Consider the following 57,671-nt stretch of genomic DNA (forward strand, 5'->3'; position numbering starts at 1 on the left):
CGGGGATCATCGAGACGCTCGCAGCATCCGGCACGCCGATGTCGATCCTCACCAAGGGCACGCTGATCCGGCGCGACATCCCGCTGCTGGTGGAGGCGGCGAAGCGCGTGCCCGTCGACATCCAGATGTCGATCGCGATGTACGACGATGCGCTGCAGAAGGCGATCGAGCCCGGAGCTCCGACCACGCAGGCGCGGCTCGACACGGTCCGGGCGCTGACGGACGCGGGATTCCGCGTGACCGTCTTCCTGATGCCGATCCTGCCCCACATGACCGACTCCGTGGAGGCGATCGACACGGCCCTCGCCCGGATCGGGGAGGCCGGCGCCGTGCGGGTCATCTACGGCGCGCTGCACCTGCGGCCCGGCGTGAAGCCGTGGTTCATGCAGTGGCTCGGCGAGCACCGGCCCGACCTCGTCTCCTCGTACCGCGGTCTGTATCCGGGCATGTCGGCCGAGGCGCCCAAACCCTACCGGCAGTGGCTCGCCAAGCGCGCACGCCCTCTCATCCGGATGCACGGCCTCGACGGACGTCATGAAGACGACTACCCCGTTCGCGGCACTCGCCCGATGCCGGCCTTCGAGTCGACGGCATCCGCCCCGGCGCAGCCGATGCTGTTCTGACGGGCGCGGGCGCCGGCGTAGAAGCGCGTAGGCTCGGTCGAATGGCTATCGGCTCGACAATGCACACCTTCGACGTGCAGCTCGCGGACACGGATCGCGGCGTCTACGAGGATTTCTCGCTGCGCGCGGCGCGGCATCCGTCCGAGACGGACACCTACCTGCTCACCCGGGTGCTCGCGTACGGACTCGAGCACGCCGAGGGCATCGCCTTCGGCGGCACCGTGTCGTCCACCGAGGAGCCCGCGGTGCTGGTGCGCGATCTCACCGGCCGCATCACCGCCTGGATCGAGGTCGGCGCGCCGGATGCCGAGCGCCTGCACCACGCCACCCGGCTCGCCGAGCGCGTCGTCGTGTACACGCACCGCGATCCGGCGAAGGTGATGGCGCCGTGGGCGGACAAGCGCATCCACCGCGCCGAGGACATCCGCGTGTTCAGCTTCGATCCGGGGTTCATCGAGTCTGCCGTGCCGCTGCTCGAGCGCCGCAACACCATGACCATGACCATCACCGAGCAGGTGCTGTACCTCGACCTCAACGGGACCAGCCTGATGACGGGCGTGCACGAGCACACGCTCTCCTGAGGCCCGCGCCGCCGCCGCCGTCGAGTGCACGACATCTCGGCGAGTGCACGGCTCGTCGGCGCGAACTTCTCGTGCACTCGCCGAGTACACGAGAAGTCGACGAAGGCCCCGCCCCGGCGGATGCCGGAACGGGGCCTTCGAGAGCGGGGCTCAGGAGGTGAGGTCTGCCGCGGTCGGCACGCGGCCGGCGATCTCCTCGATGAGGTCGTCGTCCAGACGCGCGGCCTCGAACGGCGCGTCGATCTCGGCGCGGTCGAGCAGCTCCGTCATCCGGCGCTGACGCTGACGCGTGATCAGGGTGACGACCCGGCCGGAGCGGCCGGCGCGGCCGGTGCGGCCGGCACGGTGCAGGTACGTCTTGTACTCGTCCGGGGCATCCGCCTGGATCACCAGATCGATGTCGTCGACGTGGATGCCGCGGGCCGCGACGTCGGTGGCGACGAGCACGTTCACGCGACCCGAGGTGAGGCGCTCGAGATTGCGCGTGCGCTTGGCCTGGTTGAGGTCGCCGTGCAGGGAGACGGCCGGGATCCCGGCGTCGTCGAACTGCTCGGCGAGCATCTCGGCGTACGCGCGGGTGCGCGCGAAGACGAGCGTCTTGCCGTCGCGGTCGACGAGCGAGGTGAGGATGTCGGCCTTGTCGCGGTGCTCGATGACGAGCACGCGGTGCTCGATCGTGCTGGACTCCTGGTCCTCGCCGGCGACCTCGTACACGGCCGGATCCACGAGGAACTCGTCGACGAGCGCGGCGACCTCCCGGTCGAGCGTGGCCGAGAAGAGCAGCTTCTGGCTGCCGTCGGCGGTGTGGCGGAGGATGCGCTGCACGGGCTCGACGAAGCCGAGCTCGCACATGTGGTCGGCCTCGTCGAGCACCGCGATCCGGGTCTCGGAGAGGTCGAGCTTGCCCTGGTTGACGAGGTCCTCGACACGGCCCGGGGTGCCGATGACGATGTCGACGCCCTTCTTCAGCGCGCCGACCTGACGACCCTGCGGGACGCCGCCGTAGATCTGCGTGGTGAACAGGCCGACGCTGCGGGCGATCGGCTGGATCGTCTTGTCGATCTGCAGCGCGAGCTCGCGGGTCGGCGCGAGGATGATCGCGCGCGGGGCCCGGCCGAACTCGCGACGCTTGCCGGCCTGCGACTTCAGCACGCTCTCCACCAGCGGCGCGCCGAAGGCGATCGTCTTTCCGGATCCGGTGCGCCCGCGGGCGAGCACGTCGCGGCCCTCGAGCACGGCCGGGATGCTGGCCGCCTGGATCGGGAACGGGGTCTCGGCGCCCATGTTCGCCAGGGTCTCGGTGATGTTCGAGCCGAGGCCGAGGTCGGCGAAGGTCACTCCCTGCACCTCGACCGCCTGAACGGCCTGCGCCTCGAGGCGCTCGTGCACGACGTCGTCGGCCGGCTCGAAGGCCGCCTTCGGCTTCGCATTCCAGTCGTTGCGGCTCGGCCGCTCGTCGCGACGCGGACGCTCGTCCCGATGCGGACGCTCGGTGCGGTAGGCGCCGCCGGTCGAAGGGCGGGCGCGGTCGTCGCGACCGCCGTCGAAGGAGCGCTGCGCCCGATCGCGGTCGAAGGCACGGCGTGCCCGATCCGCGTCGTAGGAGCGAGCAGGACGCTCGGAGGAGCTGGCGTCGTTGAAACCGCGGCGGTCGGCGCCACGGTCGTCGCGGTCGAAGCGCGGACGCTCGGAAGCACGATCGAACCGCGGACGCTCGGTGCGGTCGCCACGGTTCGGGCGGTCTCCGAAGCCGCGGTCGTCGCGACGAGGACGGTCGTCGCGGTCGAAGCGCTGCCCGCCGCGGTCGTCACGGTAGGTTCCGGGGCCGGTGGGCCGCCGGTCGTCGCGCGCGAAACGCGGACGCTCCGTGCCGCGGTCGGCGAAGCGCGGACGCTCGGCGCCGCGGTCATCGCGACGAGGACGGTCATCGAAGCGGCGTCCGCCGGAACGGTCGTCGCGGTCGAAACGTGGACGCTCGGCGCCGCGGTCGAAACGCGGACGCTCGGCACGCTCGAAGCGCTGCCCGCCCCGCTCGTCACGGTGGTGCGGCGCCTCGCGGCGACCCGACTCGGCGCGGTTGCGGATGCTGCGCGCCTCATCGCGGCCGGCGCGCTCCTGCGCGCTCCAGCGCTGCTTGGGCGCACCGCTCTCGGCCTCGGCCGCGCGGTATCCGCGGTGACCGGGGCTGCGGCTGCCGGGGCGACGGTCGTAGCCGGCGGTCGCGGGGCGGCGCTCGCCGGCATCCGCTCGTCCGCCGCGCTCGTCGCGTGCGCCGTCGCGGGCGCCCGCGGGGCGGTGACGGTCGTGGAAGGAGGTCTTCTTGGCGCCGTAGCGCGGCTCGAAGTTGGCGGAGGGGCGCCCGCCGCGGGGCTTCTTGTTCTTGGGCATCGGTGTGTCCTTCTGAGTTCTCGCACGAGAACAGCGCTGCGCGCACGCGCGAGCACCCGGCGCCTGAGCGCGGGTCCGGACTGTCAGCGGCCGGGGCCATTCATGTGATGGTTGATTCGCGTCGATCGACGCTCACCATCGGCCCCTGGACTCACACTTCTCACACGAAAACGTCCGCGCCCTGCGCGGGTGTCCGAAGCCGACCGCACGAGTCTACCGGCCGAGACTGGGAAAGCGCCTCGGCCCCGTACGATTGCGGGGTGAACTCCGCATCCCCCACCGGCACCCAGGTTCAGCTCCGGCTCGGCGACGTCTCCGCCCAGATCGCACAGGTCGGCGCCTCGCTTCGCGCGCTCCGCATCGGCGACGTCGAACTGGTCTCCCCGTACCCGCTGGACATCCCGACCCCCTCCTGCTCCGGCGTCGTGCTGGCCCCGTGGCCGAACCGGGTGCGCGACGGGCTGTGGGACGACGACGGCACCGCACGCCAGCTCGCGATCACCGAGCCCAAGTTCGGCAACGCCAGCCACGGACTGCTGCGCTTCACCGCCTACGAGATCGAGCAGACGGATGCCGCCGCCACGCTGCGCGCGACGATCGTGCCGCAGACCGGATACCCGTACCTCGTCGACACGACCGTGACCTACGCGCTGTCCTCTGACGGCGTCGAGGTGACCCACACGCTGACCAACCGCTCGTCCGAGTCCGCGCCGGTCGCGCTCGGCACCCATCCGTTCGTCACGATCGGCGACGTCGACCCGCACGACCTCGTGCTGCGCATCCCAGCTCAGACCGCCTTCGAGACCGACGAGCGGATGCTGCCCACGGGCACCCGCTCCGCCGACGCGGCGCTGCGCGACGGAGTCCGTCTCGGCGACGTGTCCCTCGACACCGGCTTCACCGATCTCGCCCGCGACGAGGACGGGCGGGTGCGCACTTCGCTGACCGCACCGGACGGACGCCGTGTCACGCTGTGGCAGGGCGAGGGCTTCGACTTCCTGCAGGTGTTCACGTCGACGAACTATCCCGGGCAGGCCCTGGCGGTGGCGATCGAGCCGATGACGGCGCCCGCAGACGCGCTGAACAGCGGCCTCGGCATCCGTCGCCTGGCTCCCGGCGAGACCTGGACGCTCACCTGGGGCATCCAGCTCAGCTGAGGCGGGCCGGGTCCGGCTCCGCACCTCCGGAGAATCAGGTCGAACACGGCCGGGACGCGCGGTTCTCGGCGCGAACGGCCGAGGATCTCCGGAGTTCTGGCGCCGGCCGGCGTCCACAACTCCTCAGAATCGCGGCCCCCGCTGGCCCGAGACAGGGGTTCCCGGCGGAATCGGAGCGCTTCTGAGGAGTTGTGAACGGCTCAGTGCTGGTCCCGCAGCTGACGACGGGTGAGGCGCGGGGTCGGCGACGACGAGTCGGATGCCGTGGCGTCGAGGTCCGGCGCGACGGCTGTCGCCGCTCCCCCGGCATCCGCCCCTCCGGCATCCGCAGCTCCGTCGCGACGCGCCTGCCGCCGTTCCCTGGCACCCTCGACGAGGTTGTACAGGGTCGGCAGCACGATCAGCGTCAGCACGGTGGAGGACACGAGTCCGCCGATCACGACGATGGCGAGCGGCTGCGAGATGAAGCCGCCGTGCCCGGTGATTCCGAGCGCCATCGGCGTGAGCGCGAAGATCGTCGCGAGGGCCGTCATCAGGATCGGGCGCAGTCGCTTCTCGCCACCGGCCAGCACGGCATCCGCCGTCGGCAGCCCCTTCTCCCGGTACTGGTTCACGAGGTCGACGAGCACGATCGCGTTCGTCACCACGATGCCGATCAGCATCAGCACGCCGATCAGCGAGGCGACGCCGAGCGGCACCCCTGTGACGATCTGCAGCAGGATCGCACCGGTCGCCGCGAACGGCACCGAGACGAGCAGCAGCAGCGGCTGACGCAGCGACTTGAACGTCGCCACCATCACCACGTAGACGATCAGGATCGCCGCGAGCATCGCCAGGCCGAGCTGCGAGAACGAGTCCGCCTGCTGCGTCGCGACGCCGCCGACGGCCGCCGACGCGCCGTCGGGCAGGTCCACCGCGGCGAGCGCCTCGTTCACCGACTGGGTGGCGACGGCGAGGTTGTCGGATGCCGGCGGCACCGTGATCGTCGCGGTGCGGCGTCCCTGTTCGGTGGTGATCGAGGTGGGACTGTTGCGCTCCTCGACCGCGGCGATGTCCTGCAGCCGCACGACCCCGAGCGGCGTCGGGATCGTCAGCTCGCGCAGCGCCTGCGCGGTGGCGGGCGGCTCGGCCGTCGCGAGGTACACGGTGAGCGCGGTGTCGTCGATCTCGACGGAGCCGAGCTGCTGCGGGCGCATCGTGTTCGACACGATCGAGCCGACGGCGACTTCCGAGAGCCCGCGCGCGGCGGCCGCCTCGCGGTCGACGACCACGGCGAGGTAGGGCAGCGCGGCGGCGAGGTTGTCTGAGACCTGGCCGACGCCGTCGCGCCCTTCGAGCTCGGCGACCACGGCGGCTGTGGCCGTCTCGAGGTCCTTCGAGTTCGTCGCCGAGACGGTGATCTCGATGTCGCTGGAGCCGAGGCCGGTGGATGCCGCGACCGCGATCTCGCCTGCGCCGGAGAGGCCGTCGATCGCCTCCTGCACCTCGGCGCGGAGCTTCTCCTGGTCGGCATCCGCATCGGTGAGAACCGAGTAGGTGACGCCCGCGCTCCCGGAGAACGCGTCGCGGATCGCGGAGCCGCTGGAGCCGATCGAGGCCTGCACGTGGGTGATGCCCTCGATGCCGAGGAGGGCGTCCTCGACCGCGAGAGCCGCCTCCGACTTCGTCTCCAGGCTCGCGGTCGGGCCGAGGTCCTGGGTGACGCGCATCGTGTTCTGTCCCGAGTCGCTGAGGAAGTTGATCTTCATCAGCGGGGCGGCCGCGAGCGTCGCGCCCAGCACCACGACCGCGATGACCACGGTGATGCCGGAGTGCTTCAGCGTCCAGCCGAGGATCGGCCGGTAGGCGCGCTGCAGGGCCGTCGGAGGGGCGTCCGGATGCTCAGGGTCGATGGCGCGGCCCTCCGCGTCGAGCAGCGGCTTGCCAGGGCGGAGGAACCAGTACGCGAGCACCGGGACGATGGTGAGCGACACGAGCAGGGACGCGACCATGGCGATGGTCACGGTCATCGCGAACGGACGGAACAGCTCGCCGACCATGTCGCCGACGAAGACGATGGGCAGGAACACCGCGACCGTCGTGATCGTGGAGGCGGTGACCGCCATGGCGACCTCGCGCACGGCGAGCCGGATGGCGTCGCCCTTGTCGGCACCGGTCACGTAGTGCCGCTTGATGTTCTCGATGACGACGATGGAGTCGTCGACCACGCGGCCGATGGCGATCGTGAGCGCGCCGAGGGTGAGCACGTTCAGGGAATAGCCGAAGGCCTGCAGCCCGATGAACGTGATCAGCACGCTGGTCGGGATCGAGATCGCGGTGACCAGGGTCGAGCGGATCGAGAGCAGGAAGACGAGGATGACGATCACGGCGAACGCGAGCCCGAGCAGTCCCTCTGTGGCGAGCGTGTCGATCGACTGCACGATGAACGGCGCCTGATCGAAGATGATCGTGAACTCGGCGTCCGGGAACGCCTCGCCGATCTCGTCGAGCGCGGCGAGCACGCCCTTCGAGACCTCGACGGTGTTCGCCGCCGGAAGCTTCGTGATCGAGATCGAGATCGCGTCCTCCCCGTCGACCCGGGAGATCGACGAGACCGGGTCGGCCTCCTGCACGACCGTCGCGACTTCGCCGATCGTCAGGGGCGTGCCGACGAGCGGGAGCGCGGCGAGCTCCTCGACGCCGGTGATCTTCGCGCCGGTCTGCACGGTGAGCGTCTCGCCGTCCTCGGTGATGTCACCGCCGGGGAACAGAGTGCCGTTCTGCTGCAGCGCCGCGCTGATCGCCTGCGTGCTCTGTCCGGCGGCCGCGAGCTTCGCGGCGTCCGGGGTGATGGTGATCCGCTGCCCGACGCCGCCGACGATCTGCGCGGCGTTCACGCCGTCGACGTCCTCCAGGTCGGGGATCGCGACCCTCTCCAGCTCGGCCTGCGCGTTCTCGGCATCCTCGAAGCCGGTGACGGCCACCTGGATCACCGGGAAGTCGTCGATCGACACCGACAGCACCTGGGGACTCACGTCCTCGGGGAGCTGCTGCGAGATGCGGTTGAGCGCCTGCTGGATCTTCTGCTCCGCGGTGGCCAGGTTCGTGCCGTAGGTGAACATCGCCTGCACGATCGAGGCGTTCGTCGTGCTGGTCGCCGTCGTCGACTCGAGCCCCGGCACGCCCTGGATGGCGGACTCGATCGGGGTGGACACGTCGTTCTCGACGACCTCGGGCGACGCACCGGGGTAGGTCGTCATGACGACGAGCGCGGGCAGCTCCAGCGACGGGATGAGCTCCTGCTTGAGATTCGTCAGGGCGAGCCCGCCGAACACCGCGGCGACGATCGTGATGAGTGCGATCAGCGCGCGGTTCTTCAGGCTCAGGACGGCGAGTTTCGACAAGACGTTCTCTCTCAGTCGGTGCGGGCAGGGGCCGGAGCGGCGGATGCGGTGACGGAATCAGGCGTGAGGATGCCGGCGAGCGCGTCGCGGATGAGCGCCTCGTCGAGCGGCTCATCGTGGATCTGCGCGTGCCAGAGCACGCCGTCGATGAAGACGGCGGCGGCGCGGGCGCGGTCGGGACCGTGCACGGGGGCGATGAAGCCCACGACCTCGTCCGACCAGTGCCTGGCGAGCTCCCGCACGCGCGGATCGTGCACGGCGGCGGTGACCACGGCACGGTCGGCCTGGACCGTGCGGGCGTCTTCGAGGGCTCGGTGGATGAGGCGGGCGATGCCCGCGGGCGTCACCCCGTCGGCGATGACGGCCTGCCTGGTGATCTCGATGCGCTCGTCGACCTCGGCGGCGAGCGCGCGCAGGGCGGCGTCGCGGAGGTCGTCCAGCGTGGCGAAGTACTGGGTGGTCGCCCCGAGCGGCACTCCGGCGCGCGCTGCGACCTTGCGGTGGGTGAGCGCGTCGACCCCGATCTCCACGATCAGCTCGGAGGCCGCGGCCACGATCTCCCGGCGGCGCGCCTCGGGATCGCGTCGCCTGCGCGTGCCCTCGCTCATGCAACCCCCCGATAGTGCGTACATGTACGTTTGTACATTTTCGCGTTGTGAGGATGCTGGGAGTCACCGCCTGCGGAGCGCGGCGCTCGATAGAGTGGAGGGAAAGCGCTTACTAGATTGGTGGCCCCGATGACGACGTCCCCGTGGACCAGCCGGCAGCCGCTGGATTCCCGCCCGGTGGTGCCCGTGGAGTTCGGACCGCTCGTCGCCCGCCGCGATGACGAGCCGATGCGGCGGTTCCGGCGCTACGGGCTCGGCCAGTTCATCCACTTCGGCCTCTATTCGCTGCTCGGCGGCGAGTACGACGGCGTCCGCGCTCCCGGCGCCCCCGAATGGATCAGGGCGTGGCACGGCCCCACGGCCCCCGCGGACTGGACGACGATCTACGACGGGCTGAACGAGAGCTTCGATCCCGCCGGTCTCGATGCGCGAGTCTGGGCACGGCAGGCGAAGGCCATGGGAGCCCGCTACGTCATCTTCACGACCAAGCACCACGACGGGTTCGCCCTCTGGCCGTCCGCGCACTCCGCCTACAGCGTCGCGAACTCCCCGTTCGGGCGCGATCTCGTCGGCGAGGTCGTCGACGCGTACACCGCCGAGGGGATCGACGTCTTCCTGTACTTCTCGGTGCTCGACTGGAGTCATCCCGGGTACTCCGACGGGCCGCCCGAGACCGACCGCGCCCGCGCCGGCTGGCAGGAGTTCCTCGACTACACGCGGGCGCAGCTCCTGGAGCTGCTCGACCGCTACCCCGCCGCACGCGGCTTCTGGTTCGACGGCACGTGGGGCAGGGCGTGGGTCTCCTCGTACGAGTTCACGCACGCCCTCGAGCAGGAGCTGCGCGAACGGAGGCCGGGGCTGATCATCGGCTCCCGCTTCCGCAACGACGAGCACGGGGCACGCCATTTCGACACGAACGGCCGGCTGCTCGGCGACTACGAGCAGGGCTGGGAGCGCAAGCTTCCCGCCGACCGCGCGATGCTCGGCGGCAACGACTGGGACTGCGTGATGACGATCGGCCCGAACGCCTGGGGCTGGATGCGCAACACCGCCGGCGAGTACCAGAAGACGGCGGACGACCTGATCGAGCTCCTCATGCGCTGCCGATCGATGGGCGGCAACCTCGTGATCAACTTCGGCCCGGATGCCGACGGCCGGATGACCGCGTACGAGGACGCGGTCGCCGAGCAGCTGGGCGCATGGATCTCCGCGAACGCCGACGCGGTCTACGACGTCGGCCCCGCCGACCTCGACGCCTCGGGGATCGGCTGGCTGACGGCATCCGAGGACCGGCTGTTCCTCACGGTCGTGAACCGCCCGGTGAACGGCGTCGCGCGCCTGCGCCTTCCCGCCGACGCCGCACGCGTGCCGGTGTCGGCCCGGCTGCTCGCATCGGGACGCCCGCTCGAGCTCCGGCGCACGGACCTCGGTCTCGACCTGGATGACGCCGTTCACTACGACACTGTGCTCCCTGCCGACTTCGCGGCCGATCGCGCCTTCGTCATCGAGCTGACGCTGGGGGCTCCGGAAGGAGAGACGGTGAAGCGCGCCGAGGCATGGATGTGAGACGCCCCGGCGTTCCGTCCCTCAGACGCGTGCGCCGCCCGGCTTGCCGGGCTGTCCGTCCCACTCCACGACCGTCCGCAGGTCGACAGCGATGCGGATGCCGTCACCCGGCCACTCGACGGTGACGGTCGTGTCCGCGACGTGGACCCGCAGTCCCTCGAGAGCGGCCTCCGCGTCGCCGTCGGCGGGGAGGAGCTGGTGGACCGCGACATGCACGGTCTGCTCGGCGCTCCGCGCGGCGGTGAGGACCGGGATCGCCGAGTGCTCACCCAGGGCGTTGGTGCGGCGGTGTGCGACGACGTCCGCGGCATCCCACCCGTGCACCCCCGTCAGCACCGCACGGTGCCGCCCGTTCGCGACCTGCGCGCGCGGACCGGCCGCGATGTCCTGCCGGAGCGGCTCGGCACCGGCGAGGGCGAAGCCGCCCTCGCGCAGTCGGGCGTGACCGACCGGCGCCGTGACGAGATGCGCGCGCACCTCGACTCCGCGATGCACCACGGACGCCGTGACGATCCACGCGCCGGGGATGAGCCGCCCGTCGATCTGCGGGCAGTGCACCGAGGCGCTCATCGGGCCGTCGGCGGTGGTGCCCCGGAGCATGACCCGACGGCTCGGCCGCCCTTCCTCGTCGAACAGGGAGATGTGGCCGTCGGCCGCCTCGATCCAGCCTTCGCCCACCTCCGGCGCGGTGTGGGTCGAGTAGGCGAAGGCTGCGTAGTGCGGGTCGTCGGTGTCCGGGATGCCGTGACGCTGCACCGGCAGGTCGGTGTGATCCGTGCCGTGATTGACGAGGACGACGGGGTGGCCGGGGCCGGCCGAGCTCAAGGTGATCCCGGCCCGCTCGATGGCCAGCGTGAACGCGCCACGTGCTTCACGAGGCGCCGGCGCCGTCCACACCGGATGCTCTTCGGGGAGCGACAGGCCGAGGAAGCCGATGCCTGCCAGGTAGGGGGATCCGAAGCCGCTGTACTCCTGCATCGCCGGCAGGAACTCGTCGTACCAGCCGAGCCGCAGTTGACCGTCCGCTCCGACTCCGTGACGCACGAAGCCGTCGAGCACCGAGGTCGCCAGCGCGCGGGTGCGCGCCGGACCGAGGCGGTTCACGCCGGAGATCTCCGCGCACCAGAGCGGCGCGAGGACCGCGGTGCGGTAGGTGAGCGACCGGCCGAAATGGACGGGGGCCCCGTCATCGGCGACGAACGACGGGAACGTGTCGACGAAGGCGGCGAGACGCTCCAGGTGACGCTGCCCGTCGGCGGAGCGCGTGCGGTCCGTCATCCGGTACCACGCCCACAGATACGGGTGGATCGCCCACGCGTTGTAGTAGTCGACGGCGTGATCGGGCCCGTCTGTGTACCAGCCGTCGCCCAGATACCAGCCCTCGACGCGCGCGACGCGACGCTCGTTGCGGAGCCCCCTCGCGTCACCGCCTCGATGCCGGATGAACGCCTCGGCCATGGCGGGGAACAGCTGCCAGTTGTTGCCCCAGACGTCGAGCAGGGCATGGTGGCGCAGCCAGCCGAGTATCCGGTCGTGCTGAGCGGAGTCCAGCCTCGACCAGAAGCGGTCGCCGGCGGTGTAGAGACCGAACGAGAGGTTGGCGGCCTCGACGATCGAGTTGGTGATCCCGGTGAGCGGCGGCCGGCAGGTCACCCCGCGGGGCCAGCTCGAGGGATGCCGCGGGTCGGTCCCGTCGACGATCGCCTGGGCGTAGAACTCCACCAGCGCGTCCGCCTCGGCATCATCCGCCGCGGCCCCGGCGATGCGCGACGAGGCGAGCAGGAAGCTGCGGCCGATGGTCTCCATCGATTCGCGACGCTGACCGTCGCCCGTCACCCGTCCCGGGAGCACGACCCCTGCAGGGTCGTCCGCACCGTGCTCGCGCACCGCGCGCAGCCACAGCTGCGCGGTCGCGGTCCAGCGCCGCCGCGCGGTCGGACCGTCAGCGGGGTCGTGCTCCGCGCTCACGCGTCGAGTGCCTTCTCGAACTCCTTGCGAATCTTGTCGCCCCCGGCCGATCGCCAGGTCTTGATGGCGGCCTTCACATCGGCGAGGCTCTTTCGTCCGGCGATGAAGTCCTGCGTGGCGTCGCCGACGGCCTGGCGGATCGTGCTGCCCTTCTGCGCGTTCGTCGGGCTGAACAGGGTGGCCGTCGGATCCTCGACCCCGATCGGGATCAGCGCGGAGTACGCCTCGTGCGCACGCGTGACGATCCTGTCCTGCCCGGGGAGGTAGAGCACGGGCCCGGGGGCCGCGATGTACTTCCACGGCACGGTCGTGTCGGCCAGCGCGTTCGGCGTCGGCAGCGGGTTGCCGTCGCCGTCGAGGGTGTAGTCCGCCCCCTCCACGCCGTAGTTGATCAGCAGGTACTCCTCGCTGCCGAAAGGCGCGGCGAGGAGGTTCGCCACGCCGAGGAGCTTCTTGATCGACGCCGCATCGTTCTTCTTGAACATGGTGCGCGCGAAGAGGATGTTGTCGAGCCATGCGGTCGGCTTGCCTCCTCCGGCGGCGAAAGGGAGGAACGGCGCGGAGTCCGGCACGGTGGGCCCGTAGCCGTCCGACTTGAAGAAGGCGGGAAGGCCGTCGTAGATCTGTGCGACCTGACCGGTGGTGAAGGCGTTGACCATCTGCGACTTGGTCCAGGATTCGCTGCCCGGCAGGATGTACCCGGCCGATGCCGCCTTCTGCACGAACTGGATGGAGTCGAGGTACTCCTCCGTCTCGAACGAGTAGGTGAGCCTGCCCCCGTCCTCGCGCCACTGGTTCGGCACGCCGAACAGCTGGTGGAATGTGCTCAGGCCGAAGCTGCTCGCCCCGAAGGCCCAGCGGTTGGCCTTCGCGTCCGTGAGCTCCTTCATGACCGAGAGGTACTCGTCGGCGTCCTTGATCGCGCTGGTGTCGGTGATCCCGACGTCCTCGAACCGCTTCGCGTTGTAGAAGCCGAGGCCGGCCGAGCCGCCTCGAGGGATCGGGATCGTGTAGATCTTTCCGTTGCGCACGGTCTGCCGCCAATAGAGCTCGGGAATCGCCGCGAGGTTCGGGTACTCCTTGATCGCGTCTCCCGAGAGGAACTTCGTCAGGTCCTGGCACTTGGACTCGAGGAAGCCGATGGTGTCGGGGATGGATGCTCCGTCGTCCAGCATCAGGTCGGGGATGTCGTTGCCGGCGATGGTCGTGTTCATCTTCGTGGTGAAGTCGTCCGCCGAGACGGCTGTGATGTCGACCCTGCCGCCGAGCCGCTTCTCGATCTCCTGCCAGGCCGGGTTGCTGTCGCGCCCGTTCGGCGGCGGGCCGAAGATGTTCGTGATCGCGGTGAAGGTCTCGCCCTTCAGGGGCGGGGTGGTCACGGTGCGCACGGGATTCGCGGGGTACCTGAAGTACGCGGCAGGCACGCCGCCGGCCGTGCCGGCCAGGTCGGGCGCGAGACCGTCTGCAGGCACGAACGCCGGCAGCTTCACGGAACTCGCCCCGGACGCTACCAGCTCCGTGCGCGTGCCGCATCCGGCCAGGGAGCCGATGGATGCGACGCTCAGCAGCCCGATCCCGGCGACCTTGAGGAAGGTCCGCCGGTCTGCGGCGATCTCATTGATGGACATTTCCGATCCTCTCTGGGGGACAGCAGGCTTGCGCCTCGGTGTGGCTGCGTTCAGCCCTTGACGGCTCCGGTGAGCACGCCCTTTGTGAAGTACTTCTGCAGGAACGGGTAGACGCACAGGATGGGCACCAGGCTGATGACCACCACCGCCATCTGGATCGCCTGGCTGGGCGCCGCGATCTCCGCTCCTGCGCTGACGTCCATCGACGATCCGAGGAGCACGTACTGGCGCAGCACCATCGCCAGCGGCCATTTGTCGCTGTCGACGTAGAGCATCGCGTTGAAGAACGCGTTCCAGTAGCCGACCGCGTAGAAGAGCCCGACCACGGCGATGACCGCCTTGGAGAGCGGCAGCACGACGTGCCACAGGATGCGCAGGTCGCCGGCTCCGTCGAGGCGGGCCGCCTCGATGAGCTCGGCTGGGATGCCCATGATGAACGACCTCACGATCACCAGGTTGAACGCGGAGAGCGCGGTCGGCAGGATCAGCGCCGCGTAGGAGCCGAGCAGGCCCAGCTCCTTCACGACCAGGAACGTCGGGATGATGCCGGGCGTGAACAGCATCGTCAGCAGCGCGGTCATCAGGAAGAACGTGCCGCCCAGCAGTCCCCGCCTGGAAAGGCCGTACGCCATCGTCACCGTGAGCGCGATCGCCAGGGCGGTGCCCACCAGGGTGATGCCGATGCTCCGCAGGAGGGCGTCGGTGACGATGCCGCCGGAGAAGATCGTCGTGTAGGCGGCGAACGTGGGCTCGGAGGGGAATAGGACGAAGCCGTTGTTGGCGGCGATCTCCTGCTGCGTCGAAAGGCTCGTTCCGACTACCGCGAGGAACGGGTAGATCACCGCGACGCACACCACCAGCAGCACGAGACCCTTCAGCCCCTGCATGGGCAGGCTGGGCTTCTCCATCCACACGGGACGGCTGCTGGCCTTGTAGCGGGCGGCGCGCCTGGCGCCGAGCCGGACGACTGTCGTGGCGGATTCAGCGGTCACGGGAGTACACCCCATCCTGTCCGAACATGTGAGCGACCTTGTTGGCACCGAGCACGAGGAACAGGCCGACGACGCCCTTCACCAGCCCGACCGCGGCCGCGGTGCCCCACTGCCCGTCGACGATGCCGTGGTAGTAGACGTAGGTGTCGAGCACCTCGCCCGCCTCCGCGCCCACGTTGTTGCGCTGCAGCACGATCTGCTCGAAGCCGACCGACAGTGCCGTGCCGAGATTGAGGATCAGCAGCAGGATCACGATGGGCATGATGCCGGGAATGGTGATCGCCCAGGTGCGGCGCCACGGACCGGCGCCGTCCACCGCGGCCGCCTCGTACAGCTCGTCATCGATGCTGGCGAGTGCGGCGAGGAACATGATCGTCCCCCACCCCGCGTCCTTCCAGATGGTCTGCAGGGTGACGAGGAGCGGGAAGGTGTCCGGGTTGGTCATCGGGCTGATGCCGGGCAGGCCGACCGCCTCGAGCATGTTCGGGATCGCGCCGGTGGGTCCGAGCATCTGCGTGAAGATCGAGATGATGATGACCCAGCCGAGGAAGTGCGGCAGGTAGATCACGCTCTGCACGAAGCGCTTGAGTCCAGGGGACATGATGCTGTTCAGCAGCAGCGCGAGCATGATCGGCACCGGGAAGAACAGCACGAGCTGCATCAGCGTGATCACCAGGGTGTTGCGCAGCGCGTACCAGAAGGCGGGGTCGGCGAAGGCCTGCGCGAAATTGTCGAGGCCCACCCAGACGCTGTCGATGAAGCCGAGGTACGGCTGATAGTCCTCGAAGGCGATGATGTTGCCGGGGATCGGCAGCCAGTGGAAGACCACGAAGTAGAGGAAGCCGGGCAGCACCATCAGGAGCATCACCCGGTCACGGCGGAACCGCGCTGCGAACGACAGCGCCGTCCCGGCCCTGCGGCTCGTCCGCCGCGAGTCGGCGCCGCGCACGGCGACATCTCCGGTCTCGGCAGCAGCGGGTCTGCTCGTCACGGGTGCTGAGGTCACCGCAGTCCTCCGGGCGTCGTCGATGACATAGGGAAAATCACTAGTAAGCGATTGCTATGGCAACGTAACGCCACGCGTGGGCCTCTGTCAACAGAGTCGATCAAAAGTGCTGCACTTTCGCGATACTCTGCCCCCAACGGTTGGAATCTTGACCTTGTTCGTGATAGTAATCGTTTACTACCAAGGGGTCGGCCAGCGGGCCGGCCTCGCTCGAATCGACGGAGATCACCACCATGAGCCGGCTCCCCCGCGTGGCTTTCGCCATGGACCGTGAAGCGCACGCCGCCGCTTTCGCCCCCGCTCTGATGCGCCGACTGCGCGCCGTCGCGGAGGTCCTCTTCGATGAGCCGCTCGCGGATCTGCATTCCGACCAGGCGCGGAGCGTGCTCGGGACGACCGAGATCCTCCTCACCGGCTGGGGCGTGCCACCCATCGACAGCGCTCTCCTCGACAGCGCGCCGGACCTGCGCGCGATCGTGCACGCCGCGGGAACCGTGAGGACCTTCCTCGATCCGGAGGTCTTCGACCACGGCATCCGCGTCAGCAGCTGCGCGAGCGCCAACGCGACCCCCGTCGCGGAGTTCGCGCTCGCCTGCACGGTCTTCGGACTCAAACGCGCGGGACGCTTCGCCGCTCAGCTGCGCGAGAGCAAGGCCGTGCGCGACGTGCGCCGGATGCCGCCGATCGGGACCTACCGCGTCACCGTCGGCGTCGTCGGAGCCTCCCGCGTCGGACGGGAGATGCTCCGGCTGCTCCGGAGCCTGGACGCCGAGATCCTTCTCAGCGACCCTTTCATCTCGGACGCCGACGCGGCCGAGCTCGGAGCGACCCTGGTCTCGCTTCCCGATCTGTGCCGCCTCAGCGACGTCGTCTCGATCCACGCACCGCTCACCCCGCAGACCGCGGGCATGATCGGCGCCGCAGAACTCGCGCTGATGCGCGACGGCACCGTGCTCGTCAACACCGCCCGCGGCGCGCTCGTCGACACGGAGGCGCTCACCGCCGAGGTGGTGAGCGGACGCCTCGACGCCTACCTCGACGTCGTGCACCCCGAGCCCCTGCCCCCGGAATCGCCTCTCTACAGGCTCCCCAACGTGACGCTCACTCCGCACATCGCGGGAGCCCTCGGCAACGAGATCGCCCGCCTCGGCGAGCTGGCCGTGGCCGAGACGGCCCGCTTCGCCGCGAATGGTACATTCGAGCATGAAGTCCGTCCCGCGGATTTCGCGATCATCGCCTAGCAGGGCGACGGATGAGGGATCGTGACTCCGACAGCTGATCACGTGCACCGGTCGGCGCCGCGTCGCGCCGCGACCATCAGCGACGTGGCGGCGATGGCCGAAGTGTCCACCGCGACGGTCTCCCGCGTGCTGAACAGCAACTACCCGGTCGCGGCATCCACCCGCGAGCGCGTGCTCCGCGCAGTCACGAAGCTGGGCTACGCGGCCAACGCGAACGCCAGGGCGCTGGCGCAGTCCGACTCGAAGACCATCGGCATCATCGTGCCCGAGCTGGTCGATCCCTTCTTCGGATACATGGTGCGCGGACTCGAACAGGCGGCACAGGCCTCGGGGCGCCTGGCCATCATCGCCACCACCGGAACGCGGCGCGATCACGAGCTGACCCTGATCGACCGGATGCGCGAGCGCCGGGTGGATGCCGTGATCCTGGTCAGCGGAACCCGGACGGATATCGCGTACCAGCGTCAGCTCGTCCAACGCGCGGAGGCACTCGAGGCGATGGGGAGCAGGCTCGTGCTGTGCGCGCATCCGCCGCTGACGATCCCGTCGCCGGCACGATCCGTGGCCTACGACAACGAGGGAGGAGCCTTCGCCGTCACCGAGCATCTCATCTCGAACGGCCATCGCCGCATCGCGTTCGTCGGCGGCGAGGCGGAGCGTCCTACGATCGCGCTCCGCCGCGAGGGGTACCTGCGCGCGCTGCGCTCCCGGGGCATCGAGGTCGACGAGGCGCTCATCCGCTCGGAGGGCTTCGGGCGAGACCCTGGCTACACGACGACCAGGGCCCTGCTCGACGAAGACCTCGGCATCACGGCGATCTTCGCGGTGAACGACACGATCGCCGCCGGCGTCTACGACGCCCTCGGCGACGCCGGCGTGCGCATCCCCTCGGACATGTCGGTCGTCGCGTATGACGACACCCCGCTCGCGACGAGCCTCTCCCCCAAGCTCACGACCGTGCACGTGCCGCTCGAGCAGATGGGCAGGGAGGCGCTGAACGCAGCCGTCGCCGAGCACGACGCGTTCGCACGCACGCCTGAGGACGCACTCACGCTCGGCACCTATCTCGTGCATCGCGAATCCGTCGCGCCTCGGAAGCCCTGACGCAGCGCGCACCGAAGGCGTCCGACGCGGACAGGCGGGTGGCTACCCGACCTGTCCGCGCTCGAAATAGGCGACGAGCTCGGGGTCGAGCGCCGGAACCTCGATCGCCGAGCCGTCTCCGCGCAGGGACTGCGTCGCGAGGATGCCGGCCGCCACCGCCTCCCTGGCCGCGACCGGCGACGTCTCGGTGAGACCGCCGTCGCGCACGAAGCGGAGGAACTCGGCGACGAGCAGCGCGTCGGCGCCGTCGTGACCCGCATCCGGCACCTCGGGCACGATGAAGGTCTCGTCGGCCTCGGCCGCGCCGCGGTGGCGCCGGTTCCAGAGCCTGACCTCGCTGCCGGCGGTGTCGCCGAAGTTCTCGATGCGGCCCTCGGTGCCGATCACCGTGTAGTTGCGCCAGTAGTCGGGCGTGAAGTGGCACTGCTGGTACGACGCCATGATGCCCCCGGCGAGGCGCATGTTCACCATCGAGATGTCCTCGACGTCGATCACCGGGTGCAGGCCCGTCAGCGACGTCGGCGGCCAGTTGTCGACGCTGAACCAGTCCGGCATCCGCTCACCGGTGCGGTCGCGCCGATCGGAGATGTCCCCGTAGACGCTCAGCTCGCCCATGGCGGCGACCTTCTCGGAGTAGGCGCCGGCCAGCCAGTGGATGATGTCGATGTCGTGGGCGCCCTTCTGGAGCAGAAGTCCGGTGGTGCGGCGGCGGTCGGCGTGCCAGTCCTTGAAGTAGTAGTCGCCGCCGTGGCCGACGAAGTGGCGCACCCAGACGGCCTTGACGTCGCCGATCCGGCCGTCCTGGATCAGCTGCCGCATCAGCGTGATGACGGGCATGTGCCGCATGTTGTGGCCGATGTAGAGCCGGCTGCCGGTGCGGCGGGCGGTCTCGAGCATGGCGTCGGCGTCGGCGAGGTGGATCGCGAGCGGCTTCTCGCAGAACACCGCGACACCGGCCTCCAGGGCCCGGATGCTGAGCGCCGCGTGCGTGTCGTCGGGGGTGAGCACCATCACGGCGTCGACGCCTGAGGCGAGCAGCTCGTCGAGCGAGTCGGTGACGACGGCGTCGGGCACGAGCCGGCGCGCGTCCTTGCGGGCGCGCTCCGAGGGGTCGCAGATCGCGGTGATGCGCGAGCCCTGGCCGGGGCGCTGCACCTCCTCGCGGAGCGTGGCGCGCGCGCCGAAGCCGATGATGCCGATACGGAGATCCACGGTGGTCCTTCTGAATGTCGTCGAGGACGGCACAGCCGTCAGCGGGATGCCGGGACGTCGAGGTCGGTCGACGCGGCGGGGAAGAGCGACCACGCGAACTCGTGCAGGCGACCGGTGGAGTCGTCCGTCGAGAGCGCGCGCTCGATGATGATGCGGGCCTGCCGCTCATAGAAGTCGGTCGGACCGACGGTCGTCAGGCTCGGGGCGACGGTCTGCGCGTCCGGAGTGTTGCCGATGCCGATGACGGCCACGTCGTGCGGCACCCGGAGACCCAGCATGTGCGCCGCGTTGATCGCCGCGATGGCCGCGAAGTCGGTGGTCGCGTAGACGGCCGTCGGGCGGTTCTCCCCGGAGAGGAGCCGCACCGCCGCGGCGAAGGCGCTGGCCTGCGTGTCCTCGTACGTCTCCGTCCACGACGGGTCGACGTCGATGCCGGCTGCCGCCATCTTCTCGACGTACGGCGTGTACCGGGTGACCTGCGTCGAAGCGAGGCGCACGGCGCCCTCCGCGGCGAGGCAGCCGATGGCGGTGTGCTGCTCGAGCAGGTGGTCCATGGCGATCCGGCATCCAGGGATCGCGTCCGAGCGCACCACGTCGAAGCCCTCCGGCTCGAGGTGCTCCGAGAACACCACCAGGCGCTGACCGCGGCTCACGAGGTCGCGCAGCTTCTGCACCGCGTCCTCGTCGAGGCCCACGCCGTCGAGGTAGGCGACATCGCTCTCCACCCTGTCCAGGGCTGCGTGCCAGTCGCCGTCGGCGAGGATCAGGGTGGTCAGCCCGTGCCTGTTCGCCTCGACGTTCACGGCTTCCGCCACCGCCAGCGACCACGGGTCGCTGAGCATGTGCAGGGAGAGCTGCACCATGCCGCTGCGGCCGGTGCGGATCGCCCGGGCCGCACTGTTCGGCCGGTAGTTGAGCTCCTCGGCAGCGGCGAGCACCCGGGCGGCCGTGGCCTCGGCGACTCCGGCGCCCGCAGCACCGGCCCGCCCGGAGAACACGTACGACACGGTGGCTGTGGACACCCCGGCCCGCTCCGCCACCATCCGGAGGGTGGGGCGGCGGGCGTCGGTCTTCTTCCGCGGCGGCATCCGTCAGCCCTTCGATCCGCTGAACGCGATGCCCTGGATGAACTGCCGCTGCAGGATGATGAAGGTCACCAGCATCGGCAGGGTCGCCAGCAGCGCACCCGCCATGAGCACCGGGTAATCCGTGCCGTGGATGCCGACGAGCTGCGACAGGCCGACGGACAGCGGCATCTTCGCGGGATCCGTCGTCACGATCAGCGGCCAGAGCAGGTCGTTCCACGACCAGAGCACAGTGAACACCACGAGTGCGATGATGCCAGGCTTCGCGAGCGGGACCATGATCCGCCAGAACGTCTGCCACGGATTCGCACCGTCGATGCGCGCCGCCTCCTCGAGCTCGGCGGGCATCGACATGAAGAACTGGCGCATGAGGAAGGTGCCGAAGGCGCTGAAGATGCCGGGCACGATGAGGGCCTGCAGCGTGTTCAGCCAGCCGAGCGACTGGATGATCTCGTACTGCGGCAGCAGGTACAGCTGCGAGGGCACCATGAGCACCGAGAGGAACACGACGAACAGGGCGTTGCGACCGGGGAACGGGATGCGCGCGAACGCGTAACCCGCCATGGTGCAGAGCACCACCTGGCCGACGGTCCGGCCCACGGTGAGCAGCACGGAGTTCGCGAACATCTGCGCGAACGGCATCGACTCGAAAACCTCGGCGAAGTTCGTGAACACCCACTCGCGCGGCAGCAGGCTCGGCGGCACCTGCACCGAGTCGGACAGCGTCTTGAACGAGGTGAGCAGCTGCCAGAGGAACGGGAACACCATGATCACGGCGCCGAGGATCAGCACCACATGCACGATCCACAGGGCGCGGTTCTTCGGCGTGCCAGGTCGGGCGGTGCGGCCGGCGGATGCGCCGACCACGGTGCGCGTGTCGAGCGAGAGGTCACTCATAGTGCACCCACTTCTTCTGCAGGCGGAACTGGACGACCGTGAGCAGCAGGATGATCACGAGCAGGAGGAAGGCGACGGCGGCAGCGTAGCCGCGGTCGTTGTCGAGGAAGCCCGCTTCGTAGAACAGGTAGACGACGGTGCGGGTGTTCGGCATCGCGGGGTTGCTGCGGCCGAGCATCATGTAGATGAGGTCGAACACCTGCAGGGCGCCGATCACGCTGATCACGCTGACGAAGAAGATCGACGGCGACAGCAGCGGGATCGTGATGGAGAAGAACTTCCGCACGGGTCCCGCGCCGTCGAGGTCGGCGGCCTCCATGATCGTGTCGGGGATGCCCTGGAGACCGGCGAGGAAGATGACGATGTTGGTGCCGAGGCCTGCCCAGATGCCGACGACGGCGATCGCGACGAGCGCGGTGCCCGGGTCGGTGAGCCAGCTGCGGCCGTCGATGCCGACCGCACCGAGTGCTGCGTTGAGCACGCCGTAGTCGCCGTTGTAGATCATGCGCCACACCAGGGCGATCGCGGCCGGCATGGTGACGACGGGGATGAAGTAGAGGGTCCGGTACGCGCTGCGCCCCTTGAGCCCGGTGGTGTTCAGCAGGGCGGCGATTCCCACGGCGATCGGGATGCCGACGAGGGCGATGACCGTGTAGATCGCGGTGTTGCGCAGGGCCCCGATGAGCTCGGGGTCCTGGAACAGCCGGGCGTAGTTCTCGATGCCCACCCACTCGGAGCCTCCGAAGGGTCCCGACTTCGTGAACGAGATGATCAGGGTGCGCAGGGTCGGCCACAGGTAGAAGACCGCGATCCCCAGCGCGGTGGGCCCGATGAAGACGAGGGCCCACCACGGGGAGGCACCGGGGCTGCGCCGGCGGCGGCGGCGGATGCCGGGGGCCTGGGCCTCCGGCATCCGCTCTGCCGACGTGCCCGCGCGTGGCGCGACGACGCTCATGGTGATTACTCCTGCTCGGCGTCCAGGGCGGCCTGCATCTTCTCGGCGAGGTCCTCGAGACCGGCTTCGGGCGTGACGGCGCCCGACCAGACCTGGGAGAGGATCTCGCTCTCGATGCTCGTCCATGCCGAGGTGTTCTTCGACACCGGGTACGGCACGGCCGTCTCGAGCGCGTCGATGTAGACCTGCAGGTCGTACTGCGGCAGGGCGTCGACCCAGGCCTGCTGGGTGCCGTTGAACGCGGGGATCACGGTGCCGGTCTCGGCCTGGATCTTCGCGGCCTCCTCACCGGAGGCGAAGGCGGCGAACGCCTTGGCCTCGGCGAGGTGCGGGCTCTTCGCGTTGGCGACGTTGCCGACGCCGTGGATCACGCTCTGGTTGCCCTCGGCGCCCGCGGGGAGCGGGGCGACGTCTACCTTGCCGCCGATGTCGGCGTTGTCGGCGTAGGCGATGGCGGCCCAGGAGCCGTTCTGGAACATCGCGACCTTGCCGGAGAGGAAGAAGTCCTCGGGGTTGGTGTCGGTCATCTGCTGGGCGGTCGGCGAGGAGCCCGCCTCGATGAGGCCGGTCCACAGCTCGATGCCCTCGAGCGCCTCGGGCGAGCCGTAGCCGCTCTCGGTGCCGTCGGCGGAGATGACCTCGCCGCCGGCCTGCGCGATGGAGTTGTAGAAGTTCTCCTGGCCGTACTGGCTCGCGGCGATGCCGAACTGTCCCTTGGCGGGGTCCGTGAGCTTCGCCGCCGCGGCGGTGAAGTCGTCCCAGGTCCAGCCTGCGGCCGGGTACTCGACACCGGCGGCGTCGAAGAGCTCCTTGTTGTACCAGAGCGCGACGGTGTCGAAGTCCTTCGGGGCGCCGTAGAGCGTGCCGTCGTACGTGTAGAGGTCGACGAGCCCCTGGGGGTAGTCCGACGCGTCGATGCCGGCGTCGTCGAGAGGCGCGAGCTGACCGTTGGACGCGTACAGCTGGAAGTTCGGGCCGTTCATCCAGAACACGTCGGCGGCGGATCCGCCGCTCGCGGCCGTCTGGAGCTTCGTGAAGTACTCCTTGTACGGGGTGACCTGGATGTCGATCGTGACGTTCGGGTTCTCCTTGGTGAACGCCTCGGCGATCTGCTCCATGGCCGGCTTCTGGTTCTCGTCCCAGATCGCGTAGCTGAGGGTGACGTCTCCGCCGGACTCACCGGAGTCGCCTCCGGCCGAGGGCGAGCAGGCGCTGAGCGCGAGGACGGCGGCCGCGGAGGCGGCGAGGGCGCCGAGGGCGCGGCGGGCGGGTCGTGCCATGGGTGTCTCCTTTGACGTGCTTCGGGTGGGTGATCGCGCTTGTTAAACGATTAGCTTAAACGATTAGCAAGGAGAATAGCCGGAGACGCGGAGGAGCGCAAGCGTCTTCAGAGCAGGGCGCCGAGGGCGAGGCCCGCCCCGGCGGCGAGGAGCCCCAGCACCAGCATCCCGACGGCGTTGAAGACGGATGCCGGTCGCTCCCCGTCACGCCAGAGGGCGACGGTGTCGAGCATCGCGGTGCTGAACGTCGTGTAGCCGCCGAGGAGGCCGGCTCCGAGGAGGAGGGCCTGCTCGGGGAGGGCCGTCGTGACGATGCCGAGGGCGAACGAGCCGCTGAGGTTCACCAGCAGGATGCCCCACGGGTAGCGGCGCCCGGCCACCCTCCCGACGCCGAGGTCGGCGAGATAGCGGAGCGCCGCGCCGACCCCTCCGGCGAGCGCGGCCCCGAGGAACAGCAGCGGGCTCATGCGGCGCCCCCGGTGGGGTGAACCTCAGCATGCGGGCGCCCGATGCGCAGGCCGAGAGCCGCGGCGCCGAGGCCGAGCGCGAGGCTGCCGAGGGCGTAGCCGACCGCGAGGAGCGGAGCATCCGCCCAGAGCCCGACGGTGCCCGTCATGAATGCGCTGTACGTCGTGAACCCGCCGAGCAGGCCGGTGCCGAGCAGCAGTCGCAGCCCTGTCGCCTTCGGCAGGCGCGCGGTGAGGATGCCGATGAGCAGGGCCCCGAGGATGTTCGCGAGGAGCACGGGGAGCACACCGGCATCCGGGAGCAGAAGCCCGAGCCCGAGGCGGGCCGCCGTCCCCGCCGTGCCGCCCGCGGCGACGAGCAGGACGCGGGTGAGGTTCACCCTCGTCACTGTAGCCGCCGCCCCCGCCGCGTTTCGTCTCGGTCGCTGCGCTCCCTCGCTCAACGACCGGGAGCAGTCCCGGCCGTTGAGCGGGTCTTCGCGAGACGAAACGCCCCGGCCTACAGGTTCGCCTCCGCGTAGATGCGGAGCGCGTCGCGGACGAACTCCGCGCCCTGCGTGCCTCCGGCGGACGTCGCGTAGTTCGCGCCGAAGCGCGGGTCTGCGACGTACATCTCGCCGAGGCCGAGCACGTACGCCTTGACGTCGCCTCCCGGCACCGCCGCGGGCGTGCCCGGGATGCCGGTGAGCCACCCGACGTGACGGCGGGCGATGTCCTGCGCCTCGGCGGACGCCGGATCGATGCCGCTCTCGGCGGCGGCGATCCAGTCGCGTCCGAGGTCGGACACCGTCTGCTGCCAGTCGGCGCGCTCGGCATCCGTCATCCCCCGCCACCAGCGGTCGCTGTCGGCGTAGGCCTTCTTGCCCCAGCGCTGCTCGACCTCTTCCCGGTACCGGGTGTGGTCGAAGCCGTCGAACATGTTCTCTGCCATGAGTTCTTCACCTCCTCTCAGTGCTGCGATGGTGTTCTCGACCGACGCGATCTGCCGCGCCAGCCTGGTCTGCTCCTCGCGCAGCAGCGCGAGATGGGTCTCGAGAGCGGATGCTTCACGCGCCGTGGAGGCGCTCGCCGGGGAATCCAGCACCTCGCCGATCTGCGGCAGACCGAGGCCGAGCTCTCGCAGCAGCAGGATGCGCTGCAGCCGCACGAGCGCGGTCTCGTCGTAGTGCCGGTAGCCGTTGTGCGCGATGCGCGTCGGCGACAGCAGGCCGATGTCGTCGTAATGACGCAGCGTCCTGCTCGTGGTCCCGGCGAGCCGTGCGATCTCCTGGATCGACCAGTCTCTGGTGGGCATGCCGCCTCCTTCCGTCTGCGATAGAACCACCGTAGAAGTTGACGCAACGTCAATGTCAAGCAGAGCTGCGCATCAATCCCGCAGGCGCTGCGGAAATGATGCGTGCGCTTCGCGGACCGGGCCTATACGGTCAAGACGTGACCAGCGCCACGCATCCTCTCGCCCTCGCCCCCGTGACCGCTCCCGCGAGCACCGTCGACGCCTTCGTCGCCGACTTCCTGCACAACCTGAACTTCGACCGCGGGGTCGCGCTCTCGGCCTCGAGCGCGAACGACCGCTACTTCGCCCTCGCGCACACCGTGCGTGACTACCTGATGGCGCGGTGGCTCGAGGACCTCCGCCGCCAGAAGGAGACCCAGGCGAAGGGCGTCTGCTACCTCTCCGCCGAGTACCTGCTCGGCCGTCAGCTCGACAACAACCTGCTCGCCTGCGGACTCGCCGACACCGCGAAGGAGGCCCTCGCCGCGTGCGGTGTCTCTCTCGACGAAGTGCGCGCTCACGAGGTCGAACCGGGCCTCGGCAACGGCGGGCTCGGCCGTCTCGCGGCCTGCTTCATCGACTCGCTCGCCACCCTCGGCGTGCCGAGCATCGGCTACGGCATCCGCTACGAGTACGGCATCTTCCGGCAGACCTTCGTGGAAGGCCAGCAGGTGGAGCAGCCCGACGCCTGGCTGTCCCTGGGATCGCCGTGGGAGTTCGCCCGTCCGGAGGACGCCCAGACCATCGCCTTCGGCGGACACACCGAGACCTACGACGACGAGGGCGTCACGCGCTCCCGCTGGGTCCCGGGGTGGAACGTGCAGGCCGTGCCCTACAACTACATGGTCCCCGGCTACCAGAACGGCCGGGTGAACACCCTGCGCCTGTGGAGTGCCGTGGCCACGAAGGCCTTCGACCTGCGCATCTTCAACTCCGGCGACTACGAGGAGGCCGTGCGCGCGCAGACCTTCGCCGAGAACATCTCGAAGGTCCTGTACCCGGAAGACTCCACTCCGCAGGGCAAGGAGCTCCGGCTCCAGCAGCAGTACTTCTTCGTCGCGGCGTCCATCCACGACTTCCTCGACAACATGCTCGCCGACGGCTTCGATCTCGCGCAGCTCCCGGAGCGGGTGATCTTCCAGCTCAACGACACCCACCCGGTGATCGCGGTCCCCGAGTTCATGCGCGTGCTCGTCGACGAGAGGAAGCTGGACTGGGATGCCGCGTGGGCGATCACCCGGCAGTGCTTCGCGTACACCTGCCACACGCTGCTCCCCGAGGCCCTCGAGGTGTGGCCGGTCGAGCTGCTCGGACGGCTGCTCCCCCGCCACCTGGAGATCATCTACCGCATCAACGACGAGTTCCTCGCCGAGGTGCGGGAGCGGTACGGCGACGATGAGATGCGCATCCGCAACATGTCGATCATCGCCGAGCATCCGGTCCGCTCCGTGCGGATGGCGTACCTCGCCACCGTCGCCGGCGCCAAGGTGAACGGCGTGGCGGAGCTGCACTCCCAGCTGCTGCGCGACAAGGTGCTGAACGACTTCGACGACTTCTACCCGGAGAAGTTCACCAACGTCACCAACGGGGTCACCCCCCGGCGGTTCCTGCGGCTGGCGAACCCCGAGCTCTCCGGTCTCATCACGGAGGCGATCGGAGACGGATGGGTCACCGACCTCGAGCGTCTCCGCGAGCTCGAGCCCTTCGCGGAGGACGCCGGATTCCGCGCCGCGTTCGCCGAGGTGAAGGCGGCGAACAAGCGCCGGCTCAACGAGGTGCTGCGCGCACGCGACGGCTTCGAGGTGAGCGACGGACACCTGCTCGACGTGATGGTCAAGCGGCTGCACGAGTACAAGCGCCAGCTGCTGAAGCTGCTGCACGTCGTCGGCACCTACGAGGGCGTCGTGTCGGGGCGTGTGGCGGCATCCGACGTCCAGCCGCGAACCGCGATCTTCGGCGCGAAGGCCGCCCCCGGCTACGCGATGGCCAAGCGCATCATCCACCTGATCAACGCGGTCGGCGACGTCGTGAACAACGACCCGCGACTGGAGGGGCGCCTGCAGGTCGTCTTCCCGCCGAATTACAACGTGACCCTCGCCGAGCGGGTGATCCCGGCCGCCGACCTGTCGGAGCAGATCTCCCTCGCCGGCAAGGAGGCCTCCGGCACCGGCAACATGAAGTTCGCCCTCAACGGGGCGCTCACGATCGGCACCGACGACGGGGCGAACGTCGAGATCCGCGAGCTGGTCGGCGACGACAACTTCTTCCTCTTCGGCATGAGCGAGCCCGAGGTGCAGGAGCTGAGCGACCGCGGCTACCGGCCGAGCGAGTTCTACCAGGCCGACCCGGAGCTGCGCGCCGCGATCGACCTCATCGCCTCCGGGGCGTTCTCGCGCGGCGACCGCTCGGCCTTCGAGCCGATCGTGTCGAACCTGCTCTACGAGGACCGGTTCATGGTGCTCGCCGACTTCGCCTCGTACATCGCGGCGCAGAAGCGCGTGGATGCCGCGTACGCGGATCAGGACGCCTGGGCGCGCTCGGCGATCCTCAACGTCGCCCGCACCGGGTTCTTCTCCTCGGACCGGTCGATCCGCGACTACATCGACCGGATCTGGCACACCCCGCCGGCCTTCTGAACCGGTCCCGCCGGTCCGCGCATCGCAACAAGGAGGTTGTCATGGATGCTGTCGACGACGCGCACGAGGTCGATGCGCCGAGCGAGGCGCTCGCCGCACTCGCCCGCGCCTACGGGATCTCGACAGAGTACTGGTCGTTCTTCGGCGAGCACGTCACCGTGCCGGCCTCGACCGTGCGGTCGATCCTGTCCGCGATGGGGGTGGACGCCGCCGACGAGCGCGCCGCGCTGCGGGCCCGTGAGGACGAGCCCTGGCAGCATCTCGTGCCCGGCTCCCTCGTCGTGCGATCCGGCTCCGGGGAGCTGTCGCTCCATGCTGCAGCCGACGCTCAGGTGGAAGCGACCGTGGTGCTCGAGGACGGGACGACGCGGGAGCTGCCCGCACCCGCCGAGACCGGCGACGAGCGCGCGATGGACGGCCACGCCGTCCGCCGGCTCGTCATCCCGCTGCCGAAGGATCTTCCGCTGGGCTGGCACGAGGTGCGAGCCGAGGAGCGCCGCCCGGGAGCGGATGCGCCGGCTCGCACTGCGACCTGCTCCCTCGTCGTCACCCCGCAGCGGCTCGACGCCCCGCCGAGCCGCGACGGCAACGGCGGCCGCGCGTGGGGCCTCATGACCCAGCTCTACTCGGTGCGCTCGCGTTCGTCCTGGGGCATGGGCGACTTCGCCGACCTGGCCCGCCTCGCGGCACTCGCCGCGGGGGAAGGGGCCGACTTCGTCCTCATCAATCCGATCCACGCCGCAGAGATCACCTCTCCGATCGAGCCGTCGCCGTACCTCCCCGCAAGCCGGCGCTTCATCGCTCCGCTGTACGTGCACCCGGAGAGCATCCCGGAGTTCGCCGCGCTCCCGGCGGAGGATCGGGAGATCGTGGAGCGGCTGCGCGAACCGCTGCTCGCCCGGAACACGAGCGCCGATCTCATCGATCGCGACGCCGTGTGGGCCGCCAAGCAGGACGCGCTCCTCCGGGTGTTCTCCGCGCCGCGCTCCGCCGAGCGGCAGGCCTCGCTCGACGCATACGTCGCCGGTGAAGGTCGCGCCCTCGGCAAGTTCGCCCTGTGGTGCGCGCTGCAGGAGTTCTGCGCGGATCCTGCGAACTCCGCCGGGCCTCCCGAGGAGTACGGAATCGGCTCTCCGCTGGTCACCGAGCTGCGCGACCGGCTCGCCGATCGCGTCGCGTTCCACATCTGGCTCCAGTGGATCGCCGACGAGCAGCTCGCCGCCGCACAGGACGAGGCGAAGGCCGCGGGCATGACGATGGGCGTCATGCAGGATCTCGCCGTGGGCGTGCATCCGCTCGGCTCCGACGTGTGGTCGAACCGGGAGGCGTACGCCTCGCACGTCACCGTCGGCGCGCCGCCGGACATGTACAACCAGCAGGGGCAGGACTGGTCGCAGCCACCGTGGCTGCCCGAGGCCCTCGCGACGCAGGGCTACCGGCCGCTGCGCGATCTGCTCCGCGGCGTGCTGCGTCACGCCGGCGCGCTGCGCATCGACCACATCATCGGGCTGTTCCGCCTGTGGTGGGTTCCGGACGGCTCCTCCGCCGCCGCGGGGACGTATGTGCACTACGACCACGAGGCCATGGTCGGCATCCTCGCGCTCGAGGCGCAGCGTGCCGGAGCGGTGATCATCGGCGAGGATCTCGGCAACGTCGAGCCCTGGGTGCGCGACTACCTCGTCGAGCGCGGCATCCTGGGCACCTCCGTGCTGTGGTTCGAGAACGACGAGGGCGGCCCTCGGCAGCCCGAAGACTACCGGCAGGGCGTCCTCGCCACGGTCACGACGCACGACCTCCCGCCGACGGCCGGCTACCTCACCGGGGAGCACGTCGAGCTCCGGGCTCGGCTGGGACTGCTCGAGCGGGCGGTGGAGGAGGAACGCCGGATCGCGGAACAGGAACGCGACACCATGCTGCAGCGGCTGCGCGATCGCTGGATCCTCGCGCCGGATGCGACGGACGAGGATGTGGTGATCGCGCTGCACCGCTACCTCGCCGCGTCGCCGTCGTATCTGCTCGGCGTGGCGCTGACGGATGCCGTCGGCGAGCGCCGTGCGCAGAACCAGCCCGGCACGTACAAGGAGTACCCGAACTGGCGGGTGCCGCTGGCCGACATCGACGGGAACCCGGTGCTGCTGGACGACCTCGAGGCGAACGGCCGGTTCCAGCGGCTCGTCGGCGCGGTGGACGAGGCTCTGCGCTGGTGACGCTCGGGTTCTGATTCTCGCTTGCCCCCGGACTCGGGATGGCGGCCGTTCGGCGCTCTCAGGGAAGTCCCAGCCGCACCCCTTGGCGGAATCGAGATATATCGTGTTACTCTTCTCAAACACGATATATCGTGATCCCTCAACACAGGAGAAGCAGACATGACCGAGAAGTGGCTCATCGCCCCGGGCGAGGAACGCGTCATCGACATCGAGAACATCAGCCGGCTGAAGATCGGCCTGGTCGGCGGCCAGGTCGACGTCATCGCGCACGACGAGCCGGGCATCCGCATCGAGGTGCACGGCGTCACCATCAAGGACCTCCGCATCGAGTCCAACGACGGCGAGGTCGAGATCGACCACCCGCAGCTCGGCTGGGACAACTTCCTCGAGGTGTTCCGCAACTTCGGCTCGGGCGGTCCGAAGGCCGAGGTCAGCGTGGCCGTCCCGCGCTCCATCGCCCTGAACCTCGGCGTCGTCAGCGCCGGAGCCCTCGTCTCCGGCATCCGCAACGACGCCCGACTGAACACCGTGTCCGGCGACATCATCGTCGACACCCTCATCGGCGACCTCACCGTCAACACCGTCTCCGGCGACGTGCAGGTGCGCGGGCTCACCGGCTCGATCAACGCGAACAGCGTCTCGGGCGACGTCGCGGTGACCGGCGCCGTCCGCAAGGCGACGGTCGACATCGTGTCCGGCTCCACCCTCGTGGACGCCTCGGGCGATGTGAACACCATCAGCGTGAACTCCGTCTCCGGCGGAACCACGGTTCGCCTCGACGAGTCGCTCGCCGCGAACTACGTCGTGCGCTCCCTGAGCGGCCGGCTGCTCATCGACGGCGTCGAGCGCAGCTCCTCCGGACCGAGCAACTACACCGGCTCGACCGGCGAGCTCGCAGGACGCTTCGTCGACCTTCGCGTGAACTCCGTCTCCGGCGGGGTCACCGTGCTGCGCCGCGTGCCCGAGACCATCGAGAACGACGCCGAGTGGGAGGAAGCATGAGCCCCGCAGTGTTCTCCCACGGTGACCTGCGCCTGTACCTGCTGTCGCTGCTCGCCGAGGCGCCGCAGCACGGCTACGGCATCATCCAGGCGCTCACCGATCGCACCGGCGGCACCTACACGCCGAGCGCGGGCACGATCTACCCGCGGCTCGCGAAGCTCGAGGAGGACGGCCTGGTCACCAAGACCGCCGACGGCCGCACCACGATCTACGCGATCACGGATGCCGGACGCGCCGAGCTGGCCTCCCGAGAGGGTGACCTCGCCGGCATCGAGGCGGGACTGACCGATTCGGTGCGACTCATCGCGAACGAGGTGCGCCAGAGCGTGAAGGAGGCGATGAAGAGCCTGCGCGCCGACTTCGCCACCGCCGAGAAGGAGGAGCGCACGGCCTCGCACAGCCGCCCGCGCACCCCGATGGACGACGAGCGGATCACCAGCCGCGAGGAGCTGCACAGGGCGGATGCCGCGATCAACGCGTTCCGCGCGCGGGTCCGCACGGACCTGCGCACCCACGTCGCCCGCGGCGGGGTGCTGCCGGCATCCGTCGTCACCGAGCTGGACGACGCGCTGGATGCCGCGGCGCACGCGGTGACCCGCGCCCTCGCAACCCTCAGCGGTCGCTGAGTCCTTGCGACGAGGGGAGGCCTCGCTTCGAGTTGGCACCTGTTGCCGGATACGCGCCAGCATTCCGTCGACAGGTGCCGACTGCATGAGGATGGGCCTCGCTGAGTTGGCACCTGCGGTCGCCATGACGCGCGGATTCCACCAGGAGGTGCCAACTCGGCCGCCGCACAGCAGTTCGGCGGCCCGAGCCTCTGCCGGGCCTACTCGGTCCAGATGTCCTTCTGGTCGTCGGGCACCGGCTCCTCGAGCGGAACCACGAGGATGGAGCGGTGCTGCCGATGCGCGAGTCGCGCGGCGACGGAGCCGGTGAAGAACTCGCGGATCGACTCGCCGATGCCGCGCTTGCGCGTGCCCACGACGATCAGCTGCGCGTCGAGCTTGTTGGCGAGCTGCTTGATCGCGAGCGCCGGGTCGCCGACGAGCTGACGGGCGGTCCAGGTGAGGCCGGTCCCCTCGAGCGCCGCGGCGGCCGCCTCCTGCACGGCCTCGAACTCCGCGACGCCCGCTTCGAAGTTGATGTCGATGGGAGCCGAGTGCACGTAGCCGTCCGGGTCCTCGTAGGTGACGAAGCGCGTCACGTCGACGTGGGCGACCACGAGGGGCACGTCGAGCAGCCGGGCGAAGCGGATCGCCTCGTCGAGCACGTGCCGGGACTGATCGGGCTGCATCCCGACGATGACCGCCTTCTGCAGAGTCGCATTCTGGGCCGCTTCTTCCGCCGCGGCGGAGGTGCTGTCGGTCATGAGGATCACTCCCTTCACCAGGCGGGTGTCAGCCTGAGCCTCCTACCCGCGTGCTATTCTGAATGCTACTCTTACCGGCCGCGAGCCGGTGTCGTGAAACGCATCGGGCCCTACGTTGCCCGCAGCTTAACTCGTGAGGGGGTCTCGCGCATGGGCCGTGGCCGTCAAAAGGCGAAGCACACCAAAATCGCCCGCGAACTCAAGTCGTTCAGTCCGTCTGTGAACTATTCGGCACTGGAACGCGAGCTCGCGCACCCGAGCGACGACTCGGAACCCGAGTACGTCGACAAGTGGGCGGACGAGTACGCCGACGAAGACGAGGACGAGCTGGAAAAGGCCTGACCGCCGGTTCTGCTCGTCGTCTCCCCCGTGCACAGCACGGGGGTTTCGTCGTACCCGGATGCCGGTGACCGCCGCTCGGCGGCGCGGAAGCGGCCCGGAGGGATCCCCTCCGGGCCGCTTCTCGGATGCCGCTACTTGGCCTTCTTGACCTTGAGCGGTGCGCTCGCCAGCGTCTCGCCCTTCGCGTTCGCGACGGTGATCTCGCTCGCGCCGGGGGCGGCATCCGCCGGGATCCTGAGCGTCGTGCGCAGAGCGCCGTCGGCGTCCACCTGAACCTCGGCGAACTTCGCGCCGTCGAGGAGGATCGACACCGTGGAGCGCGGCCCGAACCCGGTGAGCTCGGCGTCGACCGTGCCGCCGGCTCGCGCCGACTTCGCGTCGAGGCTGAGCTGCGGATCTGTGGCCGGGTTGCAGGCGTCGAGGTCATCCGCCGGCCGCGTTTCGGGCGCATGGCCCTCCTGCGGCGTCGAGCTGCCGTACACCGCGAGCTCGGCGATGGCGGCGAACTGGGTGCCCGAGACCGAGGAGAGCGCCGTGATGCGGATGTAACGGGCTTCCACCTCGGTGAAGGAGACGTCCTGGAATCCGCCGGGCGCCTTCAGCCACTCCCCGGAGGCGACGTCGGTGTAGGTGGTCCCGTCGGTCGAGACCGCCACGGTGTACGCCTTGATCGGCCCGTTCTGCACGTCGCCTCTGCTGAGGTAGCCCACGCCGTCGACCTGCGCGTTCGCGCCGAGGTCGAGGGTCACGACGTGCGGGTAGGACGTGGCCCCGGCGGTGCTCCACAGGCTGTGCCAGAAGGTGGTCGCGTCGCCGTCGAGCATGTTCACCGCCCGCCCGTCCTCGCCTTCAGTCTCCTCAGAGTTCGCGGATGCGGTGATCTGCGAGTTCGGGATGCGCGAGCGCGAGGCGACGGATGCCTGCTGCACCGTCTCGACCGTGCGGACGTCGCAGTCCGCGAGATACGTCGCGGAGATGCCGATGCCGACGGTCGCGCCGGCCGCATCCGCCGGTGCGGTCAGCAGCCAGGTCGTCTCCACGCTCTCGCCTGTGGCGACCTCGCCGAACAGGTTCGACGAGCCGTCGGCGACCTCGACCGTGTACCCCTCGGGGAGCTCGAGCTGGACGCCGACGTTCTCGACGGCGATGTCCTCGCTGTTCGTGAAGGTCGTCGTGAACGTCGCCTGCGCACCGGGGCTGAGCACGGCGGCCTCGCCCGCGACCGTCGCGCAGGGCGTGCCGCCCTCGGTCGGGCCGAGGTCGGTCACGGTGAAGTCGTCGAGCACGAAGTCGACATCGGGGCCGCCGACGCGCTCCAGTCCGACCCAGGTGTAGTCGCCGCATCCGACGGTCACGTCCTGGCTGAACGCCGTGGTCTCCAGCGCCTGCGGGATGTCGGTGCGGGACAGCGTGGTCGAGGAGACCTCACCGCCTGCCACCTTGTCGGTGCCGGTCAGCCAGCGGTAGGCGCCGGCGGCCCCGGCCTGGTACTGGAAGCCGATGCGGTAGGTGTGCCCCGGCTCCAGCGCGACGAGCGTGGGGTCGGTGCGGTAGACGACGCCGTTGTTCTCCGAGTGCGACATCAGCGAGTGCTCGCCGTTCAGCGTGGAGTCGACGGCGAGGCCGGCCAGCGGGTAGCCCGCTGCGAACGGGCGGGCGGTGTTGCGCCAGTCGCTGCTCGTGTACGGGTCGTGGCGGCGCGAGATGCTCGTGCGCGGGTCGTCGATGCCGTTCGCATCGCCCTTCACGAACGGCCCCCAGCCGGCTTGGTTGCCCTCGAAGTCGTTCGAGTACACCGTGCCCTCGGCCGTCGGCGACGTCGTGTCCTCCATCACCCGCGCGTTGTCGACACGGACCTTCGCATCGCCTGCGGCGGCCGCGATCGACACCGTCACCTCCCCGGAGGCCGGGGCGACGAAGGATGCCGAGCCGCGCTGGTAGAACTGCCCGGCCTTCGAGTCGGCGCGCATGTAGTTGTACGTCGGGGACAGGCTCCAGGTGCGTGCGGACGTGCCCTCGCCGGTGTCGACGGCGATCGTCACGTCGCGCGTGGCCGTCGGATCGATCTGCACCTGCGCGGAGAACGAGTACCTCGTGCCCGGGGTCAGGCCGGTCACGGTCTGGCTGATCGACGACTTCTCCGCGCCGAGGACGGCGATGTTGTCACCGCGCGAGTCGTTCTTCGCGGTGCCCTCGTCGGTGCGCGCGAGCGTCACGTCGCCCGTCGGGTTCCAGGCGTCGAGCGAGCCGGCGTTGAAGCCCGGGTCGTCGAGCCCGGCGTCGTGGTACTCGACAGCGGCACGCTGCTCCCCTTCCTGCGGCACCACGACGTAGGCCACGCCCGCGTCGCCGGTGAGCGTGAGCCGCCCGTCGACGGCATCCGCCGTGCCCACCTTGGAGCGGCCCTGATCGCCCAGCTCGAACACGTCGAAGGCTGTGCTGCCGGCGAAGGCCGCCGTGAGCTCGAAGGTCTTCTCGCCCCCGGATGCCGAGTAGAAGTACATCTTGTCGGCGTCGACCGGCGAGCCGGCGTCGGCGTTCGAGGCGAGCGACTGCCACGGCAGGAGATACGAGTCGCCGCGGAGCACGGTGGCTCCGCCCATCGTGATGACCCGGGTGTCTCCGTCCATGCTGATCGTGACGTCATCCGTCAGCGTCGCCGTCTTCCCCGCCTCGTAGCTGAGGAGGTCGAAGTGCTGGATGAACTTCGTCGGCAGGCTCTGGTTCCAGATGTTGCCGATGAAGCCGTCCCAGTTGCGGTTGCCCACCCAGCCCTCAGCGTCCACGAGCCGCTGCTGGCCGAGCAGGGCGTCGTCGTTCCAGACGTCGGCCTGACCGTTCTGGATGAAACGGACCATGGTGGAGTTGATGCCCTTGTTGGTCGCGCCGCCGTAGGCGAGGTCGTTCGGCCAGTGCGCCCAGACCGCGTTGTCGACGAACTTGTCGCCCCACTCGGTCGCGACCTCGAGCCCCATGCCGTTCAGCTCGTCGGCGAGCTCCTCGGCCACCCAGCCGTTGGAGTAGTACACGTCGATGTAGACGCCACTGAGACCGGGGACCTCGTCGCGGAGCTGCTGGAAGCGGTCGAGCACCCGGCCGGTGCCGAGGTCGGCCTGCTGGTTGATGTAATACGACTGGTCGAGCCAGTTCCAGCCCGGCTTGTAGGGGGCGGCGCCGTCAATGATGGCGGTGTCGAACGCGTTCGCCTGCGGGTACATCTCGGTGGCGTTCACGTGCACGCTCATGTCGGCGTTGAGCTTCGCGCCCTCCTCGACGAGGTTGTTCAGGTCAGCGACTCCGCCGGCGCGCTCGTTGTGGTTCCCGCCGTAGTCGGTGTTCGCGGAGTCGTGGCCCTCGCTGCCGAAGCCCTTGTTGAGCACCCACTGGCCGAGACCGTCGGTCTGGTTCGCGATGCGCTTGGTGTTGTCGAGGGTGAGGTCGAAGTAGTTCGTCGCGCTGGAGGCGAAGTTGAACGGGATGCGGCTGACGACACGATCAGCCACACGGTCGGCACCGAGCCGGTCGGGCTCGACCTCGCGGTAGCGGATCGCCGCGTCCTGCCAGTCCACGGCGTCGTCGTCGTTGCGGTCGGCGGTGAGCAGCACCGTGACCTTCGGCAGCTCGTACGTCGTGACGCGGCTGTCGACCGCCGTCGTCGGGTGGATCAGCCAGGTGCTGGACCCGATCTCGGCGGTGCGGCCATCCGCTTCGGTCACGCGCGTGGTGAGCCGGGTGTTCCACGATGCCGTGCCACCGGAGGCCTGCGTGGTGGCGTTGCTGATGACGCTGCCGGAGAGAGTCCCGTCGCCGAGGAACGCGAAGGCCGCGCCCTTCTGGCCCGTCGGCGTCGTCGCCGAGAGGGCGATGTGCTCATCGGCGTTCGTGGTGCTGTTCGGGCTGATCACCGTGCGGTCGAGGACCGCGCCGTCGCCCGTGGCGGAGAGGAAGGCGTTGTCGGGCAGTCCGAGCGTGGTGACGGTGGCACCGCCCTCGACGCCGGTCACCTCGAAGACGACGGTGCCGTCGTCGGAGACGCGGATGCTGCTGCGCACGGTCACGTCGATGCCGGTCAGGCGCGAGACGTACTCGATGCCGGCATCCGTCGCCGTCGACGTGGTCTCGGCTGCGTAGGAGGTGCCGTTCACTGCCCACTTGCCGCCGGCGGCGCGCTGACCGCCGAGCTCGGCGTCGCCGACCGCGTAGCCGAGGACCTTCGGGAAGCCCTTCGCCACGGTGACGATCGTGCCGCCGTTCGCGAGCTGCACGGTCTCGCCGGCGGGCGGGGTGCCGGGATCCGTGGTGATCGGCGGCAGCGCCTCATCGGAGAGGACCTCGAGTTCGCCCGCCCCGCCGCCGCTGGTCCCCTGCGCGTCGAGGATGAGGAGGGCGACGAAGCGGCCGTCCTTCGGCGTGGTCAGCGTGATGCGCTGCTTCTCGTCGTTGGCGGTCGGCGCGTGCAGCGTCGCGGTGCCCGCGGACGTGCCCCAGCCGCCGTCGGCGGGCGAGGTGCGCGCGACGTCGGCGTCGTCGGTCACATAGACGGCCACGTTCTTCGCGGCGATGCTCTGCCCCTTCTTGACCGAGTAGTCGAGGGCCGCGACGGAGATCGGCCGCTGCAGATCGACGACGATCCAGTGCGGGAACGGCGCGCCCTCGCTGTACCGAGAGACCCACTGCGTGGCGAAGTCGCCGTCGAAGGCGCCGAGCGCGGTGCCGTCGAGCGAGGGAGGCGCCGGATAGGGGTCAGCTTCGCTCGACACCGCGTGCAGGCGGTAGTCGGTCTTCGGAACGGGGATCAGATCGGCGGCCTGCGCCGGCGCGGTCTGTGCGGCGACACCGCCGAACACGAGCGCCGTCGTCAGCAGCGTGCTGACCGTGCGCCCCGCGCGGGGTGATCGGGAAGGGTTCGACACGTCTTGCCTCTCGAGCGGTGCGATGCCCCGGTGCGCTCCGTTGCGTCGCAGGTGGATCACCGGCGGTCGCCGATGTTTGCGCAATCACTCTAGATCCGCAAGCGCTCGCTTTACAAGAGTCTGAGTACAGATATCGCTAACATCTGTCGCTCGGCATCGACGCGGCGCACCGTGCGCTCGGAGAGGCGCGTGCGCGAGAGCACGGCGCACGCCGGGAGGACGACGCGCGCTCGGGAGGAGGATTCCCGCGGAAACCTCCTCCCCTGTGCGTGAGCTCCTCCCGAAGGGAGCACTCGGCCCGGGCTCAGGACCCGATGAACTCCTCGGTCGCACCGAACGACGGCTCCTCCCGGATCTCGACGCGCGCGCCGAGTCCGTCGACGTCGAGCACGACGACCTCGTTGCCTCCCGCACGCCAGAGCGGTGCCGGGGCGTAGAGGGTCTGCTGGGGCCCGACCTCCCAGTAGCGCCCGAGGAGGAAGCCGTTCAGCCACACCATGCCCTTGCGGCCACCGGGGAAGGCGAGCCACGCGTCGAGCGGTTCGGCGACGTCGAGACTCGCGACCGCCACCCCGTCAGTGCGCGCGGCATCCGCGCCGACCTCCAGAGCGGCGCCTGCGTCGGCCTCAGAAACGGCATCCGCGCCGGCCTCGGAAGCGGCAACGGCACCCGGATGCTCCGGAGCATCCTGCGGGACGATGCGATGGGTCCATCCGTGCACGAGGCGACGGCCGATCCGCACGCCGTGCATGATGCCCTTGCCCTCACCCGTGCGGGCCCCGTAGTTGATGCGGCCGAGACTCTCGACGACGATCGTCAGCCGCGCCCGGCCGGAGCCAGGGAGCGCGACGGACCTCTCACCGTCGCGCTCGAGCACGCCGATCCGCTCGTCATCGAGGAACACGGTGGCGCGATCGTGCAACCCGTCGATCGTGAGCTCCGAGCCCGGGGCGAAGGCGATGCCGGCTTCGTAGACCACCAGGCCGTCCTCGGCGCCGAGCTCCTCGAAGGTCTGCGGGAGCGGGGTCGGGGCCCCGGCATCCGCAAGCGACCGGACGTGATCGAGCAGGGAGACGACCGGCACCAGAGCGGCGGATGCCGCGCGCTGGCGCCGCGGCGCCGCCGGCGCCTCAGGCAGCTCGCCCTCGTGGAACGGGGCGAACAGCGCGCGGAGGGTGTGGAACTTGTCGTTCAGCGTGCCGTCCTCGCCGATCGGCGCGTCCGAGTCGTAACTGGTGACCGTCGGCTGCAGCACGCGGTCGTGATTGGCGCCGTTCCACAGGCCGAAGTTCGTGCCGCCGTGCGCCATGTACATGCTCACCGATCCGCCGGCATCCAGCAGCTCGGCGACCGTCCCGCCCATGCTCGCTGCTGAGCGGACGTGATGCTGCTCGCCCCAGTGGTCGAACCAGCCGCCCCACAGCTCGCTGCACATGAGCGCCTCGCCCTCGCGGCGCAGCCCGGCGGCCGCCGCGACCCCGGTGCCGAACGTGAAGGTGGTCATCGCCCCGGGCACACTGCCGTGGGCGACCATGTCGGCCGTGGTGCCGTCGGCGGTGGTGAGCATCTCCACGATGCCGCGCGCCCGCAGTCCGTCGCGCAGGTGCGCCAGATAGCCGGGATCGCTGCCGAAGGAGCCGTACTCGTTCTCGACCTGCACGGCGACGATGGGGCCGCCGTGCGCGGCCTGCAGGGGGGCGAGCCGCGGGATCAGCTCGTCGTACCAGGCGTCGACCGCGGCGAGGAAGCCGGCATCGGACGTTCGCAGCGCCCGCGCGCGGCCGGACAGCCAGAACGGGATGCCGCCGTTCGACCACTCCGCGCAGATGTACGGACTCGGGCGCAAGAACACGTCGAGACCGACCTCTCCCGCGATGCGGATGAACCGCTCGACGTCGCGCCAGCCGTCGAAGCGCGCGTCGCCCTCGACGCGCTCGTGGAAGTTCCAGGCGATGTAGGTGTCGACCGTGTTCGCCCCCATCGCGGCGAGGCGGCGGAGGCGGTCCTCCCACTGATCAGGATGCACGCGGAAGTAGTGCACCGCTCCGGAGAGCATGCGGTGCGGCCGTCCCCGGCGGAGGATCTCGCCGTCGCGCCAGCTGAGCGCGGGGGTGCCGTCCGCCTCTGTCGAGGAGTCGAGGGCGGTGACGGCGCCGTGGCGCCCTGCGGCCGAGGCGAGAAGGTCGGACATGGTGCTCCCTGGGTCAATGTTTGCGCTCACATTATCGCACCCCGACCGGGCGCGATCGCCCGGAGATCGATCAGACGATCGCTACCATTGACCCATGTCACCTCGTCGCCCCCGGGAGGACCGGGCCCCGAGCCAGGTCGATGTCGCCAAACTCGCCGGAGTGTCGACGCAGACCGTGTCTCGCGTGATGTCCGGGCAGGGCAACGTCCGCGCCGACACCGCGCGCAGGGTCCTCGCCGCCGTCGACGAACTCGGCTACCGGGTGCACGCGGCCGCTGCCTCGCTGGCGTCGGGCCGCACCCGCCAGCTCGGGGTGATCGTCGTGTCCACCGACCGGTACTCCTCCGCCGCCCTCGGCGTCGGCATCCAGCAGACCGCCGCGGCCAACGGCTACACGGTGTCGACCGCCGCCGTGGCCGATCACGCCTCGGTCGACGCGTTCCTCGAGGCCTTCGACCGTCTCGAGCGGCAGGGCGCGGAGGGGATCATCCTCGGCGTCCCCATCGAACTGGAGAGTCCGGCCCTGCGGGCCCGCACCGAGCGCACGCCCGCGACGCGCAGCGAGCGGATCTCGCTCGATCAGGATGCCGCACTCGTCGTCGATCAGGCCGCGATCGCCCGGCTCGCGGTCGAGCACCTGCTCGGCCTCGGCCACGAGACGGTCTGGCATGTCTCCGGCGACGTCTACTGGACGGAGACCCGTCAGCGCAGCGAGGCGTGGGAGCAGACGCTCCGCGATCACGGCATCACCCCTCCCCCCGTCATCCCCGCCGACTGGACGCCGGAGTCCGGGTACCGCGCGGGGCGCACCATCGCCGCGATCCCCGACGCCACGGCCGTCTTCGTCAGCAGCGACGAGATGGCGTTCGGGCTCATCCGCGCCCTCCACGAGGCCGGCCGCAGCGTTCCCGAGGACGTGTCGGTCGTGAGCGTCGACGACATCGCCCTCGCCGCCTACGCCTCCCCGGCGCTCACCACCGTCCGCCAGCCCTTCGAGGACATGGGCCGCGCCGCCGCGCTGCGGCTGATCGCCCAGATCGAGGGGCACGAGGCGATCGGCGAGATGCCGTCGACCGACCCGCAGCTGATCATCCGCTCCTCCACGGCTCCGCCGCGCGAGCGCTGAGCGAGGAGATCACCAGCGCCCGTGCCGGCGCTCCCACTCCTCTTCGACGGTGCTCCGGCGGCCTGCGACGTACCCGGCCGGGATCGCCGCCACCAGCACCGCGGCCAGCACGATCAGCGGGATCTGCCACGCGCCGGTCACCTCGTGCAGGAACCCGATCAGCAGCGGGAACACGGCGGCGAGACCGTAGCCGATGCTCTGCACGAAGCCGCTCAGCGCGACGGCGCTCTCCGACGTGCGGGCGCGGATGCTCAGCAGAACGAGGCTCAGCGGGAACATGATCGCGCTCAGGCCGAACAAGCCGACCCACAGCGGGAGCGCGATCGTGGGCGCGAAGAGGAGGCCGGCGAGGCCGAGCAGGCCGGCGACGACTCCGACGAAGAACAGGGGCCGGGTGGCCTGGAACCGCACGACGAGCACCGGCACGACGAGCGAGGCGGGCAGGCCGACCAGCGCGAACAGCGACAGCAGCAGGCCGGCGGCAGCCGGAGTGACCTCGCCGATGTCGACGAGCATGGTCGGCATCCAGGCGAAGGACACGTACGCCATGGTCGACGAGGTGCCGAACACGCCGGCGATCGCCCACGCGAGGGGGATGCGCCGCAGCCGGCCGAAGATCCGCGGGTTGGCGGGCGAGGTCGTGATGGGTCCGGTCGCGAGCGACGCCGCATCCTGTCGTCCGTCCTCCTCCGGCTCCGGGGCGCGCAGCACCGGTGGCACGGCCGGTGCGGGCTGCGTGCGCTCCGCGAGGATGAGGGCGATCCAGGGCACCAGGGCGATCGCCGCGAACAGCCCCCAGAGGCCGAGCGAGACGCGCCAGCCGAGGGCGTCGGCGACGGGGACGGCGACCATCGGCGGCAGGAAGGTGGAGATCGCCATGGTCGTCGAGTAGACCGTCATCATCAGGCCGAGACGATCCGGGAAGTACTTCTTGACCAGCGGCGGGAGCAGCACGTTGCCGGAGCCCACCCCCGCGAACACGACGACCGTGGCCGCGAACAGCGTGATCGAGTCCACGGCGAAGCCGCGCAGCAGCAGTCCCGCCGTCATCAGCCCGATCGCGATGACCGCGACGCGCTCCAGCCCGAACCGGCGCTCGGCGAGCGGGGTGAGCAGGCCGAACACCGCGAAACAGACGGGAGGCGCGGCGCCGATCAGCCCGACCACGACGGGTGAGACCGGGAAGTCCTCGGCGATGTGGTCGATGACCGGGGACAGCGAGGCGACGGCGGAGCGGAGCGAGAACGCGACCAGCACGATGCCGAGCAGGGCCAGCGCGCGTCCCTGCCACAGCGGCCGGACCGACGTCACGAGGTCTGCGACCCCTCGACCCACGCCAGGTACTCGTCGGTGACGGTGCCGGTGACGTAGCGGCCGTCGAAGCAGCTCATGTCGAGGTCGGTCATCGCCGTGCCCTCGGTGATCGCGGCCTTGAGGTCCTCGACCTCCTGGTACACGAGGTGGTCGCAGCCGAGCTCCTCGGCGATCTCCGGGATGGTCCGCCCGTGCGCGATCAGCTCGTGACGCGACGGCATGTTGATGCCGTAGACGTGCGGATGCCGCACCGGCGGCGCCGCGGAGGCGAAGGTCACCGACTTCGCACCGGCATCCCTCGCCATCTGGATGATCTGCTTCGAGGTCGTGCCGCGCACGATCGAGTCGTCGATGAGCAGGACGTTCTTGCCCTGGAACTCGGCCGACATCGCGTTGAGCTTCTGGCGCACGCTCTTCTTGCGCACCGCCTGGCCGGGCATGATGAAGGTGCGGCCGACGTAGCGGTTCTTGTAGAAGCCCTCGCGGTACTCGATGCCGAGCTTGCGGGCGACCTCCATCGCGGCGGGGCGCGAGGAGTCGGGGATCGGCATGACCACGTCGATCTTGTCCATCGGCACGTGCTTGGCGATGGTGTCGGCGAGCTTGTCGCCCATGCGCAGGCGCGACTCGTAGACGGAGATGCCGTTCATGATCGAGTCGGGGCGGGCGAGGTACACGTACTCGAAGGCGCACGGCGCGAGCGTGGTCTCGGCGGCGCACTGCTGCGAGAACAGCTGGCCGTCGTTGGTGATGAACACGGCTTCACCGGGCTCGATCTCGCGGACCACCTCGTAGTCGCCGTTCTCGAGCACGAGCGACTCGCTCGCGACGACCCACTCGTCGCCGGCCGCGGGGTCGCCGTTCTCGTCGCGGCCCTTGCGGTGGCCGAGGATCAGCGGGCGGATGCCGAAGGGATCGCGGAACGCGAGCAGGCCGTAGCCGGCGATGACGGCGATCACCGCGTAGGCGCCCTCGATGCGCTGGTGCGTGCGGGCGACGGCCTCGAAGATGCGCTCCGGGTCGAGGTCGACCGTGGAGGTGGTCGCCTGCAGCTCGCCGGCGAGCACGTTGAGCAGCAGCTCGGTGTCGCTGGAGGAGTTGAGGTGACGGCGGTCGCGCTGCGCCATATCGGCGGTGAGCTCACGGGTGTTCGTGAGGTTGCCGTTGTGGATGAGGATGATGCCGTAGGGCGCGTTCACGTAGAACGGCTGCATCTCCTCCTCGCTCGACGCGGTGCCCTTGGTGGCGTAGCGGACGTGACCGAGGCCGACGTTGCCGAGGAGGGACCGCATGTCGCGGGTGCGGAACGCCTCGCGCACCATCCCCTGCGCCTTCGCGTTGTGCATGACGCCGTTCGGCTCCGCGGTGGCGATGCCCGTGGCATCCTGACCGCGGTGCTGCAGCAGCAGGAGAGCGTCGTAGATGTCCTGGTTGACCGGGGCCGTTCCGACCATTCCGACGATGCCGCACATGGAGTGTCTGCTTATCCGTTTCTTCAGTGGGAGGCGTACGCGCCCACGAGGCGCACCGCTCCGCCGTCGACGCCCTTGGCGCCCTGTTCGAACTCCCCGGCCGGTCGCGCGCCGAACCCGACGGTCGCGACCTGCCAGGCGGGCATGCCCTCGGCCTCGAGAGCCGCGATGGCGGCATCCTTGCTGTCGGCGGCGATCACCGCGAGGAAGCCGATGCCGAGGTTCCAGGTGCCCTCGGCCGACTCCAGCGTGGAGCCGGCGATGTCGCTGAGCACGCGGAAGACGGGGCTCGGCGACCAGGTGCTGCGGTCGACCTCGGCCCAGCTGCCCTGCGGGAGCACGCGGGCGAGGTTCGCCGCGATGCCGCCGCCGGTGACGTGGCTGAGCGCGTGCACGCCGCCGCCGAGGGTCTCGATGAGGCGCAGCAGCGGGAGCGTGTAGAGACGCGTCGGCTCGAGGAGCGCCTCGCCCCACGTGGTGCCGAAGTCGGCGGCGTTGTCGGCGTAGGTGATGCCGGCGTTCGTGATGATGTGACGCACCAGGGAGTAGCCGTTGGAGTGCAGTCCGCTGGACTGCACCGCGAGCACGACGTCGCCGTCCTGCACGCGCTCGGCGCCGAGGATCGCGTCGGCCTCGACCACGCCGGTGGCGGCGCCCGCGACGTCGTAGTCGCGCGGGCCGAGGAGTCCAGGGTGCTCGGCGGTCTCGCCGCCGACGAGCGCGGTGCCGGTGGCGGAGCACGCCTCCGCGATGCCGCGCACGATGTCGGCGATGCGCTGCGGGTAGACCTTGCCGCAGGCGATGTAGTCGGTCATGAAGAGCGGCTTGGCACCCACCACGACGATGTCGTCGACGACCATGCCGACGAGGTCCTGACCGATCGTGTCGTGCTTGTCGATCGCCTGCGCGATCGCGACCTTCGTGCCCACGCCGTCGGTGCTCGAGGCGAGCAGCGGACGGCGGTAGCCGAGCAGCGCACTCGCGTCGAAGAGTCCGGCGAATCCGCCGACACCGCCGAGCACTTCGGGGCCGTGCGTCGCGCGCACGGACGACTTCATCAGTTCGACGGCGAGATCACCGGCAGCAGTGTCGACGCCGGCTTCGGAATAGGGATTGGTGGGGGAGGCAGCCACCCCTCGATCCTACCGCCCGCAAGGGTGGGGTTTCCCCGGAGGGGCGGGCGGCGGATCGGGCTCAGTGGTGGTGATGCTCGTGCCCCTCGTGACCGTGGCCCGCGTGTCCCTCGTGACCGTGCCCGTGACCGCCCTTCGGCGGCGCGCAGTGCGCCGACGGCATCCGCGCCGCGTCGATCGACGGGTTGCGGTCGAAGAAGCCGAACGGCTTCAGCCAGAACGAGATGGTGTCGGCGGGCATGATCGGCCAGTCCTCCACGCGGGTGATGTGGTGGATGCCGAAGTTGTACCAGAGCACCACGTCCTCGTTCACGAGGCTCTCGTCGTCGGCGATCCACGAGCTCATGCCGTTGTGGCTGTCGTCCCGCGACTGGGTCGGGTAGTCGCCGGCGGGATAGAGCTCGCCGTCGTGGTGCCGGGTGACCCACACCGTCTTGCCGATCACGGGGTTGCGCTTGAGGATCGGCGAGGACTCGTCGAACATCGCCGGGAAGGATGCCGAGGGCACGAGCTTGTACGCCACCGGCGACCCGAACGCGTTGAGCCGGTTCGGGTTCTGCACCTTCCAGCCGCGCTGGCGCTCCCAGCTGAACGTCCGGCCGGCCTGCGACTCGCTCTCGATCACCGTCGCCTGCGTCACGAGATCGAGGCCCAGCGGGTTCGTCTCGCTGATCGGCGCCGGCATCGAGTCCGACTCGACGACGGTGTTCTCGTCGCCGTCGACGTCGAGGTCGAGCCGTGCGATGAGGAAGTGCTGGTGGAACGGGGCGTAGGTGCGCCGGTCGACCGTGGTGCCGGTGCGGCTCGAGTCGCCCTCGTTCTCCATCGGCGTGGTGACCATGATGCCCGTGGCCCGCACCTCGCACTCGATGTTGCCGTCCTGGTAGAAGCGCCAGTAGATGAGGTACTCGTAGTTCGCGACGGTGGCGTGCACCGACACCACGAACCGGCGCTGCCGGCGCACCTCGGCACCGACATCCGGGTCGACGTGCTTCCACAGGACCGCGTTGTCCTCCTCGTGCAGGCAGATCGCGTTCTTGATCGTCCACGGCTGGCCCGCCGTGTCGGGAAGCACCGCGTCGAGGTAGGTGATCTCGCCGAGGCAGTCGCAGCCGAGCTCGAGCGAGGTGCACATGTATCCGAGACCCCACTCGCCGATGTCGAAGGCCGTGCGGCGGTAGTGGTCGAAGCTGGAGTCGCGGTACGGCACGATCATCTCGGCGAACGACATCCGGTAGGCGATGTCGCGCTGTTCGCCGTCATCGTCGAACGACACCTGGTAGATGACCGGCCCCTCGCGCCAGTTGAAGCCGAGTCGGAACTGCCAGCGGTCCCAGGTGATCACCGTGCCGTCGACCGTGAACGAGACGCCCTCCGGCTGCACGATCTCGAGCGGCTTGATCGCCGTGCTCTCGGGGATGCCGGACACCTCCGGCACGTACTCGCCGCCCACCTCGGGGAAGCCGTAGTCGTGGTGATCCTCGATCTCGAGCACCTCGAGGGTGTTCATGTCCACGATGATCTTCAGCCCGCTGACCGGGTGCGCGTAGGGGTTGCCTCCCGGCACGGCGCGCATCCACAGGTCCACCCAGCCGAGCCGGCGGTCCCGCCACTTCTCCGGGATCACGGCGCCGCCGTAGGTCCAGACGTCGAACAGCACCGACTCCGGGTCGACGCCGCGCGCGGCGAGCGCCGCGCGCACCTGCTCGTTCGCCTTCATCGCGAGATCGCAGTCGTGGTACTCGTCGAGGGTGAAGTTGGGGGTGACCCCGGGCACGTGCGTGAACGAGACGACGGCGTCGTTCGTGAGGTCCACGACGGCCTCATGCACCTCGTTGGTCGCCTTCTTCCACAGCACGGAGAACGACCGGCGCACGATCGGATCGCCCTCCTGCCACGCCTTGACCTCGGTCTTCGGGGGCTCCTGCAGCACGATCGACGCATAGCGCCAGCCGGCGTCGATGCCGTGCTCGCGTGTGAGGATCTCGGCGGTGCGCGAGAACTCCTCGCCGGTGAGCGAGTCGAGAGGGTGAGCCGTCATTGCATCTCCTTCAGCATCGGCGGACCTCCTCGTCTCGCCGTGTGCCTACACTCTGTCAGAGAACCTTGCACCCGTGAACTGGAAACCCGAAGCCGATCGGTTTCCGGCGGGAGCCCTTCATAGGATGGGGCCATGTCCGACAAGCCGCAGTGGCTGATCCGAGAGGACGCGAGCGTACCTGTGCTCGTGGCCCTCGCCCTCCGCCAGTCGCTCGGCATCCGCGCCCCCGAGGACCTGCCGAGCCTGCGGGATCTGCCCGTGCGGGCCCCGGATGCCGTCGAGGCGTCGCCCGCGCTCGAGGAACAGTGGCGCGACTACTGGGACATGACGGTGGAGCCGCGCGCGCATCCGTCGGGAGTGCCCCTCGAGCTCGTCGACGGCTTCGACACCCTGGTCGCCCTGCCCGCCTCCGGCGCGGAGGAGCTCGCGACCGCGATCGTGCCGCATGCGGCAACCGCGCTGCGCTACGCGCGCACCGCGCACGACCGCTACGTCTCCTCCATGAAGAGCCACACCGGCGGCGACGCCTATCGCGCCTACGCCAGCGCGATCGCCGAGTTCGAGCGCGAGATCGGGCGCCGCGCGCACTCCTTCGAGCTGAACGTCCAGGTGCTGCCGTTCTCGCAGCGCGGCATCTGGTGGATCGGCGCGCTCACGGTCGCCGTCACCGACGGACTGCGGCGCGACGTGGTCGCCTTCGACGCGGCCGTGCGGCCGATCATCGCCGAGCTGGCGTGATCAGTCGCCCGTGCTGTCGTCGCCGATGACGGTCTCGCGGTCGACGCGCACGACGCGATCGTGGCGGCGCGCGATGCGCTCGAGGATGAGGCCGACGACGCCGCCGAGCGCCAGCCCGGCGGGCACCGTCCACAGCAGCAGGAAGCCGAACACCTGGCCGGCCGGGTAGACGACGTTCAGCACCTCGGACTTCTCGAAGCTGCCGGTCATGGTCAGGATGCCGGCCGCGATGATGCCGAGCACGACACCGATCCCCATGAGCACGCCGTAGCGCGGCACGTGGCGAACGGTCGCCTCGACCGTCTGGTGGGAATCGGTGGGAGCCATGCCTCCATTGTCCCACTCCCCGCTGTGGACGGGATCCGAACCTAGGGGCGCAGCGGCAGGACGTCGGCGAGATCGGCGCGAGTCCCGGAGGCGTGCACGCGACCGGATGCCGCAGCATCCGCCCAGCTCTCCGTGCCGGTGGCGACGGCCAGCCACGTGGCGGCATCCATCTCCACGACGTTCGGCGGGGTGCCGCGCGTGTGCCGCGGGCCCTGGATCACCTGCACCGCGCCGAACGGCGGCACCCGGACCTCGACGCTGTTGCCGGGCGCCTTCTCGTCCAGCAGCTGCAGCAGGTACCGCACGGCGGTGGCGAGCACGGGCCGCGCGGGCTTCTCGCCTGCGGCCTCTGCGGCGCGCACCGCGTCGAGGGCGGCGCGCCCGTCGGCGATGTCGATCTTCCTCGGAGGCATGGTTCCAGGGTAGGCGCGTGCCCGTCGCCAGCGGGCCGTACCGGGCGTAGGCTCGAGACGATGACCCCGGAGACCCAGACCCTGCGCGGCGCCCGCGCCGAGCTGCTCGCCGCCGCGCCGAAGAGCGCCGAGTGGGTCACGCGGTTCCTCCCGGTGACCGACACGGCGCATCCGGCGTCGGTGCTCGTGCTGTTCGGCCGTCTCGACGACGTGCCCGCCCGTGCCGACGAGACCACGGTCGCCGCCGACCTGGACGTGCTGCTCCAGCGCCGGGCGGCCACGCTGTCGTCTCATCCGGGGCAGGTGTCGTTCCCGGGCGGCCGGCGCGAGGAGCAGGACGCGGATGCCGTCGCCACGGCGCTCCGCGAGGCCCAGGAGGAGACCGGGCTCGATCCGTCCGGCGTCGAGGTGCTCGCCACCTTGTCGGAGCTGCCGATCGTCCCCAGCAACCACCTCGTCACCCCGGTGCTCGCCTGGTGGCGCAGCCCCTCGCCCGTCGCCGCGGTGGACCACGCCGAGACCGTCGAGGTGTTCCGGGTACCGGTGGCGCAGCTGCTCGATCCGAGCATCCGCTTCACCTCGACCATCACCCGGATGGGGCGTACCTGGAAAGGCCCGGCGTTCGACGTCGACGGCACCATCGTCTGGGGCTTCACCGCCATGATCCTCGACGCGCTGTTCGAGACGACCGGCTGGGCGCAGCCGTGGGACGCGTCGGTCGAGCGGCCCATCGAGGTCTGAACCGCGGTCGTCGCGGCCGGTTGATGCGGGCGCGACCTCCACAACTCCGGAGATCGGGGCCGTCGGCAGCGCGAACGGCGCGGATTCCGCCCGTTTCCGGCCGTTCCTGCGGAGTTCTGGCAGGGCGGCCCGCGCACAACTCCGCAGAAATCGGCGAGAACGCCTCCCGGTCGCCCCGGATCGGGCCTCTCCCCGCCGTTCTTGAGGAGTTATGAACGGAAACGGGGCGCACAAGGCTCGGTAGTCTGGACGGGTGAAGATCCTCGTCCTCGGTTCCGGTGCCCGTGAGCACGCGATCATCCTCGCTCTGCGAGCGGAGCAGACGGAGCACGAGATCTTCGTCGCCCCCGGCAACGCCGGGATCGCGCAGGACGCGACCCCCGTGCACGTCGACCCGCTCGACGGCGCAGCGGTGACCGCGTTCGCCAACGAGCACGCGATCGACCTCGTCGTCGTCGGCCCGGAGGCGCCGCTCGTCGCGGGCGTCGCCGACGTGCTCCGCAAGCACGGCGTCCCCGTGTTCGGCCCCGGCAAGGCGGCCGCGCAGCTCGAAGGGTCGAAGTCCTTCGCGAAGCGGGTCATGGATGCCGCCGGCGTGCCGACCGGCCGCGCGAAGCGCGCGGCGACCCTCGCGGAGGTCGAGGCCGCTTTCGACGAGCTCGACGCCCCGCACGTGGTCAAGGCCGACGGCCTCGCGGCAGGCAAGGGCGTCATCGTCACGTCCGACCGCGCCGAGGCGCTCGCGCACGCCGAGCACTACCTGCCCTCGGGCCCGGTGCTCGTGGAGGAGTTCCTCTCCGGTCCCGAGGTCTCCCTCTTCTTCCTCAGCGACGGCGACACCGTGCGCGCACTGAGCCCGGCGCAGGACTTCAAGCGCGCACTGAACGGCGACGAGGGCCCGAACACCGGCGGCATGGGCGCGTACTCGCCGCTGCCGTGGCTCGCGGAGCAGTTCGGCAGCGAGCAGGAGTTCGTCGACGAGGTCACCCGCGACATCGCCCTGCCCGTCATCCGCCAGCTGGACTCCGAGGGCACGCCGTTCATCGGCCTCCTCTACGCGGGCCTCATCCTCACGCCCGCCGGCGTGCGCGTGATCGAGTTCAACGCGCGCTTCGGCGACCCGGAGACGCAGATCGTCCTCCCCCGCCTGGTCACGCCGCTCTCGCAGCTGCTGTTCGCCGCGGCGTCCGGCACCCTCGAGGAGCAGCCGGCCCCCGTCTTCAGCGACGACGTCGCGATCACCGTCGTCCTCGCGAGCGAGGGCTACCCGGATGCTCCGCAGACCGGCCGCCCGATCGAGGGGCTCGAGGAGGCCGCAGCCGTCGAGGGCGTCCGCCTCGTGCACGCCGCCACCGCATCGCCGGACGCCCCTGAGGGATCCCTCATCGCCACCGGCGGACGCGTGCTGAACGTCGTGGCCGTGGCATCCGACTTCCGCACCGCCCGCGAGCGCGCCTACGAGGCCATCGGCCGCATCCGCCTGGACGGCTCGCACTACCGCACCGACATCGCCGCCCGCGTCGCGGAGTAGGCGCGGCCGGCGGACTCGGCGCGCTGACGGCATCCGGTCTCGCGTCCGGCATCCGCCGTCCGGCCTTGCCTTGCCCGGCATCCGCCGTTCGAGAAGTCGGACTCGACGCGCGACACGCCGTTCTCCCCTGGGCTCCCGCGGCGCGCCGCGAAGGATCTCCGACTTTCCACACACCCCCTTGACACCGCAAGCTTTCTTCAAGAAAGTTAACGGATGCCGCTCCGCTCCGACTGGTCGTCCGCGAGTTGTCCCATCGCCCGCTCCGCCGACGTGCTCGCCGACCCCTGGGTGCTCCTGATCCTGCGGGAGATGTTCTCCGGCCGCACCCGTTTCGACGACCTGCGCGCGGCGACCGGCGCCGCCGACTCGGTGCTGTCACGACGTCTGGCGGCGATGACAGACGCGGGACTCGTCGACCGAGAGGGAACGGCGAGGTCGGGATACCGGTTGACGGATGCCGGCCGCGAGACGCTGCCGATCCTGCACGCCTACGCGCGGTTCTCCCGGGTCACCGATCCCGACGGCCCGTGGGGGCTGACCGTCACCTGCGGTCGTTGCGGCGAGGTCGCGGCATCCGTCGACTGGTGCGCGCACTGCGCGAAGCCGCTGGATGCCGGCAGCACCCGCTGGGCGCGGCGGAGCATGGGCGGCGAGCCGTTCGCTCTCACCACGGGACGCACGTCGTGACCGCCGAATCGGTCGAGGAGCCCACCGGCATCCGCCGTCGCCTCCATCCTGCGTGGATCGTCGCCCTCATCGCGCTGATCGCGCTCATCGGCGCCGCCGGGTTCCGCGCGGCCCCGGGCGTCCTCATGGTGCCCCTGCAGGAGGAGTTCGGCTGGACCACCGCCGAGCTCTCGCTCGCGGTCACCGTGAACCTGCTGCTGTTCGGGCTCACCGCCCCGTTCGCGGCGGCGCTCATGCAGCGCTTCGGCATCCGCGCGGTCACCGTCACCGCGCTCCTCGTGATCGGAGCCGGTGCCGCGCTGAGCGTGCTCGTCGCCTCGCCGGCGCAGCTCATCCTCACCTGGGGCGTTCTCATCGGACTCGGCACCGGTTCGATGGCGCTGGTGTTCGCCGCGACCATCACCGACACGTGGTTCGCGACGCGACGCGGGCTGGTCTCCGGGGTGCTCACGGCGGGCAGCGCCACCGGGCAGCTCATCTTCCTGCCGATCATCGCCGCAGCCGCCGACGACCTCGGCTGGCGGACGGCGTCTCTCATCATCGCCGGCGGCGCGCTCGCGGTGGTCCCGCTGGTCTGGATCTTCCTGCGCAACCGCCCGAGCGACCTCGGCGTCGGGCGCTTCGGGGAGGAGCCGCCGGTGACGGCATCCGCTCCTCCGGCGCGCGGCAACGCCTGGGGAGCGGCGGTCCTCGCCCTCACCACCCTGCGCGATGCCGCCCGTACGAGGACGTTCTGGGCGCTGGCGATCGGCTTCGCGATCTGCGGCGCGACGACCAACGGTCTCATCGGCACGCACTTCATCCCCAGCGCCCACGACCACGGAATGCCGACCACGACGGCCGCGGGGCTCCTGGCCGTCGTCGGCGTGTTCGACATCGCCGGGACCGTGCTCTCCGGCTGGCTGACCGACCGGGTGAACCCGCGCATTCTGCTCGCGGCATATTATGCGCTGCGCGGCGTGAGCCTGCTGTTCCTGCCGACTCTGCTGTCGGCCGAGGTCCGGCCGAGCATCGTCGTGTTCATCGTGATCTACGGGCTCGACTGGGTGGCGACCGTACCGCCGACCATCGCCCTGTGCCGGGAGGTGTTCGGCACGCGCGGACCGCTCGTGTTCGGCTGGGTGTTCGCGGCGCATCAGGTCGGCGCCGGCATCGCCTCGGTGCTCGCCGGACTGGTCCGCGACCACACGGGCCAGTACACGATCGCCTGGTTCGCCGCAGCCGGACTCTGCGCGGTGGCCGCGGTGGTCAGCGCGAGCATCCACCGGCATCCGGCGACCGTCGCGGCGCCCTGACCAGCCGCGCCGGGGCGCCGACTGCACCCGAAGTCGCCGAGCGCACGTCCTCTCGACGCGAACTTCCCGTGCACTCGGCGAGTACACGGGAAGTCGACGGGAAGAGCGGATGCCGCGGCGTCAGAGCACCTTCGAGAGGAAGTCCTTCAGGCGCTCGTTCTTCGGGGCGCCGAACAGGTCGGCGGGCGGAGCGGCCTCGACGACCACGCCGCCGTCCATGAAGACCGTGCGGTCGGAGACCTCGCGGGCGAAGCCCATCTCGTGGGTCACCAGCACCATGGTCATGCCGCCATCGGCGAGATCGCGGATCACCTGCAGCACCTCGCCCACCATCTCCGGGTCGAGGGCGCTGGTCGCCTCATCGAAGAGCATGATCTCGGGGTCCATCGCCAGGGCGCGCGCGATCGCGACGCGCTGCTTCTGCCCGCCGGAGAGGGATGCCGGCTTCGCACCGGCCTTCTCCTTCAGCCCGACCCGGTCGAGCAGCGACAGCGCCCGCTCGCGAGCCTCTGCCTTCGACATGCGGCCGAGCTCGATCGGTGCGAGGGTGATGTTCTCCAGCACGGTCATGTGCGGGAACAGGTTGAAGTGCTGGAACACCATGCCGATGCGCTGGCGCACCTCGTCGAGTTTGACGCTCTTGTCGGTGAGGTCGACGCCGTCGATGACGACGTGGCCCGACGTGGGCTCCTCGAGCTTGTTGAGGCAGCGCAGGAGCGTGGACTTGCCGGATCCCGACGGGCCGATCACGGCGACGACCTCGCCGTCCTCCACGGTGAGGTCGATGCCCTTGAGGACCTCGTTGTGCCCGAACGACTTGTGCAGGTTCTGCACGGCGATCTTGCTCATGCGTTGAACTTCCTCTCCAGGCGGTTCGCGAGCAGCGTCAGCAGCGTGATCACGACGAAGTAGATGATGGCGACGATCGTCAGCACCTGCGCCGACAGGTACGTCGAGGCGATGATCTGGCGCGACTGGAAGGTCAGCTCGGCGAGGCCGATGACGCTGATCAGCGAGGTGTCCTTCAGGGTGATGATGCCCTGGTTCACGAACGACGGGATCATGATGCGGAACGCCTGCGGAAGGACGACCTTCTGCATGGTCTTCCAGTGGCCGAGGCCCAGCGATCGGGACGCCTCGTTCTGACCGGGGTCGACGGCCTGGATGCCGCCGCGGATGATCTCGGTCATGTAGGCGCCCGTGTTCAGCGAGAGGGTGATCGCGCCAGCGACGAACGGGTTGAACGTCAGCCCGGGGAACAGCTGCGGGATCGCGAAGAAGACGAAGAACGCCTGCACGAGGATCGGGGTGCCGCGGAAGACGAACACGTACGCGGTCGCGAGCCAGCGGAACAGGAAGAAGCCGGAGATCCGGCCGAACCCGAACACGATGCCGAGCACGAATGCCGCGACGAGGGCGACGATGGTCGCGAGGATCGTCAGCCAGAGGCCGTTCATGAGCGCCGGCCAGTACTTCACCGCCACCGAGAAGATGTCGGTCGGCTGGGCGGATGCCTCGCCGCTCAGGTAGCTGTCGACGATCTCGTCGTACTCGCCGGAGGCCTTGAGGTTCGCCAGGCCCTCGTTGAACATCTCGATGAGCTCGGGGTTCTGGCCCTTGTTCACCGCGAAGCCGTACTCGCCGCCGAGCTCGGGCTCCCCGACGAGACGGAAGCCGGAGCCCTGCTGGATGCCGTAGGCGAGCACCGGGAAGTCCTCGAAGTAGCCGACGGCCTGACCGGCCTTGACGGCATCCACCATGTCGGTGGTGTCCTGGTACGGCGTCACGACGAAGCCGTACTCGTCCTGGTTCTCCTCGGCGAAGGTCTGCCCCTGCGTGCCGGTCTTGACCGCGACGGTCTCGCCGTCGAGGTCGTCCAGGGACTGGATGTCGCTCGAGTCGAGGACGCCGAGCTGGATGCCGCTGGTGAAGTACGGGTCGCTGAAGTCGAAGGTCTTCTGGCGCTCCTCGGTGATCGACATGCCTGCCATGACCGCGTCGACCTGGTTGGCCTGCAGCGCCTGGACCGCGGCGTCGAAGCCGAGCTGGCGGATCTCGACCTCGAAGCCCTGGTCCTCCGCGATCGCGCGAAGCAGGTCCATGTCGATGCCGACGAGCTCGCCGTCGGAGTTCGTGAACTCGAAGGGCGCGAACGTGGTGTCCGTGCCGATGATGTAGGTCTCGCCCTCGGCGGACGCGACGGATGCTCCGCCGAGCAGCGCACCGGCGGCGACGAAGGCGGCGAGCGCCGCGGCGCCGGCAGCGCGGCCGAGCCGGCGCATGCGCACGATCGCAGGGAAGGGATTTCGGATCACGACGGATGCTCCTCGGATCGGATGGGGGACCGGATGGTCGTGTCGACCCTCCACCCTAACGGTCCGCGCAGATCGCCCCGGTTCCGCGCATCCCGGTATACCTGCGGTTTCGCGTAATGAACGCCCCTCGTCCGCGTCTCCCCCACGGAGGCGTTCACGCCCCGATCCCCTCGCACATCATCCAGGAGCGCACACATGTCCACACTGGCGATCCAGCACCACATCGCCGGCATCCTCGTCCCGTTCGGAGTGACCGGAGCGGTCATCGCCGTCGCCGGCGCGCTCCTCGCCGCTGTCGCATTCGCGATGCGAGGCGCGGAGTTCGGCGGCGTGGCCTCCGCCGTGTGGGTCTGCGGAGCGATCCTCAGCGCCGCTGCGGGGTACGCGGGCGACTGGGCACCCCTCATCGTCGCTCTCGCCCCCGCGCCGCTCGCCGCGGCCGCCTTCGGCATCCGTCGTGCCCTCGCGGCGCGGGTGCCACTGCCCACGCTGGTGCCGGTCGACACCGCGACCACGCCGCTCCCGGCCTGACACGGAGGAGACGGACAGCCCATGCACGCGCAGGCCGGCACCTACATACATGTGCGCGCCCTCGAGGCGTTCCGCGTCCGTGCGGGGCTGTCGCGGAGCGAAGTCCTGAGCCGCGCGGGCATGACCGACGAGTATCTGCTCGCGCGCCTGCGCCGCGAGGAGATGTTCACCCTCGAGGACACCCAGCGGCTCGCCGAGGCGCTCGGAACCACCGCGCAGGAGCTCGCCACCAAGACGAAGCTGTTCCTCGCGGCGGACAGGATCCACGCGGATTGCGCCGCGCCGGCATCCGGACGCGGCGAACGTCGGGCCGGCTGAGCGGCGCCGTCAGGCCGCCGCGGGGGTCTCGATCCAGTAGCGGCGCAGCATCGCGTGGCCGCGCTCGCTCTGATCGCTGACGTCCTGCAGCACGCCTCCGGCGCCCTCGATCGTCCTGGCCGAGGCGACGTTCTCGTCGTCGCAGGTGACCAGCACCCGGTCGAGGCCGATCTCGCGGGCGCGCGCGAGGGCGAGCCGGAGCGCCGCCGAGGCATGGCCCTGACGGCGGCGCGACGGACGCACCGCGTAGCCGATGTGCCCGCCGGCCTCGCGGAGCCACTCGTTCAGCTCGTGACGGAACGAGAGGAAGCCGAGGAGCTCCCCGTCGTCGACGATCCAGTAGAGGTCGTTGTGCACGGAGCCCTCCGGCAGGGCGGCCGAGGTGTCCGCAAGCAGCTCCGCCTTCTCGATGAGGGCGTCGAGCGTGGACCGATCAGGGGTCACCGGCGCCTGCATCCCGGACCCGTCGATGTGCACCCCGCCGAACTCGGCGACGGCCTCCGCCCAGCTGTCGAAGAGGTCGGTCGTCGGGCGGATGAGGGCGATCGTCATCACCTGAGCACACCACACCGTCGCCCGGCGCGCAAAACGCGGTCTGCACCCGCGGCCTGATGCGTGCATGCGTTCTCGCGTGCGTGGTCAGGAGAGCATCCGCGCAGCGCCGGCGCGATGCGCCTTCGACCTCGCGCGGTGGCGGGAGCCCACTTCTGACCGCGCACCGGACCGGCGACGAGGCTCGCGGCTCCGAGGCAGGTGGCTCCGAGGCTGGCGCCCCGCGAGGCGCCCGCGTCAGCGGGCGGCGGATGCCGGGCGGCGGAGGAACAGCACGGCGACCACGCCGAGCAGGATGAAGCCGGCCGGCAGCAGCATGGTCTGCGCCATCGCATCGGAGAACGGGCCGGCGACGGCATCCGGGAGCCTGCCCTCACCGAAGCTCCCGGCCGGGTCGGCAGCCGCCGGAAGGTGGGCCTCGATGCGGTTCTGCATGAACGCGGCGATGGCGGCCGAACCGAGCACAGAGCCGATCGTGCGGGTGGTGTTGTAGATGCCCGCACCCGCACCCGCCTGCCGCGGCGGCAGGTTGCGGGTGGCCGTGGTGGCGAGCGGACCCCACATTCCGGCATTGCCGACCCCGAGGATCGCCGAGGGGATGAGCATCCACATCGTGTCGGTGCCGGTGTTCATCATCATGGCGAAGAGGAACAGCGAGGTCGCGACGAGGATCAGACCGGGCACGAGCAGCACTCGCGGGTCGGCCCGGTCGAGGACCTTGCCGGCGATCGGCGAGAGCACGCCGGCGGCGACGGCCATCGGGATGAGCAGCAGGGCCGACTCGGTCGGGCTGAGGCCTCGAGCGGTCTGCAGGAAGAACATCAGCGGCAGCGACTGCGCCGTCACGGTGAAGCCCACGGTCGCGATCGCGACGTTCGACCAGGAGAAGTTGCGGTCGCGGAACAGCTCCATCGGCACCAGCGGCTCGTTCTTCGTGCGCGCCTGGTACCAGAGGAACAGAGCGAGCACGACGGCGCCGGTGACGATGAGACTCCACACCGAGATCGGGCCCCAGATGACGCCCCAGTCGTAGGTCTCCCCCTCCTGCAGGCCGAAGACGATG

General features: G+C 70.0%; 47 protein-coding genes (2 of these 47 running past the window's edge). 19 read left to right on the forward strand and 28 right to left on the reverse strand.

Annotation, left to right across the window (positions count from 1 at the left end; genetic code table 11):
* Both G6G98_RS11625 and G6G98_RS11630 read left to right on the forward strand, forming a co-directional pair.
* Window positions 1-623, forward strand: partial view of an intein-containing Rv2578c family radical SAM protein gene (locus tag G6G98_RS11625; RefSeq protein ID WP_208321477.1) — the 3' portion only. The gene continues 1,453 nt to the left of window position 1, outside the view; only the last 623 of its 2,076 coding nucleotides appear in the window; its start codon lies beyond the left edge, outside the window; the stop codon is at window positions 621-623.
* 41 nt (window positions 624-664) lie between these two features.
* Window positions 665-1,204, forward strand: coding sequence for a YaeQ family protein (locus G6G98_RS11630; RefSeq protein ID WP_164234222.1), 540 nt, complete (start codon window positions 665-667; stop codon window positions 1,202-1,204).
* Window positions 1,205-1,354: 150 nt separating this feature from the next.
* Here G6G98_RS11630 and G6G98_RS11635 read toward each other — a convergent pair whose 3' ends face one another.
* Window positions 1,355-3,592 carry a DEAD/DEAH box helicase gene (locus tag G6G98_RS11635; protein ID WP_164234221.1) on the reverse strand — a complete coding sequence of 746 codons (2,238 nt, stop codon included), beginning with the start codon at window positions 3,590-3,592 and terminating at the stop codon, window positions 1,355-1,357.
* 260 nt (window positions 3,593-3,852) lie between these two features.
* On the opposite strand from G6G98_RS11635, the gene G6G98_RS11640 reads away from it, so the two are divergent.
* A complete protein-coding gene (locus G6G98_RS11640; RefSeq protein WP_208321478.1) occupies window positions 3,853-4,749 on the forward strand; it encodes an aldose 1-epimerase family protein in 897 nt (298 codons plus the stop codon).
* Between the two features lie 200 nt (window positions 4,750-4,949).
* Here G6G98_RS11640 and G6G98_RS11645 read toward each other — a convergent pair whose 3' ends face one another.
* Entirely contained in the window at window positions 4,950-8,132 is a 3,183-nt protein-coding gene (locus G6G98_RS11645) for an efflux RND transporter permease subunit (protein ID WP_164234219.1), read from the reverse strand.
* A gap of 11 nt (window positions 8,133-8,143) precedes the next feature.
* Complete coding sequence (locus tag G6G98_RS11650; protein ID WP_067356097.1) at window positions 8,144-8,740, reverse strand: TetR/AcrR family transcriptional regulator; 597 nt, start codon at window positions 8,738-8,740, stop codon at window positions 8,144-8,146.
* 129 nt (window positions 8,741-8,869) lie between these two features.
* Here G6G98_RS11650 and G6G98_RS11655 point away from each other — a divergent pair, with 129 nt between their 5' ends.
* On the forward strand, window positions 8,870-10,306 hold the full coding sequence (locus G6G98_RS11655) for an alpha-L-fucosidase (protein ID WP_164234218.1): 1,437 nt from the start codon (window positions 8,870-8,872) through the stop codon (window positions 10,304-10,306).
* A 21-nt stretch (window positions 10,307-10,327) separates the two neighbouring features.
* Here G6G98_RS11655 and G6G98_RS11660 read toward each other — a convergent pair whose 3' ends face one another.
* Genes G6G98_RS11660 through G6G98_RS11675 form a run of 4 tightly spaced genes read right to left on the reverse strand, consistent with a single transcriptional unit; the run spans window position 10,328 to window position 15,900 of the window.
* Entirely contained in the window at window positions 10,328-12,274 is a 1,947-nt protein-coding gene (locus G6G98_RS11660) for a DUF2264 domain-containing protein (protein ID WP_164234217.1), read from the reverse strand.
* Entirely contained in the window at window positions 12,271-13,902 is a 1,632-nt protein-coding gene (locus tag G6G98_RS11665) for an extracellular solute-binding protein (RefSeq protein ID WP_164234216.1), read from the reverse strand. Before G6G98_RS11665 ends, G6G98_RS11660 begins: the two co-directional genes overlap by 4 nt.
* Window positions 13,903-13,952: 50 nt before the next feature.
* A complete protein-coding gene (locus G6G98_RS11670; protein WP_243842105.1) occupies window positions 13,953-14,894 on the reverse strand; it encodes a carbohydrate ABC transporter permease in 942 nt (313 codons plus the stop codon).
* On the reverse strand, window positions 14,884-15,900 hold the full coding sequence (locus G6G98_RS11675) for an ABC transporter permease (protein WP_243842106.1): 1,017 nt from the start codon (window positions 15,898-15,900) through the stop codon (window positions 14,884-14,886). The genes G6G98_RS11670 and G6G98_RS11675 overlap by 11 nt, the downstream gene beginning before the upstream one ends.
* A gap of 263 nt (window positions 15,901-16,163) precedes the next feature.
* Here G6G98_RS11675 and G6G98_RS11680 point away from each other — a divergent pair, with 263 nt between their 5' ends.
* Both G6G98_RS11680 and G6G98_RS11685 read left to right on the forward strand, forming a co-directional pair.
* Complete coding sequence (locus tag G6G98_RS11680) at window positions 16,164-17,141, forward strand: hydroxyacid dehydrogenase (protein ID WP_164234215.1); 978 nt, start codon at window positions 16,164-16,166, stop codon at window positions 17,139-17,141.
* Between the two features lie 21 nt (window positions 17,142-17,162).
* A complete protein-coding gene (locus G6G98_RS11685) occupies window positions 17,163-18,245 on the forward strand; it encodes a LacI family DNA-binding transcriptional regulator (protein WP_243842107.1) in 1,083 nt (360 codons plus the stop codon).
* A 42-nt stretch (window positions 18,246-18,287) separates the two neighbouring features.
* Here G6G98_RS11685 and G6G98_RS11690 read toward each other — a convergent pair whose 3' ends face one another.
* From G6G98_RS11690 to G6G98_RS11725, 8 genes are all read right to left on the reverse strand, one after another.
* The gene (locus G6G98_RS11690) at window positions 18,288-19,457 is read right to left on the reverse strand and encodes a Gfo/Idh/MocA family protein (protein ID WP_164234214.1); all 1,170 of its coding nucleotides are present in this window, start codon (window positions 19,455-19,457) and stop codon (window positions 18,288-18,290) included.
* Window positions 19,458-19,495: 38 nt separating this feature from the next.
* Complete coding sequence (locus G6G98_RS11695; protein WP_067356104.1) at window positions 19,496-20,545, reverse strand: LacI family DNA-binding transcriptional regulator; 1,050 nt, start codon at window positions 20,543-20,545, stop codon at window positions 19,496-19,498.
* Window positions 20,546-20,548: 3 nt separating this feature from the next.
* Window positions 20,549-21,439: a carbohydrate ABC transporter permease gene (locus tag G6G98_RS11700; protein WP_208321480.1), complete on the reverse strand. Its 891-nt coding sequence runs from the start codon at window positions 21,437-21,439 to the stop codon at window positions 20,549-20,551.
* Window positions 21,432-22,394: a carbohydrate ABC transporter permease gene (locus G6G98_RS11705; RefSeq protein WP_164234213.1), complete on the reverse strand. Its 963-nt coding sequence runs from the start codon at window positions 22,392-22,394 to the stop codon at window positions 21,432-21,434. The genes G6G98_RS11700 and G6G98_RS11705 overlap by 8 nt, the downstream gene beginning before the upstream one ends.
* Before the next feature lie 5 nt (window positions 22,395-22,399).
* Window positions 22,400-23,674: an ABC transporter substrate-binding protein gene (locus G6G98_RS11710; protein WP_164234212.1), complete on the reverse strand. Its 1,275-nt coding sequence runs from the start codon at window positions 23,672-23,674 to the stop codon at window positions 22,400-22,402.
* A 107-nt stretch (window positions 23,675-23,781) separates the two neighbouring features.
* Entirely contained in the window at window positions 23,782-24,141 is a 360-nt protein-coding gene (locus G6G98_RS11715; protein WP_067356113.1) for a fluoride efflux transporter FluC, read from the reverse strand.
* On the reverse strand, window positions 24,138-24,521 hold the full coding sequence (locus G6G98_RS11720) for a CrcB family protein (protein WP_067356115.1): 384 nt from the start codon (window positions 24,519-24,521) through the stop codon (window positions 24,138-24,140). The genes G6G98_RS11715 and G6G98_RS11720 overlap by 4 nt, the downstream gene beginning before the upstream one ends.
* A gap of 119 nt (window positions 24,522-24,640) precedes the next feature.
* Window positions 24,641-25,435 carry a MerR family transcriptional regulator gene (locus tag G6G98_RS11725; RefSeq protein WP_164234211.1) on the reverse strand — a complete coding sequence of 265 codons (795 nt, stop codon included), beginning with the start codon at window positions 25,433-25,435 and terminating at the stop codon, window positions 24,641-24,643.
* 98 nt (window positions 25,436-25,533) lie between these two features.
* Between G6G98_RS11725 and G6G98_RS11730 the strand changes: the two genes are divergently transcribed.
* The 4 genes from G6G98_RS11730 (at window position 25,534) to G6G98_RS11745 (ending at window position 31,885) form a co-directional block, all read left to right on the forward strand.
* Window positions 25,534-28,050, forward strand: a complete 2,517-nt coding sequence (locus G6G98_RS11730; protein ID WP_067357197.1) for a glycogen/starch/alpha-glucan phosphorylase — start codon at window positions 25,534-25,536, stop codon at window positions 28,048-28,050.
* A 41-nt stretch (window positions 28,051-28,091) separates the two neighbouring features.
* Window positions 28,092-30,257 (forward strand): 4-alpha-glucanotransferase, encoded by a 2,166-nt coding sequence (gene malQ / locus G6G98_RS11735; protein ID WP_164234210.1) that lies wholly within the window; start codon window positions 28,092-28,094, stop codon window positions 30,255-30,257.
* Window positions 30,258-30,416: 159 nt separating this feature from the next.
* Window positions 30,417-31,259 (forward strand): DUF4097 family beta strand repeat-containing protein, encoded by an 843-nt coding sequence (locus tag G6G98_RS11740; RefSeq protein WP_067356122.1) that lies wholly within the window; start codon window positions 30,417-30,419, stop codon window positions 31,257-31,259.
* Window positions 31,256-31,885: a PadR family transcriptional regulator gene (locus G6G98_RS11745; protein WP_067356124.1), complete on the forward strand. Its 630-nt coding sequence runs from the start codon at window positions 31,256-31,258 to the stop codon at window positions 31,883-31,885. Before G6G98_RS11740 ends, G6G98_RS11745 begins: the two co-directional genes overlap by 4 nt.
* Window positions 31,886-32,085: 200 nt before the next feature.
* On the opposite strand, the gene G6G98_RS11750 is transcribed toward G6G98_RS11745, so the two are convergent.
* Entirely contained in the window at window positions 32,086-32,628 is a 543-nt protein-coding gene (locus G6G98_RS11750; RefSeq protein WP_067357201.1) for a universal stress protein, read from the reverse strand.
* Between the two features lie 150 nt (window positions 32,629-32,778).
* Between G6G98_RS11750 and G6G98_RS11755 the strand changes: the two genes are divergently transcribed.
* A complete protein-coding gene (locus G6G98_RS11755) occupies window positions 32,779-32,970 on the forward strand; it encodes a DUF3073 domain-containing protein (protein ID WP_067357204.1) in 192 nt (63 codons plus the stop codon).
* 131 nt (window positions 32,971-33,101) lie between these two features.
* Here the strand turns inward: G6G98_RS11755 and G6G98_RS11760 are convergent, their stop codons facing one another.
* On the reverse strand, window positions 33,102-37,883 hold the full coding sequence (locus G6G98_RS11760; RefSeq protein ID WP_243842109.1) for an endo-alpha-N-acetylgalactosaminidase family protein: 4,782 nt from the start codon (window positions 37,881-37,883) through the stop codon (window positions 33,102-33,104).
* 304 nt (window positions 37,884-38,187) lie between these two features.
* The gene (locus G6G98_RS11765; RefSeq protein ID WP_164234209.1) at window positions 38,188-40,074 is read right to left on the reverse strand and encodes a glycoside hydrolase family 35 protein; all 1,887 of its coding nucleotides are present in this window, start codon (window positions 40,072-40,074) and stop codon (window positions 38,188-38,190) included.
* 94 nt (window positions 40,075-40,168) lie between these two features.
* Here G6G98_RS11765 and G6G98_RS11770 point away from each other — a divergent pair, with 94 nt between their 5' ends.
* Window positions 40,169-41,200, forward strand: coding sequence for a LacI family DNA-binding transcriptional regulator (locus G6G98_RS11770; protein WP_164234208.1), 1,032 nt, complete (start codon window positions 40,169-40,171; stop codon window positions 41,198-41,200).
* A 9-nt stretch (window positions 41,201-41,209) separates the two neighbouring features.
* Here G6G98_RS11770 and G6G98_RS11775 read toward each other — a convergent pair whose 3' ends face one another.
* The 4 genes from G6G98_RS11775 to G6G98_RS11790 form a co-directional block, all read right to left on the reverse strand.
* Window positions 41,210-42,511 carry an MFS transporter gene (locus G6G98_RS11775; protein ID WP_164234207.1) on the reverse strand — a complete coding sequence of 434 codons (1,302 nt, stop codon included), beginning with the start codon at window positions 42,509-42,511 and terminating at the stop codon, window positions 41,210-41,212.
* Window positions 42,508-43,986, reverse strand: a complete 1,479-nt coding sequence (purF, locus tag G6G98_RS11780; protein ID WP_067356132.1) for an amidophosphoribosyltransferase — start codon at window positions 43,984-43,986, stop codon at window positions 42,508-42,510. The genes G6G98_RS11775 and purF overlap by 4 nt, the downstream gene beginning before the upstream one ends.
* A gap of 23 nt (window positions 43,987-44,009) precedes the next feature.
* Window positions 44,010-45,119: a phosphoribosylformylglycinamidine cyclo-ligase gene (gene purM / locus G6G98_RS11785; protein WP_067356135.1), complete on the reverse strand. Its 1,110-nt coding sequence runs from the start codon at window positions 45,117-45,119 to the stop codon at window positions 44,010-44,012.
* Window positions 45,120-45,180: 61 nt separating this feature from the next.
* On the reverse strand, window positions 45,181-47,160 hold the full coding sequence (locus G6G98_RS11790; RefSeq protein WP_164234206.1) for a primary-amine oxidase: 1,980 nt from the start codon (window positions 47,158-47,160) through the stop codon (window positions 45,181-45,183).
* 132 nt (window positions 47,161-47,292) lie between these two features.
* Between G6G98_RS11790 and G6G98_RS11795 the strand changes: the two genes are divergently transcribed.
* Window positions 47,293-47,898, forward strand: coding sequence for a zinc-binding alcohol dehydrogenase (locus G6G98_RS11795; protein ID WP_067356140.1), 606 nt, complete (start codon window positions 47,293-47,295; stop codon window positions 47,896-47,898).
* Here the strand turns inward: G6G98_RS11795 and G6G98_RS11800 are convergent, their stop codons facing one another.
* Both G6G98_RS11800 and G6G98_RS11805 read right to left on the reverse strand, forming a co-directional pair.
* Window positions 47,899-48,225, reverse strand: coding sequence for a potassium transporter Trk (locus G6G98_RS11800; protein WP_164234205.1), 327 nt, complete (start codon window positions 48,223-48,225; stop codon window positions 47,899-47,901).
* A 41-nt stretch (window positions 48,226-48,266) separates the two neighbouring features.
* Window positions 48,267-48,638 (reverse strand): sterol carrier family protein, encoded by a 372-nt coding sequence (locus G6G98_RS11805; RefSeq protein WP_164234204.1) that lies wholly within the window; start codon window positions 48,636-48,638, stop codon window positions 48,267-48,269.
* 60 nt (window positions 48,639-48,698) lie between these two features.
* Here G6G98_RS11805 and G6G98_RS11810 point away from each other — a divergent pair, with 60 nt between their 5' ends.
* The 4 genes from G6G98_RS11810 (at window position 48,699) to G6G98_RS11825 (ending at window position 52,892) form a co-directional block, all read left to right on the forward strand.
* A complete protein-coding gene (locus G6G98_RS11810; RefSeq protein ID WP_067356147.1) occupies window positions 48,699-49,379 on the forward strand; it encodes an NUDIX hydrolase in 681 nt (226 codons plus the stop codon).
* Between the two features lie 253 nt (window positions 49,380-49,632).
* Window positions 49,633-50,910 (forward strand): phosphoribosylamine--glycine ligase, encoded by a 1,278-nt coding sequence (gene purD, locus G6G98_RS11815; RefSeq protein WP_164234203.1) that lies wholly within the window; start codon window positions 49,633-49,635, stop codon window positions 50,908-50,910.
* A gap of 213 nt (window positions 50,911-51,123) precedes the next feature.
* Window positions 51,124-51,597 carry a winged helix-turn-helix transcriptional regulator gene (locus tag G6G98_RS11820; protein WP_164234202.1) on the forward strand — a complete coding sequence of 158 codons (474 nt, stop codon included), beginning with the start codon at window positions 51,124-51,126 and terminating at the stop codon, window positions 51,595-51,597.
* Window positions 51,594-52,892 (forward strand): MFS transporter, encoded by a 1,299-nt coding sequence (locus tag G6G98_RS11825; protein WP_164234201.1) that lies wholly within the window; start codon window positions 51,594-51,596, stop codon window positions 52,890-52,892. Before G6G98_RS11820 ends, G6G98_RS11825 begins: the two co-directional genes overlap by 4 nt.
* A 120-nt stretch (window positions 52,893-53,012) precedes the next feature.
* On the opposite strand, the gene G6G98_RS11830 is transcribed toward G6G98_RS11825, so the two are convergent.
* Window positions 53,013-53,741 carry an amino acid ABC transporter ATP-binding protein gene (locus G6G98_RS11830; protein WP_067356160.1) on the reverse strand — a complete coding sequence of 243 codons (729 nt, stop codon included), beginning with the start codon at window positions 53,739-53,741 and terminating at the stop codon, window positions 53,013-53,015.
* Window positions 53,738-55,207: an amino acid ABC transporter substrate-binding protein/permease gene (locus G6G98_RS11835; RefSeq protein ID WP_084788429.1), complete on the reverse strand. Its 1,470-nt coding sequence runs from the start codon at window positions 55,205-55,207 to the stop codon at window positions 53,738-53,740. Before G6G98_RS11835 ends, G6G98_RS11830 begins: the two co-directional genes overlap by 4 nt.
* A 195-nt stretch (window positions 55,208-55,402) precedes the next feature.
* On the opposite strand from G6G98_RS11835, the gene G6G98_RS11840 reads away from it, so the two are divergent.
* Window positions 55,403-55,738 (forward strand): hypothetical protein, encoded by a 336-nt coding sequence (locus G6G98_RS11840; protein WP_067356163.1) that lies wholly within the window; start codon window positions 55,403-55,405, stop codon window positions 55,736-55,738.
* A 21-nt stretch (window positions 55,739-55,759) separates the two neighbouring features.
* Window positions 55,760-56,056 carry a helix-turn-helix domain-containing protein gene (locus G6G98_RS11845; protein WP_067356166.1) on the forward strand — a complete coding sequence of 99 codons (297 nt, stop codon included), beginning with the start codon at window positions 55,760-55,762 and terminating at the stop codon, window positions 56,054-56,056.
* A 9-nt stretch (window positions 56,057-56,065) separates the two neighbouring features.
* On the opposite strand, the gene G6G98_RS11850 is transcribed toward G6G98_RS11845, so the two are convergent.
* Both G6G98_RS11850 and G6G98_RS11855 read right to left on the reverse strand, forming a co-directional pair.
* A complete protein-coding gene (locus tag G6G98_RS11850) occupies window positions 56,066-56,608 on the reverse strand; it encodes a GNAT family N-acetyltransferase (protein ID WP_067356168.1) in 543 nt (180 codons plus the stop codon).
* Window positions 56,609-56,845: 237 nt separating this feature from the next.
* Window positions 56,846-57,671 carry the 3' portion of a DHA2 family efflux MFS transporter permease subunit gene (locus tag G6G98_RS11855; protein ID WP_243842131.1) on the reverse strand. 575 nt of this gene lie beyond the right edge of the window, so only the last 826 of its 1,401 coding nucleotides appear in the window; the start codon falls outside the window, past its right edge; it ends in the stop codon at window positions 56,846-56,848.

The organism is Microbacterium hydrocarbonoxydans (assembly GCF_011752045.1).
Taxonomy (GTDB): domain Bacteria; phylum Actinomycetota; class Actinomycetes; order Actinomycetales; family Microbacteriaceae; genus Microbacterium.

What these genes read in the sequence shown, in the direction of transcription:
- G6G98_RS11630 (WP_164234222.1), top strand. Translation starts at nt 665, where the DNA reads ATGGCTATCGGCTCGACAATGCACACCTTCGACGTGCAGCTCGCGGAC.
- G6G98_RS11635 (WP_164234221.1), bottom strand. Translation starts at nt 3,592, where the DNA reads ATGCCCAAGAACAAGAAGCCCCGCGGCGGGCGCCCCTCCGCCAACTTC.
- G6G98_RS11650 (WP_067356097.1), bottom strand. Translation starts at nt 8,740, where the DNA reads ATGAGCGAGGGCACGCGCAGGCGACGCGATCCCGAGGCGCGCCGCCGG.
- G6G98_RS11655 (WP_164234218.1), top strand. Translation starts at nt 8,870, where the DNA reads ATGACGACGTCCCCGTGGACCAGCCGGCAGCCGCTGGATTCCCGCCCG.
- G6G98_RS11665 (WP_164234216.1), bottom strand. Translation starts at nt 13,902, where the DNA reads ATGTCCATCAATGAGATCGCCGCAGACCGGCGGACCTTCCTCAAGGTC.
- G6G98_RS11680 (WP_164234215.1), top strand. Translation starts at nt 16,164, where the DNA reads ATGGACCGTGAAGCGCACGCCGCCGCTTTCGCCCCCGCTCTGATGCGC.
- G6G98_RS11695 (WP_067356104.1), bottom strand. Translation starts at nt 20,545, where the DNA reads ATGCCGCCGCGGAAGAAGACCGACGCCCGCCGCCCCACCCTCCGGATG.
- G6G98_RS11700 (WP_208321480.1), bottom strand. Translation starts at nt 21,439, where the DNA reads ATGAGTGACCTCTCGCTCGACACGCGCACCGTGGTCGGCGCATCCGCC.
- G6G98_RS11705 (WP_164234213.1), bottom strand. Translation starts at nt 22,394, where the DNA reads ATGAGCGTCGTCGCGCCACGCGCGGGCACGTCGGCAGAGCGGATGCCG.
- G6G98_RS11710 (WP_164234212.1), bottom strand. Translation starts at nt 23,674, where the DNA reads ATGGCACGACCCGCCCGCCGCGCCCTCGGCGCCCTCGCCGCCTCCGCG.
- G6G98_RS11715 (WP_067356113.1), bottom strand. Translation starts at nt 24,141, where the DNA reads ATGAGCCCGCTGCTGTTCCTCGGGGCCGCGCTCGCCGGAGGGGTCGGC.
- G6G98_RS11725 (WP_164234211.1), bottom strand. Translation starts at nt 25,435, where the DNA reads ATGCCCACCAGAGACTGGTCGATCCAGGAGATCGCACGGCTCGCCGGG.
- G6G98_RS11730 (WP_067357197.1), top strand. Translation starts at nt 25,534, where the DNA reads ATGCGTGCGCTTCGCGGACCGGGCCTATACGGTCAAGACGTGACCAGC.
- malQ (WP_164234210.1), top strand. Translation starts at nt 28,092, where the DNA reads ATGGATGCTGTCGACGACGCGCACGAGGTCGATGCGCCGAGCGAGGCG.
- G6G98_RS11740 (WP_067356122.1), top strand. Translation starts at nt 30,417, where the DNA reads ATGACCGAGAAGTGGCTCATCGCCCCGGGCGAGGAACGCGTCATCGAC.
- G6G98_RS11745 (WP_067356124.1), top strand. Translation starts at nt 31,256, where the DNA reads ATGAGCCCCGCAGTGTTCTCCCACGGTGACCTGCGCCTGTACCTGCTG.
- G6G98_RS11750 (WP_067357201.1), bottom strand. Translation starts at nt 32,628, where the DNA reads ATGACCGACAGCACCTCCGCCGCGGCGGAAGAAGCGGCCCAGAATGCG.
- G6G98_RS11755 (WP_067357204.1), top strand. Translation starts at nt 32,779, where the DNA reads ATGGGCCGTGGCCGTCAAAAGGCGAAGCACACCAAAATCGCCCGCGAA.
- G6G98_RS11765 (WP_164234209.1), bottom strand. Translation starts at nt 40,074, where the DNA reads ATGTCCGACCTTCTCGCCTCGGCCGCAGGGCGCCACGGCGCCGTCACC.
- G6G98_RS11770 (WP_164234208.1), top strand. Translation starts at nt 40,169, where the DNA reads ATGTCACCTCGTCGCCCCCGGGAGGACCGGGCCCCGAGCCAGGTCGAT.
- purF (WP_067356132.1), bottom strand. Translation starts at nt 43,986, where the DNA reads ATGTGCGGCATCGTCGGAATGGTCGGAACGGCCCCGGTCAACCAGGAC.
- G6G98_RS11790 (WP_164234206.1), bottom strand. Translation starts at nt 47,160, where the DNA reads ATGACGGCTCACCCTCTCGACTCGCTCACCGGCGAGGAGTTCTCGCGC.
- G6G98_RS11795 (WP_067356140.1), top strand. Translation starts at nt 47,293, where the DNA reads ATGTCCGACAAGCCGCAGTGGCTGATCCGAGAGGACGCGAGCGTACCT.
- G6G98_RS11800 (WP_164234205.1), bottom strand. Translation starts at nt 48,225, where the DNA reads ATGGCTCCCACCGATTCCCACCAGACGGTCGAGGCGACCGTTCGCCAC.
- G6G98_RS11805 (WP_164234204.1), bottom strand. Translation starts at nt 48,638, where the DNA reads ATGCCTCCGAGGAAGATCGACATCGCCGACGGGCGCGCCGCCCTCGAC.
- G6G98_RS11810 (WP_067356147.1), top strand. Translation starts at nt 48,699, where the DNA reads ATGACCCCGGAGACCCAGACCCTGCGCGGCGCCCGCGCCGAGCTGCTC.
- G6G98_RS11820 (WP_164234202.1), top strand. Translation starts at nt 51,124, where the DNA reads ATGCCGCTCCGCTCCGACTGGTCGTCCGCGAGTTGTCCCATCGCCCGC.
- G6G98_RS11830 (WP_067356160.1), bottom strand. Translation starts at nt 53,741, where the DNA reads ATGAGCAAGATCGCCGTGCAGAACCTGCACAAGTCGTTCGGGCACAAC.
- G6G98_RS11840 (WP_067356163.1), top strand. Translation starts at nt 55,403, where the DNA reads ATGTCCACACTGGCGATCCAGCACCACATCGCCGGCATCCTCGTCCCG.
- G6G98_RS11845 (WP_067356166.1), top strand. Translation starts at nt 55,760, where the DNA reads ATGCACGCGCAGGCCGGCACCTACATACATGTGCGCGCCCTCGAGGCG.
- G6G98_RS11850 (WP_067356168.1), bottom strand. Translation starts at nt 56,608, where the DNA reads ATGACGATCGCCCTCATCCGCCCGACGACCGACCTCTTCGACAGCTGG.